Annotated in this window: 50 protein-coding genes and 1 other annotated feature (1 of these 51 running past the window's edge); of the genes, 43 read left to right on the forward strand and 7 right to left on the reverse strand. The window is 38.0% G+C overall.

Translation table 11 applies throughout. From position 1 onward, the window contains the following. The 14 genes from dnaA (at position 1) to IGJ20_RS00070 (ending at position 17,274) form a co-directional block, all read left to right on the forward strand. Entirely contained in the window at positions 1-1,344 is a 1,344-nt protein-coding gene (gene dnaA, locus IGJ20_RS00005; protein WP_002356013.1) for a chromosomal replication initiator protein DnaA, read from the forward strand. Between the two features lie 201 nt (positions 1,345-1,545). Next, the gene (dnaN, locus tag IGJ20_RS00010; RefSeq protein WP_002356014.1) at positions 1,546-2,676 is read left to right on the forward strand and encodes a DNA polymerase III subunit beta; all 1,131 of its coding nucleotides are present in this window, start codon (positions 1,546-1,548) and stop codon (positions 2,674-2,676) included. 579 nt (positions 2,677-3,255) lie between these two features. Continuing rightward, positions 3,256-3,501 (forward strand): S4 domain-containing protein YaaA, encoded by a 246-nt coding sequence (gene yaaA / locus IGJ20_RS00015; RefSeq protein ID WP_002356015.1) that lies wholly within the window; start codon positions 3,256-3,258, stop codon positions 3,499-3,501. Further along, a complete protein-coding gene (gene recF / locus IGJ20_RS00020) occupies positions 3,488-4,615 on the forward strand; it encodes a DNA replication/repair protein RecF (protein WP_002356016.1) in 1,128 nt (375 codons plus the stop codon). Before yaaA ends, recF begins: the two co-directional genes overlap by 14 nt. Further along, a complete protein-coding gene (gene gyrB, locus IGJ20_RS00025) occupies positions 4,612-6,561 on the forward strand; it encodes a DNA topoisomerase (ATP-hydrolyzing) subunit B (protein WP_002359210.1) in 1,950 nt (649 codons plus the stop codon). Before recF ends, gyrB begins: the two co-directional genes overlap by 4 nt. Before the next feature lie 55 nt (positions 6,562-6,616). Further along, positions 6,617-9,118, forward strand: a complete 2,502-nt coding sequence (gene gyrA / locus IGJ20_RS00030) for a DNA gyrase subunit A (protein ID WP_002383521.1) — start codon at positions 6,617-6,619, stop codon at positions 9,116-9,118. A 174-nt stretch (positions 9,119-9,292) separates the two neighbouring features. Next, positions 9,293-9,595, forward strand: coding sequence for a 30S ribosomal protein S6 (rpsF, locus tag IGJ20_RS00035; RefSeq protein WP_002356019.1), 303 nt, complete (start codon positions 9,293-9,295; stop codon positions 9,593-9,595). A gap of 44 nt (positions 9,596-9,639) precedes the next feature. After that, positions 9,640-10,206 carry a single-stranded DNA-binding protein gene (gene ssb / locus IGJ20_RS00040; RefSeq protein ID WP_002364599.1) on the forward strand — a complete coding sequence of 189 codons (567 nt, stop codon included), beginning with the start codon at positions 9,640-9,642 and terminating at the stop codon, positions 10,204-10,206. A gap of 25 nt (positions 10,207-10,231) precedes the next feature. Beyond that, positions 10,232-10,471: a 30S ribosomal protein S18 gene (rpsR, locus tag IGJ20_RS00045; protein ID WP_002356021.1), complete on the forward strand. Its 240-nt coding sequence runs from the start codon at positions 10,232-10,234 to the stop codon at positions 10,469-10,471. Between the two features lie 156 nt (positions 10,472-10,627). Then, positions 10,628-12,652: a DHH family phosphoesterase gene (locus IGJ20_RS00050; RefSeq protein ID WP_002363542.1), complete on the forward strand. Its 2,025-nt coding sequence runs from the start codon at positions 10,628-10,630 to the stop codon at positions 12,650-12,652. A gap of 5 nt (positions 12,653-12,657) precedes the next feature. Beyond that, positions 12,658-13,110 (forward strand): 50S ribosomal protein L9, encoded by a 453-nt coding sequence (gene rplI, locus IGJ20_RS00055; RefSeq protein ID WP_002356023.1) that lies wholly within the window; start codon positions 12,658-12,660, stop codon positions 13,108-13,110. A 273-nt stretch (positions 13,111-13,383) separates the two neighbouring features. Further along, positions 13,384-14,751, forward strand: a complete 1,368-nt coding sequence (gene dnaB / locus IGJ20_RS00060) for a replicative DNA helicase (protein ID WP_002381331.1) — start codon at positions 13,384-13,386, stop codon at positions 14,749-14,751. A gap of 236 nt (positions 14,752-14,987) precedes the next feature. Next, entirely contained in the window at positions 14,988-16,280 is a 1,293-nt protein-coding gene (locus tag IGJ20_RS00065) for an adenylosuccinate synthase (protein ID WP_002376293.1), read from the forward strand. Positions 16,281-16,404: 124 nt separating this feature from the next. After that, complete coding sequence (locus tag IGJ20_RS00070; RefSeq protein ID WP_002359214.1) at positions 16,405-17,274, forward strand: DegV family protein; 870 nt, start codon at positions 16,405-16,407, stop codon at positions 17,272-17,274. Between the two features lie 395 nt (positions 17,275-17,669). Here IGJ20_RS00070 and IGJ20_RS00075 read toward each other — a convergent pair whose 3' ends face one another. Beyond that, the gene (locus tag IGJ20_RS00075; RefSeq protein WP_002359215.1) at positions 17,670-19,301 is read right to left on the reverse strand and encodes an ABC-F family ATP-binding cassette domain-containing protein; all 1,632 of its coding nucleotides are present in this window, start codon (positions 19,299-19,301) and stop codon (positions 17,670-17,672) included. A gap of 252 nt (positions 19,302-19,553) precedes the next feature. Here IGJ20_RS00075 and IGJ20_RS00080 point away from each other — a divergent pair, with 252 nt between their 5' ends. The 7 genes from IGJ20_RS00080 to IGJ20_RS00110 all read left to right on the forward strand — a co-directional run bounded on the left by IGJ20_RS00080 (position 19,554) and on the right by IGJ20_RS00110 (position 27,467). Beyond that, positions 19,554-22,439 carry a sigma 54-interacting transcriptional regulator gene (locus IGJ20_RS00080; RefSeq protein WP_126254725.1) on the forward strand — a complete coding sequence of 962 codons (2,886 nt, stop codon included), beginning with the start codon at positions 19,554-19,556 and terminating at the stop codon, positions 22,437-22,439. A gap of 202 nt (positions 22,440-22,641) precedes the next feature. Then, entirely contained in the window at positions 22,642-23,154 is a 513-nt protein-coding gene (locus tag IGJ20_RS00085) for a mannose/fructose/sorbose PTS transporter subunit IIB (RefSeq protein WP_002385473.1), read from the forward strand. A gap of 234 nt (positions 23,155-23,388) precedes the next feature. After that, on the forward strand, positions 23,389-24,381 hold the full coding sequence (locus IGJ20_RS00090) for a mannose/fructose/sorbose PTS transporter subunit IIA (protein ID WP_002356030.1): 993 nt from the start codon (positions 23,389-23,391) through the stop codon (positions 24,379-24,381). Positions 24,382-24,415: 34 nt separating this feature from the next. Then, entirely contained in the window at positions 24,416-25,219 is an 804-nt protein-coding gene (locus IGJ20_RS00095) for a PTS mannose/fructose/sorbose transporter subunit IIC (RefSeq protein ID WP_002356031.1), read from the forward strand. A gap of 22 nt (positions 25,220-25,241) precedes the next feature. Further along, entirely contained in the window at positions 25,242-26,153 is a 912-nt protein-coding gene (locus IGJ20_RS00100; protein WP_002356032.1) for a PTS system mannose/fructose/sorbose family transporter subunit IID, read from the forward strand. Between the two features lie 161 nt (positions 26,154-26,314). Next, on the forward strand, positions 26,315-26,692 hold the full coding sequence (locus IGJ20_RS00105; protein WP_002356033.1) for a DUF956 family protein: 378 nt from the start codon (positions 26,315-26,317) through the stop codon (positions 26,690-26,692). 247 nt (positions 26,693-26,939) lie between these two features. Next, positions 26,940-27,467 carry an HdeD family acid-resistance protein gene (locus tag IGJ20_RS00110; protein ID WP_002356034.1) on the forward strand — a complete coding sequence of 176 codons (528 nt, stop codon included), beginning with the start codon at positions 26,940-26,942 and terminating at the stop codon, positions 27,465-27,467. Between the two features lie 46 nt (positions 27,468-27,513). Here the strand turns inward: IGJ20_RS00110 and IGJ20_RS00115 are convergent, their stop codons facing one another. Next, positions 27,514-27,717 (reverse strand): hypothetical protein, encoded by a 204-nt coding sequence (locus IGJ20_RS00115; RefSeq protein WP_002381332.1) that lies wholly within the window; start codon positions 27,715-27,717, stop codon positions 27,514-27,516. A 197-nt stretch (positions 27,718-27,914) separates the two neighbouring features. Between IGJ20_RS00115 and IGJ20_RS00120 the strand changes: the two genes are divergently transcribed. From IGJ20_RS00120 to mprF, 10 genes are all read left to right on the forward strand, one after another. Further along, complete coding sequence (locus tag IGJ20_RS00120) at positions 27,915-28,685, forward strand: MurR/RpiR family transcriptional regulator (RefSeq protein ID WP_010816225.1); 771 nt, start codon at positions 27,915-27,917, stop codon at positions 28,683-28,685. A gap of 148 nt (positions 28,686-28,833) precedes the next feature. Further along, on the forward strand, positions 28,834-30,402 hold the full coding sequence (gene malX, locus IGJ20_RS00125) for a maltose/glucose-specific PTS transporter subunit IIBC (RefSeq protein ID WP_002378674.1): 1,569 nt from the start codon (positions 28,834-28,836) through the stop codon (positions 30,400-30,402). Between the two features lie 14 nt (positions 30,403-30,416). Beyond that, a complete protein-coding gene (locus tag IGJ20_RS00130; protein WP_002395262.1) occupies positions 30,417-31,631 on the forward strand; it encodes a MalY/PatB family protein in 1,215 nt (404 codons plus the stop codon). A gap of 99 nt (positions 31,632-31,730) precedes the next feature. Next, positions 31,731-32,111 carry a RidA family protein gene (locus IGJ20_RS00135; protein WP_104845924.1) on the forward strand — a complete coding sequence of 127 codons (381 nt, stop codon included), beginning with the start codon at positions 31,731-31,733 and terminating at the stop codon, positions 32,109-32,111. A gap of 167 nt (positions 32,112-32,278) precedes the next feature. After that, a complete protein-coding gene (locus IGJ20_RS00140) occupies positions 32,279-34,060 on the forward strand; it encodes a helix-turn-helix domain-containing protein (RefSeq protein ID WP_126254726.1) in 1,782 nt (593 codons plus the stop codon). 53 nt (positions 34,061-34,113) lie between these two features. Next, positions 34,114-35,415, forward strand: coding sequence for a PTS sugar transporter subunit IIC (locus IGJ20_RS00145; RefSeq protein ID WP_126254727.1), 1,302 nt, complete (start codon positions 34,114-34,116; stop codon positions 35,413-35,415). After that, positions 35,390-36,406 (forward strand): SIS domain-containing protein, encoded by a 1,017-nt coding sequence (locus IGJ20_RS00150; protein ID WP_126254728.1) that lies wholly within the window; start codon positions 35,390-35,392, stop codon positions 36,404-36,406. The genes IGJ20_RS00145 and IGJ20_RS00150 overlap by 26 nt, the downstream gene beginning before the upstream one ends. A 14-nt stretch (positions 36,407-36,420) precedes the next feature. Next, complete coding sequence (locus tag IGJ20_RS00155) at positions 36,421-37,062, forward strand: hypothetical protein (RefSeq protein ID WP_430605244.1); 642 nt, start codon at positions 36,421-36,423, stop codon at positions 37,060-37,062. A gap of 21 nt (positions 37,063-37,083) precedes the next feature. Beyond that, positions 37,084-37,698: a hypothetical protein gene (locus IGJ20_RS00160; RefSeq protein WP_430605292.1), complete on the forward strand. Its 615-nt coding sequence runs from the start codon at positions 37,084-37,086 to the stop codon at positions 37,696-37,698. A gap of 183 nt (positions 37,699-37,881) precedes the next feature. Next, complete coding sequence (mprF, locus tag IGJ20_RS00165; RefSeq protein ID WP_126254730.1) at positions 37,882-40,473, forward strand: bifunctional lysylphosphatidylglycerol flippase/synthetase MprF; 2,592 nt, start codon at positions 37,882-37,884, stop codon at positions 40,471-40,473. A 36-nt stretch (positions 40,474-40,509) separates the two neighbouring features. On the opposite strand, the gene IGJ20_RS00170 is transcribed toward mprF, so the two are convergent. From IGJ20_RS00170 to IGJ20_RS00180, 3 genes are all read right to left on the reverse strand, one after another. Beyond that, positions 40,510-43,125, reverse strand: a complete 2,616-nt coding sequence (locus IGJ20_RS00170) for a YfhO family protein (RefSeq protein WP_430605245.1) — start codon at positions 43,123-43,125, stop codon at positions 40,510-40,512. A 544-nt stretch (positions 43,126-43,669) separates the two neighbouring features. Next, a complete protein-coding gene (locus IGJ20_RS00175) occupies positions 43,670-44,179 on the reverse strand; it encodes a ClbS/DfsB family four-helix bundle protein (RefSeq protein WP_002368626.1) in 510 nt (169 codons plus the stop codon). 7 nt (positions 44,180-44,186) lie between these two features. Further along, positions 44,187-44,654, reverse strand: a complete 468-nt coding sequence (locus IGJ20_RS00180; RefSeq protein ID WP_033594377.1) for a VOC family protein — start codon at positions 44,652-44,654, stop codon at positions 44,187-44,189. A 64-nt stretch (positions 44,655-44,718) separates the two neighbouring features. Here IGJ20_RS00180 and IGJ20_RS00185 point away from each other — a divergent pair, with 64 nt between their 5' ends. Further along, a complete protein-coding gene (locus tag IGJ20_RS00185) occupies positions 44,719-45,666 on the forward strand; it encodes a helix-turn-helix transcriptional regulator (RefSeq protein WP_002389777.1) in 948 nt (315 codons plus the stop codon). A gap of 91 nt (positions 45,667-45,757) precedes the next feature. On the opposite strand, the gene IGJ20_RS00190 is transcribed toward IGJ20_RS00185, so the two are convergent. Next, positions 45,758-47,011: a glutamate-5-semialdehyde dehydrogenase gene (locus tag IGJ20_RS00190; protein WP_002385467.1), complete on the reverse strand. Its 1,254-nt coding sequence runs from the start codon at positions 47,009-47,011 to the stop codon at positions 45,758-45,760. Further along, on the reverse strand, positions 46,998-47,813 hold the full coding sequence (gene proB / locus IGJ20_RS00195; RefSeq protein WP_002389550.1) for a glutamate 5-kinase: 816 nt from the start codon (positions 47,811-47,813) through the stop codon (positions 46,998-47,000). The genes IGJ20_RS00190 and proB overlap by 14 nt, the downstream gene beginning before the upstream one ends. A 319-nt stretch (positions 47,814-48,132) precedes the next feature. On the opposite strand from proB, the gene IGJ20_RS00200 reads away from it, so the two are divergent. The 11 genes from IGJ20_RS00200 to IGJ20_RS00250 all read left to right on the forward strand — a co-directional run. Then, positions 48,133-48,618, forward strand: a complete 486-nt coding sequence (locus IGJ20_RS00200; protein WP_002367569.1) for a dUTP diphosphatase — start codon at positions 48,133-48,135, stop codon at positions 48,616-48,618. A 78-nt stretch (positions 48,619-48,696) separates the two neighbouring features. Next, positions 48,697-50,067 carry a DNA repair protein RadA gene (radA, locus tag IGJ20_RS00205; protein ID WP_126254731.1) on the forward strand — a complete coding sequence of 457 codons (1,371 nt, stop codon included), beginning with the start codon at positions 48,697-48,699 and terminating at the stop codon, positions 50,065-50,067. Positions 50,068-50,167: 100 nt separating this feature from the next. Then, positions 50,168-51,313, forward strand: a complete 1,146-nt coding sequence (locus IGJ20_RS00210) for a PIN/TRAM domain-containing protein (RefSeq protein WP_002368622.1) — start codon at positions 50,168-50,170, stop codon at positions 51,311-51,313. Between the two features lie 18 nt (positions 51,314-51,331). Then, positions 51,332-51,805, forward strand: coding sequence for a 2-C-methyl-D-erythritol 2,4-cyclodiphosphate synthase (gene ispF, locus IGJ20_RS00215; protein WP_002367570.1), 474 nt, complete (start codon positions 51,332-51,334; stop codon positions 51,803-51,805). A 52-nt stretch (positions 51,806-51,857) separates the two neighbouring features. Further along, positions 51,858-53,315 (forward strand): glutamate--tRNA ligase, encoded by a 1,458-nt coding sequence (gene gltX / locus IGJ20_RS00220; RefSeq protein ID WP_002389540.1) that lies wholly within the window; start codon positions 51,858-51,860, stop codon positions 53,313-53,315. Then, positions 53,314-53,520 (forward strand) — a binding site (T-box leader). It overlaps the preceding gene by 2 nt. 64 nt (positions 53,521-53,584) lie before the next feature. After that, positions 53,585-54,124, forward strand: coding sequence for a serine O-acetyltransferase EpsC (gene epsC, locus IGJ20_RS00225; protein ID WP_002356054.1), 540 nt, complete (start codon positions 53,585-53,587; stop codon positions 54,122-54,124). Then, positions 54,117-55,529 (forward strand): cysteine--tRNA ligase, encoded by a 1,413-nt coding sequence (gene cysS, locus IGJ20_RS00230; protein ID WP_002367571.1) that lies wholly within the window; start codon positions 54,117-54,119, stop codon positions 55,527-55,529. The genes epsC and cysS overlap by 8 nt, the downstream gene beginning before the upstream one ends. Next, the gene (locus IGJ20_RS00235; protein ID WP_002356056.1) at positions 55,526-55,924 is read left to right on the forward strand and encodes a Mini-ribonuclease 3; all 399 of its coding nucleotides are present in this window, start codon (positions 55,526-55,528) and stop codon (positions 55,922-55,924) included. The genes cysS and IGJ20_RS00235 overlap by 4 nt, the downstream gene beginning before the upstream one ends. Further along, on the forward strand, positions 55,914-56,771 hold the full coding sequence (gene rlmB / locus IGJ20_RS00240; protein ID WP_002356057.1) for a 23S rRNA (guanosine(2251)-2'-O)-methyltransferase RlmB: 858 nt from the start codon (positions 55,914-55,916) through the stop codon (positions 56,769-56,771). Before IGJ20_RS00235 ends, rlmB begins: the two co-directional genes overlap by 11 nt. A gap of 14 nt (positions 56,772-56,785) precedes the next feature. Then, positions 56,786-57,316 (forward strand): NYN domain-containing protein, encoded by a 531-nt coding sequence (locus IGJ20_RS00245; protein ID WP_002356058.1) that lies wholly within the window; start codon positions 56,786-56,788, stop codon positions 57,314-57,316. 85 nt (positions 57,317-57,401) lie between these two features. After that, a protein-coding gene (locus IGJ20_RS00250) for a sigma-70 family RNA polymerase sigma factor (protein ID WP_002356059.1) crosses the window boundary here: on the forward strand, positions 57,402-57,671 show its start. It continues 297 nt past the right edge of the window; only the first 270 of its 567 coding nucleotides appear in the window; its start codon is at positions 57,402-57,404; the stop codon falls past the right edge of the window.

Raw genomic sequence — 57,671 nt, forward strand, 5'->3', positions numbered from 1 at the left:
ATGCCCGACGTGGAAAGTTTTTGGCATAGCCTTGAAGAAGCCTATCAAGCGATTTTGTCGGCGCCAAGTTTTGATGCTTGGATTAAAACCACACGCCCTTTGAAATTAGACAACAATCAATTGTGGCTAGAAGTCCCTTCTGCAGTTCATCGTGATTACTGGGAAAAAAATCTTTCGGCAAAAATTGTCGAAACTGGATTTAAATTAACCGGTGCAGAAGTGATGCCCCATTTTGTTGTTGCCGATGAAAAAGACGCAGCACTGGCACAAGAACTCGAAGAACCTGCCGAAGAAGAAGTTGTTTTTAGTGAACAAAGTAAAAAAGCGATGCTTAATCCTAAGTACACTTTCGACACCTTCGTTATTGGTAAAGGAAACCAAATGGCGCACGCTGCAGCGCTTGTTGTTGCCGAGGATCCAGGTTCGATTTACAATCCCCTTTTCTTCTATGGTGGTGTAGGGTTAGGGAAAACCCATTTGATGCATGCTATTGGTCATCAAATGTTAGTGAATCAACCAGATGCCAAAGTCAAATATGTTAGTAGCGAAACGTTTACGAATGAATTTATCAACTCAATTCAAACAAAGACATCCGAACAATTTCGGAAAGAATATCGCAATGTTGACTTATTATTAGTCGATGATATTCAATTTTTGGCGGAAAAAGAAGCAACATTGGAAGAATTTTTCCATACCTTCAACGATCTTTACAATGAAAATAAACAAATTGTTTTAACAAGTGATCGCCCGCCGAATGATATTCCAAAATTACCTGAACGATTAGTTTCTCGCTTTGCTTGGGGTTTGTCTGTTGATATCACCCCGCCTGATTTAGAAACACGGATTGCAATTTTGCGCAAAAAAGCAGATGCCGAGCGTTTAGAAATTCCGGATGATACACTAAGTTATATCGCTGGTCAAATTGATTCCAACATCCGTGAATTAGAGGGTGCTTTGGTCCGTGTTCAAGCCTTTGCAACTATTAATGGAGAAGATATTACCACTAGTTTAGCGGCGGACGCCTTGAAATCTCTAAAATCAGTTGGTAGTAAAAATCAATTGTCCATTTTACAAATTCAAGAAGAAGTATCCAAATATTATCATGTGCCTCTTAAGGATTTAAAAGGGAAAAAACGGGTGAAAACAATTGTGGTTCCTCGTCAAATCTCAATGTATCTTGCTAGAGAAATGACCGACAATTCCTTGCCAAAAATTGGTGCCGAATTTGGCGGCAAAGATCATACAACGGTGATTCATGCGCACGAAAAGATTCAGCAATTATTGGAAAAAGATCCAGCGATTCAAAAAGAAGTCAGTGAAATTAAAAATTTATTGAACTCTTAGGATGTGGAAAACTAAACAAAAAAGAACAAAGTTATCCACAACTTATACACAAGTGGATAACTTAGTAAAATCAATGCTTTTTTGACTTTTCCACAGAATCAACATGCCCTATTACTTTTATTATTTATTTATATATAATATACAAAACAGTGGCGTACAAAATTAGAATGTATTGAAAATACTTAAAAAGGAGTTTACATTATGAAATTAACGGTCAAACGAAGTGTCTTTTTACAAGAATTACAAACTGTTCAACGAGCAATTTCTTCTAAAACAACGATTCCAATCTTAACAGGTGTTAAAATTGTGTTATCAGAAGATGGCTTATCACTTACTGGGAGTAACGCGGATATTTCAATTGAAAGTTTTTTAAGTAAAGATGATGAAAAAGCTCAAATGACCATTGAACGCACAGGTAGCATCGTTTTACAATCTCGTTTCTTTGGCGAAATTATTCGTAAATTACCAGAAGATATGTTCACAATGGAAGTTCTAGATAACAATCAAGTTGCAATCACTTCAGGAAAAGCTGATTTTACGGTTAATGGATTAGATGCGGATAATTATCCGCACTTACCAGTAATTGATACTCAAAACCAAATGAAATTACCTGTTCATTTATTGACAAAAATTATTAGTGAAACAGGATTTGCTGTATCGATGCACGAAAGTCGTCCAATTTTAACTGGGGTTCACTTTATTTTAGAAAATCAAAAATTACTTGCCGTTGCGACAGATTCACATCGTTTAAGTCAACGTGTGATCCCGACAGAACAAGCAGTAGAAGACTTTAACATTGTAATTCCAGGAAAAAGTTTAACTGAACTTTCTCGTTCATTAACCAATGAAGAAGAAATGGTTGAAATCAGCATTATGGAAAACCAAGTGCTATTTAAAACAGAAACAATGTACTTCTATTCTCGTTTGTTAGAAGGAAATTATCCTGATACCAACCGTTTAATTCCAACTAGCCATAACACGCAAATTGAATTTTATGTACCAGAATTGCTTTCAGCAATCGAACGTGCCTCTTTACTTTCTCATGAAGGACGTAACAATATTGTTCGCCTTTCAATTTCACCAGACTCTGTTGTTTTATATGGAAATTCACCTGAAATTGGAAAAGTCGAAGAAGCTTTAAACTATGAAAATGTTTCTGGTGAAGCGTTGGATATTTCTTTCAACCCAGATTATATGAAAGATGCGTTGCGAGCGTTTGGCGATATGAATATTACCGTGAAATTCCTTTCTCCAATTCGTCCGTTTACATTGGAGCCAACCGAAACAGAACTAGATTTCATTCAACTAATTACACCGGTTCGTACAAATTAATCATGTTTAAAAAAGACCTTCGGAAAATCACTATGATCGCCGAAGGTTCTTTTTTGTCGTCTGTTTAAAGCCGATAAACGCTGCTAGATAAGCTTTTTATAACTAGAATAGCTTTTACGCTAATATGATTGTGAATATTTGAACTATCGTTTGACGAATAAATTCTGCCTTTTTTTTCGTGGATAAAGAAAAAAGCCCTTTAATTTTTCGTTTAAGGGCTTTTCATTTTTTTATGAATATTTCCTAGTGAAAGAAGTTTACGTTGCTTAAAACGACGCTCAGACCTCTACAAGCTACTTTTCTTCAATGCATGCCCTCTTCGTTTGTCTTTGAGTTACCCCAAATTGTTTTTTAGTTAAACGCTACTCGTCATTTCTGCCAAATCAGGCCCCTTTTTTCTCAAGAAAATATCAATTTCCGTTTTAAAATGCTTTTTAAGAGTTTTTTTATCCTAATAATATTTTCGGTCATTTAGAATTAAAATTGCTTAGAATGAAAATTAGACAGATAAATTTGTTTTCTCTTATGAAAAAGGGTATAATATATATGAGAACGTATTAGAAAAAAGAGGGATGCACATTGAAAAAAACGTTTGTTTTAGCAACTGAGTATATAACGCTTGGTCAGTTTCTTAAAGAAATCAACGTCATTGGTAGTGGCGGCCAAGCCAAATGGTATTTGGCAGACAATAGCGTGTTTGTTGATGGCGAGTTGGAAAATCGTCGCGGACGGAAACTTTATGCGGGCATGATGATTGAGATACCTGAAGAAGGTACTTTTTTTATGGTGAAAAACGGAAACGAGTCCGACGATGCGGCTGAATGAGCTGACACTTCAGCATTATCGTAATTATGAAACAGTCAGCTTAGATTTTCCAAAAACGTTAAATCTTTTTTTAGGCGAAAACGCCCAAGGAAAAACCAACTTGTTAGAAAGCATTTATGTTCTAGCAATGACACGAAGTCATCGAACCAGCAATGAAAAAGAATTAATTGGCTGGGAACAAGCAGCAGCTAAAATTAGCGGTGTGGTTGAAAAAAAGACAGGCACCGTGCCGTTGGAAATTTTAATTTCCAACAAAGGACGTAAAACCAAGGTTAATCACATTGAGCAAAAAAGGCTCAGTGCGTACATTGGGCAACTGAATGTTATTTTATTTGCCCCAGAAGATTTATCTTTGGTGAAAGGCTCACCTCAAGTCCGCCGGAAATTTATTGACATGGAACTCGGACAAGTGAGTCCTATTTATCTTTATGATCTTGTCCAATATCAGTCTGTTTTAAAGCAACGTAACCAATACCTAAAACAACTAGCTGAAAAGAAACAAACAGATACTGTTTATCTGGATATTTTGACAGAGCAGCTAGCTGAATTTGGCGGGAAAGTTCTATACGCTCGGTTAGGTTTTCTTAAAAAATTAGAACACTGGGCAAACTTACTCCATCAAAAAATTAGTCATGGACGCGAAACGCTCACCATTGACTACGCATCAAGCATCCCAATTGACAACACGGATCTTTCCTTAGAAGCACTTCAAAATCAATTGCTCCAACAATTAATGAACAATCGTAAGCGTGAATTGTTTAAAGCGAATACTTTTTTAGGCCCTCATCGTGACGATTTGCTATTTATTGTCAATGGTCAAAATGTTCAAACGTATGGCTCACAAGGCCAACAACGAACGACAGCTTTAAGTATTAAATTGGCAGAGATTGATTTGATGCATTCAGAAACAGGAGAATATCCTGTGTTATTACTAGATGATGTCATGAGTGAATTAGATAATGAACGTCAAATTCACTTGTTAGAAACGATTGAAGGCAAAGTTCAAACGTTCTTAACGACAACTAGTTTAGATCACATAAAAGACAAGCTAACAGTTGAACCAGATATTTTTTATGTTCAACAAGGCAAGATAGAAAGGAATTCAGCGACATGACAGAAGAAGAAAAAAACATGAGAGAACGTGCGCAAGAATATGACGCTAGTCAGATTCAAGTTTTGGAGGGCTTAGAAGCTGTCCGGAAACGTCCTGGTATGTACATAGGTTCTACTAGTGGCGAAGGGTTACACCACTTAGTATGGGAAATCGTTGACAACTCTATCGACGAAGCCTTAGCAGGATTTGCTAAATCAATTCAAGTAATTATCGAACCAGACGATAGTATTACTGTTATCGATGATGGTCGTGGAATTCCAGTCGGGATTCAAGCCAAAACAGGTCGCCCAGCTGTGGAAACAGTGTTTACAGTGCTACATGCCGGCGGGAAATTTGGCGGTGGCGGCTATAAAGTATCAGGTGGCTTGCACGGTGTTGGTTCCTCTGTTGTTAATGCTTTATCGACCAGTTTAGATGTTCGTGTTTATAAAGATGGCAAAGTGTACTACCAAGAATATCGTCGTGGTGCGGTTGTTGATGACCTAAAAGTTATCGAAGAAACGGATCGTCACGGAACCACTGTTCACTTTATTCCAGATCCTGAAATTTTTACAGAAACAACCGTTTATGATTTTGATAAATTAGCAACACGGGTTCGTGAATTAGCCTTTTTAAATCGAGGCTTACACATTTCAATTGAAGACCGTCGTGAAGGACAAGAAGATAAAAAAGAGTATCACTATGAAGGCGGGATTAAGAGTTATGTTGAGCATTTAAATGCCAATAAAGACGTTATTTTCCCAGAGCCAATCTTCATTGAAGGAGAGCAACAAGATATTACAGTGGAAGTGTCAATGCAGTATACAGATGGCTACCACTCAAATATTTTAAGTTTTGCCAACAATATTCATACTTATGAAGGCGGAACGCATGAATCTGGTTTTAAAACTTCTTTAACACGTGTGATTAATGACTATGCACGTAAACAAAAATTGATGAAAGAAAACGATGAAAAATTAACTGGGGAAGATGTTCGTGAAGGCTTAACCGCAGTGGTTTCCATCAAACATCCCGATCCTCAATTTGAAGGACAAACGAAAACGAAATTAGGGAACTCAGAAGTACGGACCGTTACGGATCGTCTATTCTCAGAATACTTTACAAAATTTTTAATGGAAAATCCAACAGTCGGCAAACAAATTGTCGAAAAAGGCATGTTGGCTTCAAAAGCTCGTTTAGCCGCTAAAAGAGCCCGTGAAGTCACCCGTCGTAAAGGCGCGTTAGAAATTAGCAACTTGCCAGGGAAGCTGGCTGATTGCTCAAGTAAAGATCCGGAAAAATGCGAATTATTTATCGTCGAAGGAGACTCGGCCGGCGGTTCAGCAAAACAAGGACGTAGCCGTGAATTCCAAGCCATTTTACCAATTCGTGGGAAAATCTTGAATGTTGAGAAAGCCAGCATGGATAAAATTTTAGCCAATGAAGAAATTCGGTCATTATTTACAGCTATGGGAACAGGCTTCGGCGAAGATTTCGATGTTTCTAAAGCACGTTATCACAAACTAGTGATTATGACCGATGCCGATGTCGATGGTGCGCATATTCGAACGTTGTTATTAACCTTGTTCTATCGCTTCATGCGGCCAATTGTTGAAGCTGGTTATGTGTATATTGCCCAACCACCACTATATGGTGTGAAACAAGGGAAAAACATCACCTACGTTCAACCGGGCAAACATGCTGAAGAAGAACTAGCAAAAGTGTTAGAAGAATTACCTGCTTCACCAAAACCAAGTGTCCAACGTTACAAAGGGTTGGGTGAAATGGATGATCACCAACTTTGGGAAACAACAATGGACCCAGAAAAACGATTAATGGCGCGAGTGAGTGTCGATGATGCCATTGAAGCTGACCAAATTTTTGAAATGCTAATGGGCGATCGTGTGGAACCACGTCGTGCGTTTATCGAAGAAAATGCCCATTACGTGAAAAACTTGGATATTTAATGTGTCGCAACGTTGTAAGAGACGCTAGAACATATATTTAGAGGGGAAAAAATTCATGAGTGAAGAAATTAAAGAAAACATTCAAGACGTCAATCTGACCAGCGAAATGAAAGAATCTTTCATTGACTACGCAATGAGTGTTATCGTAGCCCGCGCGTTACCTGACGTTCGTGACGGTTTAAAACCTGTTCATCGCCGAATCTTATATGGAATGAACGAATTAGGGGTAACCCCTGATAAACCACACAAAAAATCAGCCCGGATTGTTGGGGATGTTATGGGTAAATATCACCCCCATGGGGACATTGCGATTTACGAATCAATGGTGCGGATGGCACAACCTTTTAGTTATCGGGCTATGTTAGTTGACGGCCACGGAAACTTCGGTTCTGTCGATGGTGACGGCGCTGCCGCTATGCGTTATACCGAAGCACGTATGAGTAAAATTGCTTTAGAAATGCTACGAGATATTAACAAAAATACAGTCGATTTCCAAGGAAACTATGATGATTCAGAACAAGAACCAGTAGTTTTACCTGCTCGTTTTCCAAACTTACTAGTTAACGGAACAACGGGGATTGCGGTGGGGATGGCAACAAATATTCCACCACACAATTTAAGTGAAGTGATTGATGCAACAAGTTTATTGATGGACAATCCTGATGTAACGACGAATGAATTGATGGAAGTGTTACCTGGACCAGATTTTCCAACAGGCGGTTTAGTGATGGGGAAATCAGGGATTCGCCGAGCATATGAAACAGGGAAAGGTTCGATTACTGTTCGTGCAAAAGTTGAATTGACTGAAATGCCGAATGGAAAAGAACGTATTTTAGTAACTGAATTGCCTTATATGGTGAATAAAGCCAAATTAATCGAACGAATTTCTGAATTACACAGAGATAAACGAATTGAAGGAATTACTGATTTGCGGGATGAATCTTCTCGTGAAGGCATGCGGATTGTCATCGATGTTCGTCGAGATGTGAGTGCCTCTGTTGTGTTAAACAACTTGTACAAAATGACTGCCTTACAAACATCTTTTGGTTTTAACATGTTAGCCATCGAAAAAGGCGTACCGAAAATTTTAAGCTTGAAACGTATTTTAGAAAACTACGTCGAGCACCAAAAAGAAGTCATTACTCGCCGGACGATTTTTGACAAAAACAAAGCAGAAGCACGGGCGCATATTTTAGAAGGTCTACGAATTGCCTTAGATCATATCGATGAAATCATTGCCATTATCCGTGGATCACAATCAGATGACGAAGCAAAAGCAACGTTAATTGAACGCTTTGAATTTTCAGATCGTCAAGCGCAAGCGATTTTAGATATGCGTTTACGCCGTTTAACAGGCTTAGAACGCGACAAAATTGAAAATGAATATCAAGAGCTATTGAAATTCATTGCGGACTTAGAGGACATTTTAGCCCGCCCAGAACGCGTCATTGAAATCATTAAAACAGAGTTAAATGACGTTCGCACAAAATTTGGTGATGCACGACGCACAGAACTATTAGTAGGTGAAGTCCTAAGTCTTGAAGATGAAGATTTAATCGAAGAAGAAGAAGTCGTGATTACATTAACCAATAACGGCTACATTAAGCGGATGGCAAACTCCGAATTCCGGGCGCAACGCCGCGGCGGACGTGGTGTCCAAGGCATGGGCGTTCATGATGATGATTTCGTGAAAAACCTAGTTTCTTGTTCAACACACGACACATTATTATTCTTTACGAACACTGGGAAAGTTTACCGAGCAAAAGGTTACGAAATCCCTGAATACGGTAGAACAGCAAAAGGAATTCCAGTGATTAACTTACTGGGAATTGATTCTGCAGAAAAAATTCAAGCGATTATTTCTGTTGAGGGCAAAGCGGAAGCAGGTAAATACTTGTTCTTCACAACCTTAAAAGGAACCGTCAAACGGACAGCCGTAACAGCCTTTTCTAATATCCGTAGTAATGGATTAATCGCCATTAGCTTAAAAGAAGATGATGAGTTAGTTAACGTGGTAACGACTAATGGCAATCAGAAGATGATTATCGGAACACATGCAGGATACTCTGTCACATTTGATGAAAATACTGTACGTGATATGGGCCGGACAGCATCAGGTGTTCGGGGAATCCGTCTCCGCGAAAATGATTATGTGGTCGGCGCAGCGATTCTGGATGAAAATAAAGAAGTCCTAGTCATTACTGAAAATGGTTATGGTAAGCGTACAAAAGCTTCTGAATATCCAGTTAAAGGACGTGGCGGTAAAGGGATTAAGACAGCAAATATCACTGAGAAAAATGGTCCATTAGCTGGTTTAACCACGGTCAATGGGGATGAAGATATCTTATTGATTACGAACAAAGGCGTCATTATCCGCTTTAACGTTGATTCTGTTTCTCAAACAGGACGCGCAACATTAGGGGTTCGTTTAATGAGAATGGAAGATGGTGCCAAAGTGGTAACAATGGCTGTTGTAGAACCAGAAGAAGTGGAAGAAGAAATCGTTGAAGTTGTAGAAACAACAGAAAACGAAACAACATCAGAAACAGAAGAATAACATAAAAAAGTTTCGCCAGTTGGCGAAACTTTTTTATTGGGACTTTCCAAAACTATTTCTTGCTTTTGTCCATCAATTAGCATATAATTAGAGATTGTGAACTACCTTTTTAGGTATGTTCTCCTTGCTCTTAGCCAACTAAGAGCCTTGAAGTCCATAGGGAGGTGAAAATCAATGAGTCAAGATACGAAGTACGAAATCATGTACATTATTCGTCCGAACATTGATGAAGAAGCAAAAACTGCTTTAGTAGAACGTTTCGACACAATCTTAAAAGATAACGGAGCAGAAGTTATCGAATCTAAAGATTGGGAAAAACGCCGCTTAGCATATGAAATGAACGGATTCCGTGAAGGCATCTATCATATCGTTAATGTTACTTCTCCATCAACAGCTGGCGCAATCAACGAGTTTGATCGTTTAGCAAAAATCAATGACGATATTATCCGTCATATGATCGTGAAGGTAGAAGCATAATTTGTTTCACATGAAACATTTATTGACGAAAGGAGATGTTTTGAATGATTAATAACGTTGTATTAGTCGGAAGATTGACAAAAGATCCTGACTTACGTTACACCGCTAGTGGTTCAGCTGTTGCGACCTTTACACTTGCTGTAAACCGTAACTTTACGAATCAAAATGGTGACCGTGAAGCAGACTTTATCAACTGTGTGATTTGGCGTAAACCCGCAGAAACAATGGCTAATTATGCCCGTAAAGGTACATTATTAGGTGTTGTCGGAAGAATTCAAACTCGTAACTACGAGAACCAACAAGGTCAACGTGTCTACGTAACTGAAGTGGTTTGTGAAAACTTCCAATTGTTAGAATCTCGTTCTGCTTCAGAACAAAGAGGAACTGGCGGCGGTAGCTTTAATAACAACGAAAATGGTTATCAATCACAAAATCGTAGCTTTGGTAATAACAATGCCGGTTCTGGATTTAATAACAACAACAATAGTTTCAATCCATCATCTTCTCAGTCGCAAAACAATAACGGTATGCCTGATTTCGATAAAGATTCTGATCCATTTGGTGGCTCAGGTTCATCTATCGACATTTCAGATGATGATTTACCATTCTAAACGAATTTGATAGGAGGGAACAAGAATGGCACAACAAAGAAGAGGCGGACGTAAACGTCGGAAAGTCGACTACATCGCAGCAAACCACATCGAATACATCGATTATAAAGATACTGAATTGTTAAAACGATTCATTTCAGAACGTGGCAAAATTTTACCACGTCGTGTTACAGGTACTGGCGCTAAAAACCAACGTAAATTAACGATTGCTATTAAACGCGCACGTATCATGGGATTATTACCATTCGTTAGTGACGAACAATAATTTTATGACAATTTCCAGAACCAAAGAGCTTGCTCTTTGGTTCTTTTTTATCTTGACTAGTGTTTCACGTGAAACATAACAAGGTTCGCAGAATGAAGTGTTTTGTGATAAAATAAGGGATGAAATAACTAGTGAATCACCAGAGCTATATGCTCGTTGGAACAAGTCGCCTCAAAGGTCTGCAGAAAGATTGGAGGCAAAAAAATGCAAAAGAAGAGAATTCAAAAAAACGGTTTCTTAATTGTTGTGGGTCTTCTCTTAGTAGAATTTCTCCTCTATTTCTTACTAACAAATAAATGGCTGCTATTGGCGGTAATTATCGCATTAGATATCTTTCTCTTAGTGGTTATTCGGCTGTTGATTAGAGATGTAGAAATTACAAACGTAGAAAAGATTCAAGAAGCAAGTTCCATTGCTGAACAATCGTTGGATTATGTTGTGAATGAAGTACCTGTGGGGATTATTACGTATAACGGGGAAACACGCGCGGTAGAATGGCTTAATCCTTATGCTGCTTCTATTTTTAATAAAGACAATCAGCTAACGTTAACCGCTAGCCAAGTTACGTCTTATTTAGAATTAGCAGAACGAAACCAAGATATTTTTACGATTGACGAAAATACCTATCGCTTTAGCGTCAATAAAGAACAACATACAATTACTTTTGAAGATATCACTAAAGAAAGTAATTTGTATCAAGAAAAAGTCGAAATGCAAACGGCTATTGGCATTGTGTCTGTCGATAATTATGATGATGTCACCGATACAATGGATGAGAAAGAAATTTCTTATTTGAATAGTTTCATTACGACGATGGTTTCTGATTGGATGGACCAATACAAAGTTTTTTATAAGCGAATCAACGCAGAACGTTATTTTTTCATTGCCCAATGGGAAGATATTCAAAAAATGATGGACGAAAAATTTTCTATTTTGGATACGATCCGTAAGGAATCAGCTAACCATGAAGTAGCCATTACGTTAAGTATGGGGATTGCTTATGGGGGGCCAACCTTAGATCAAACCGGGACCACGGCTCAAACAAACCTAGATACAGCTTTAGTACGTGGCGGCGATCAAGTGGTTGTAAAAGAAGCCAAAGATGAAGCGAAGCCGTTATTTTTTGGTGGAAAAACGGCAGTAACGACGAAACGTTCCCAAGTACGTTCTCGCGCAATGAGCATGGCAATTAAGGGAATTATTGCGGAATCTGCTGACATCTATATTATGGGCCATCGTTATCCAGATATGGATGCGTTAGGTTCAGCATTTGGTGTTGCTCGTTTAGCCTCGTTTAATAATCGAAAAGCGTGGATTGTTTTAGATGAAAATGAAATCATTCCCGATGTCAAAAGAGTGTTAGAGGCGATTAAAGAGTACCCAGAATTAGAAGAGCGCATTATTAGTCCTAAAGAGGCCATGAAGCGCAAGAAAGAAAGTAGCTTATTAGTTATGGTAGATTACCATAAACCGTCTCTATCGATCTCACAAGAGCTCTATGAGCGTTTTGATAAAGTAGTAATCATTGATCACCATCGACGAGGAGACGAATTTCCAGCAAAACCCTTGCTTTCTTATATTGAATCTTCTGCCTCTTCTGCTTCAGAATTAGTCACAGAATTGATCGAATACCAAAGTAATAGCGCAAATAAACTGCAGGCCTTTGAAGCAACCATGATGTTGGCGGGAATTGTGGTTGATACGAAAAGTTTCAATACACGAACGACGGCGCGAACATTTGATGTGGCTAGTTATTTACGAACTTGTGGAGCAGACTCATCTTTAGTACAATATCTATTAAGTTCTGATCTTACAAGCTATCTGGAAATGAACAACTTAATCTCTAAAAGCGAATATGTCACAAAAGATACCGTCGTTGTTGCAGGGAGTGAAGACAAAGAATATGATAGTGTCACAGCTGCCAAAACAGCGGACACATTACTTTCTATGGCAGGGATTAATGCAGCATTTGTCATTACCAAGCGGACGGATCAACAGATTGGCATTAGTGCTCGGAGTAATGGTTCAATTAATGTCCAAATTATTATGGAAAATTTAGGTGGTGGCGGTCACTTTACTAATGCGGCAGTACAATTATCAAACGTAACAGTAGCAGAAGTAAAAGAGCAACTACTTGATGTAATTCGTCAAAATATTAATGAAATGTATGAACAGGAGTGAAGGAAATGAAAGTCATTTTTTTACAAGACGTTAAAGGAAAAGGAAAAAAAGGGGACGTAAAAGAAGTGCCAACTGGTTACGCCCAAAACTTTTTAATTAAAAATGGTTATGCGAAAGAAGCCAATAAAGGGAGCATGAGTGCGTTAGCGGGTCAAAAGAAAGCCCAAGAAAAACATGAAGCAGAAGTTTTAGCACAAGCAAAAGAAATGCAAGCCTTTTTAGAAGATGAAAAGACTGTTGTAGAGATCAAGGCAAAAGCTGGAGAAGACAGCCGTTTATTTGGCTCAATTCCTTCAAAACAAATTGCAGAAGCCTTAAACAAACAATACAATGTAAAATTGGATAAACGCAAAATCGAATTAGCCAACCCAATTCGTTCTCTAGGTTACACTAACGTACCAGTCAAACTACATCATGAAGTTACAGCGAAAATTAAGGTTCATGTCGTAGCGGAATGATACAATCGATAAAAAAGAAGCCGATTTCTCCGGCTTCTTTTTTATGCCAAATAAATTACCAGGTTTATTTTTATTGTTTTTTTAAAATAAAATGAATAACACTTTAAATTAACGTAAGTATTATATTTTTATTAGTTGTGTATTTTTTAAAATTGGAAAGTGAACTAAAAATAGAGAAATCAGCAGAGAAAAAATGTACTTTTTTTAATGAAATTGTGTTAAAATGGATAGACTAAATGAACCAGAAAGTAAGACATCGTGGGAGAGAACAAAATGAATGAATTATTGCAAGATAGGGTACCGCCACAAAATATTGAAGCGGAACAAGCCGTTTTAGGTTCTATTTTCTTAGATGCAGATGTGCTAATAGAAGCGATGGAATATGTGGAACCTAAAGATTTCTATCGTCGTAGTCATCAGTTGATTTTCCAAACGATGATGACCTTAAGCGACCGAAATGAAGCGATTGATGTGGTAACAATCAAAGATCGCCTAGAACAAGAGAATTTGTTAGAAGATGTTGGTGGACTAAGTTATCTGTCAGATTTAGCTTTAGCTGTGCCGACAGCTGCCAATGTCATTTATTATGCAAAAATTGTTGAACAAAAATCGTTGCTGCGCAACTTAATCCAAACCGCTACAGAGATTGTAACTAAAGGCTTTGAGCAAGGTGAAGATGTTGAATCTATTTTGGATGATGCAGAACGAAGCATTTTAGAAGTCTCCGAAAAGCGGAATCGTAGTGGCTTTTTATCAATTTCAGATGTTCTAAATACAACTATTGCGAATATTGACCAATTATACCAAAATGATGAAGAGATTACTGGTTTACCTACAGGCTATCAAGCATTGGATAAAATGACTGCTGGCTTGCAAGCGGAAGAGCTAATTATTTTAGCGGCCCGTCCAGCGGTAGGGAAAACCGCTTTTGCATTAAATATTGCCCAAAATGTCGGCACCAAAACAGATAAAGCTGTCGCTATTTTTAGTTTAGAAATGGGGGCAGAATCATTAGTGAACCGGATGCTTTGTGCAGAAGGATCCATTGAGGCCAGCCATTTAAGAACAGGGCAATTATCTGAAGAAGAATGGCAAAACTTAATTATTGCGATGGGTAGTTTGTCCCGTGCGAATATCTATATTGATGACACACCAGGGATTAAAATTACCGAAATTCGTGCGAAATGTCGTAAATTAGCACAAGAAAAAGGCAACTTAGGTCTAATTTTGATCGACTACCTACAATTGATTGAAGGAACTGGAAAAGAGAACCGCCAACAGGAGGTTTCTGATATTTCACGTCAATTAAAAAAATTAGCGAAAGAATTAAAAGTCCCGGTTATCGCTTTGTCACAGCTTTCTCGTGGCGTGGAACAACGTCAAGATAAACGTCCTGTGTTAAGTGATATTCGTGAGTCAGGTTCCATTGAGCAAGATGCCGATATCGTTGCCTTTCTTTATCGTGATGATTACTACGATCGTGGTGAAGGAGAAGACGGCGATCATGAGCCACCAGAAGTTGACAATGTTGTAGAAGTCATCATTGAGAAAAACCGTAGTGGTGCGCGTGGAACGGTCGAATTACTTTTCATTAAAGAATATAATAAATTTTCTTCGCTTTCGCCGAGGACAGAATTTTAAAAAACGAACTCATTTTTTGAGTTCGTTTTTTTGCTTATTAAGGGATTAAAATCAGAGAGTAAAACACGAACAATATTCGTATATTTTATTATTTTACAAAAACATAACTAAAAATGTTCGTATTTTTGACAGAAACGCTTTTGATTGTGAAAGAATATTCGATTTTTACCCTTGAAAGGGACTGGTTTTACTGGTACAATGATTCAGGACAAAAAAATTATGAACGAGGTGTTCGAATGTCATCAGTAGTAGTTGTTGGAACGCAATGGGGCGACGAAGGTAAAGGAAAAATTACAGACTTTCTAAGTGAAAACGCAGAAGTGATCGCTCGTTACCAAGGCGGAGATAACGCCGGACATACCATTAAATTCGACGGCGTAACGTATAAATTACATTTAATTCCTTCAGGGATTTTCTATAAAGAAAAAATTAGTGTAATTGGTAACGGCGTAGTTGTGAATCCAAAATCTTTAGTAAAAGAATTAGCTTATTTAAAAGAAAATAATGTTGCCACTGATAATTTACGTATTTCAGATCGTGCTCATGTCATCTTGCCGTATCATATTAAATTGGATCAATTGCAAGAAGATGCGAAAGGTGAAAACAAGATTGGGACAACGATTAAAGGAATTGGCCCAGCCTACATGGATAAAGCAGCACGGGTGGGAATCCGTATCGCTGATTTATTGGATAAAGAAATTTTTGCGGAACGTTTGAAAATTAACTTAGAAGAAAAAAATCGTCAATTCGTTAAAATGTTTGATAGCGAAGCCATTGAATTTGATGATATTTTTGAAGAATACTATGAATACGGACAACAAATTAAACAATATGTTACAGATACTTCGGTTATTTTAAACGATGCATTAGATGCTGGAAAACGGGTTTTATTTGAAGGGGCACAAGGTGTCATGTTGGATATCGATCAAGGAACCTATCCATTTGTTACTTCCTCTAATCCAGTAGCTGGTGGCGTAACTATCGGTAGTGGCGTTGGTCCATCAAAAATTAATAAAGTGGTTGGTGTCTGCAAAGCGTACACTTCACGTGTCGGTGACGGCCCATTCCCAACAGAATTATTTGATGAAACAGGAGAAACCATTCGTCGTGTCGGTAAAGAATACGGAACAACAACAGGACGTCCGCGTCGTGTCGGTTGGTTTGATTCAGTAGTTATGCGTCATTCAAAACGTGTATCAGGAATTACGAATTTGTCATTAAACTCGATTGACGTGTTAAGTGGTTTAGAAACGGTGAAAATTTGTACAGCTTATGAACTTGATGGTGAATTAATTTATCATTATCCAGCAAGCTTGAAAGAATTAAGCCGCTGTAAACCAGTTTATGAAGAATTACCAGGTTGGTCTGAAGATATCACTGGTTGCAAAACTTTAGCTGATTTACCAGCTAATGCTCGTAACTATGTGCATCGGATTTCAGAATTAGTTGGTGTGCGCATTTCAACATTCTCTGTAGGTCCAGACCGTAACCAAACGAACGTTTTAGAAAGTGTTTGGGCACAAATTTAAGCAGATTTTTAAGGGAACGTAAAGGATGGCTTATGCCAGTTCAGCCTTTACGTTCTTTTTTAATTTTATATAAAAATGAAAAACTATGGTAAAATAAAAGAAAACATGAAGGGGGCAATTGTCCGTGAATTATCAATTAGTGACAGATTCTTGTTGTGACTTGCCGTATACATACTTAAAAGAAAACCAAGTACCTTTTATTAGCATGAATATTCAAATTGACGGGAAAGAATATCGCGATGATTTAGGCGAAACGTTTGATTATCAGAACTTCTTAACGGCTATTAAAAATGGAAGTATGCCCACTACCTCTCAAGTTAATGTGGGACGCTACAATGAATTTTTCCGTCCTTTTGTGGAGCAAGGGTTACCGGTGATTTATTTAGCTTTTTCATCTGGGTTAAGTGGCTCTTATCAAAGTGCGTTGCAATCAGTAGAGATGTTAAAAGAAGAGTACGATAATGTAGAAATTCATATTATTGATACAAAAGCAGCTAGCTTAGGTCAAGGGATGTTAGTCCGAGAAGCCATTCGATTACAAACAGATGGTCATTCATTAGGAGAAGTCGTTGCCTATCTTGAAGAGCAAAAAATGAAACTTCACTCGTGGGTAACGGTAGATGATTTAAAACATTTAGAACGTGGCGGACGGATTTCTAAAACAGCGGCAGCACTTGGTGGCTTAATGAACATTAAACCAATTATTCGCGTGGATGCGGCAGGCAAACTAGCATCCGTTGGTAAAACTCGTGGACGAAACAAGTCCTTGCAAAAGATTGCGCAAGAAACGATTCAAGGCATTGTAGAGCCAATGAAACAAACACTGTTGATTGCATATGCGGGAACGAAAGATGACGCGGAAAAAGTCAAAGAATTAATTGAAAAAGAAATAGAAGTTAATGAGATACTGATTTATCCTCTAGGACCCACCATTACTAGTCATACCGGAATAGGTTGTATTGCTGTGTTTTCTTTTGGTGAAAAAAGAAAATAAAAAATGAGCCTGGGACAAAAATCACTTTGGATTTTTGTCCCAGGCTTAAAAATTGATAAACGGCGGGAACAGAAGCAACACTACGCGTTGCTCCGATCTCAACAACTTCTAAGAGCTAAAGCTCTAAGAGTTGAAGGTCCTTCGGAAATAAGCCGAAATTGTTGAGAATCACGAAGAACGTAGTGATTCGATGATGAACAATACCTACTTGGTCTCCAAAAATTAAAGAACACCGGGTAGGTATCATGCAACATCAACTCGTTCCTCGTTGTGTTTTATGACAATTTTCGGAAATTCCTTCTTATTGCTGAGAAACACTATTTGCAAAGTAAATAGATGTTGAACAGTACCTACTTGGTTCTCGGAGTTAAACGCTTCTGTCCCGACCTCATTTTTTAATAATCTGAACTGAATAAAACGTCCATTTGTTTTTGAATTTCTGGGTTTTCCAAGAATTCATCATAGGTTGTTTCTGCTCGATCAATGACCCCTTTATCAGAAACAGCAATAATTCGGTTTGCTAATGTTTGGATAAATTGGTGGTCATGTGAAGCAAAAAGAATTGAACCAGTGAAAGCCATCAACCCATCATTTAACGCAGTGATTGATTCTAAGTCTAAGTGGTTCGTTGGATCATCTAAAACTAAGACATTGGCTTTGGAAAGCATTAATTTTGAAAGCATGACACGCACTTTTTCGCCTCCGGAAAGAACATTGACTGGTTTTAGTACCTCTTCACCAGAGAATAACATCCGACCTAAGAAACTACGTAAGAACGTATTGTCATCTTCTTCTTTACCAGCAAATTGACGTAACCAATCTAAAATGGTTAATGGCTCTTCAAAGTCTTTGCTGTTGTCTTTTGGTAAATAAGCTTGGCTAGTTGTAACGCCCCAACGAACAGAACCTGTATCGGGAGTAATTTCGCCCATAATCACTTTGAATAACGTAGTCGTTGTAATATCTGAGTCAGCGATGAATGCCACTTTATCATCTTTTGTTAAGTTGAACGAGATATTATCTAAGATTTTTTTGCCATCAATCGTTACAGAGACATTTTCAACTTGTAATAAGTCATTGCCGATTTCACGTTCTGGTGTAAAACCAACGAATGGATAACGACGAGAGGAAGGTTGAATGTCATCTAAGGTAATTTTATCTAACATTTTTTTACGAGATGTTGCTTGTTTTGATTTTGAGGCATTGGCGCTAAAACGAGCGATAAAGTCTTGTAATTCTTTGATTTGTTCTTCTTTTTTGGCATTAGATTGTGCTTGCAATTTTGTCGCTAGTTGGCTTGATTCCAACCAGAAATCATAGTTACCAACGTAAAGTTTGATTTTACTAAAGTCTAAATCTGCCATGTGAGTGCAGACTTTGTTTAGGAAATGACGGTCATGGGAAACCACGATAACGGTATTTTCAAAGTTGATTAAAAATTCTTCTAACCAATTGATTGAGCGGGTGTCTAAACCATTTGTCGGCTCGTCTAATAGTAAGACATCTGGTTTACCAAAAAGAGATTGAGCTAATAATACTTTGACTTTTTGACCAGCTGTTAATTCGCTCATTTTTTGATCATGTAATTCTTCTGGAATGTTTAGCCCTTGGAGTAAAACAGCTGCCTCAGGTTCTGCTTCCCAACCGTCAAGTTCAGCAAATTCGCCTTCTAGTTCTGCGGCACGAATCCCATCTTCATCTGAAAAATCTTCTTTCATATAGATAGCATCTTTTTCTTTCATTACTTCGTAAAGACGTTTATGTCCCATAATTACAGTTTCTAAAACAGTGTAGTCTTCGTAGTCAAAGTGATTTTGTTTCAGCGTTGCTAGTCGCTCATTAGGACCCATTGAAACCACGCCAGTTGTCGGTTGAATCTCACCTGATAAAATTTTAAGAAACGTTGATTTTCCTGCACCGTTTGCGCCGATTAAGCCGTAACAGTTGCCAGGAGTAAATTTAATATTCACTTCTTCAAAAAGTTTACGATCTGGAAATTGTAAACTTACATCATTAACAGTAATCAATTGTTTTCCTCGCTTTTAATATATTCTTGAACCTCTCTGCATTATATCGGCTACAGAACCTTTTTTCAAGGAGTTTCAATCTTTTTACAGAAACGAATAAAAAGGTGGGTTTTTTATAGAAAAAAGGCGCTTTTTTAAAATGTTTCATGTGAAACAGAAATTTTTTTCATGAAAGGGTTTTTAGTGTATTTTTTTAATGATACACTGTATCATGTAAATTAATTAGTGTATCGATTAAAGGAGCCATCAAAAATGAAGCGGATTGAAAAAATCTATCAATATGTTAAAGAGCAAACGAAGAATTTAACGCCAATGACCTTAACAAGTGATGCGGGAGTCACGACACAAGAAATTTCAGAAAGTTTAAACATTCAGCGGACCAATGCTAGTAAAGATTTGAATCAACTGGTTCGTGAAGGGCGCTTGAAAAAATTATCTGGTCGACCAGTAAAATATGTCGCGCAGGTGGCGTTTCAGCATCGACCATTAACCAAGCCAGTTAAAAGTTATCGGGAAAAATCAATGGATCACTCCACAAAAACTTTTATCGAACCATTGGTTGAACCAGTAGTCACGACCAGTAAAACCCCAGAAGTTGAAGATATTTTCAAAAAAATTATCGGTTCAGCTGGAAGCATGAAAACGCCGGTGGAACAAGCCAAAGCAGCGATTTTATATCCGCCAAAAGGCTTGAATTGTTTAATTACTGGACCAACAGGTTCTGGGAAAACTTATTTTGCTCATGCCATGTTTCAATTTGCGAAGCTGAACCAAATTGTGGCCAAAGAAAAAGAGTTTGTGGTGTTTAACTGTGCAGACTATGCGCATAATCCAGAACTTTTGATGTCGCATTTATTTGGGTATGTAGAAGGGGCCTTCACAGGCGCTACGAAAGCGAAAGAAGGGATTATTGATGAAGCAGATGGCAGCATTCTGTTTTTAGATGAAGTACATCGGTTACCACCCGAAGGACAAGAAATGATTTTTTATTTTATGGATCACGGCGTGTACGCGCGTTTAGGTGAAACAGTGAAATCACATCATGCAGATGTTCGGATTATTTGTGCTACGACGGAGAATCCTACTTCTTCTTTATTGAACACTTTTGTGCGACGCATTCCGATTATCATTCAATTACCGAACTTTAGTGACCGTCCTGCGAAAGAAAAAATTGACCTCCTAAAAGTGATGGTTTCAATGGAAGCAGCGCGGATTCAACGGCGAATCTCTTTGTCAGAAGATGTGGTCAAAGCGTTAATCGGAAGTGTTTCTTATGGAAATGTCGGTCAGCTAAAATCGAATGTGCAACTTGTGACTGCGCGAGGGTTCCTTAATCAGATGGAACAAGAGGAATTAATGATTACGATGGACGAATTAACGGACAATATTAAAGAAGGCATTATGCAACTTGCCAGTAATCGAGAAATATTGTCGGAGTTATCGAAATATCTGGAACCGCAATTAGTGGTATCACCAAATGAATCTTTAGTAGCTATTCAGTCAGATGCCTATGAATTGCCTTACAATCTATATGAGATTATTGGAGATAAAGCGGCTCTCTTAAAAGCAGACGGCTTGGACCAAGAACTAATTAATAATTTTATTACAACGGATATCAATGTTCATTTAAAATCTTTCTACAAAGATTATGGATTCACCTTTGATACAGAAAATAAATTGGCTGAAATTGTTGACCAACGAATTATTGATGTCACTAAGAAAATTTATAATTTTGCAGCGAAGCGGTTATCGTATTCGTTTCAACCCAATTTTATTTATGCAATGAGTTTACACATTAGTTCTTTCTTGAAACGCATCCAATTAGGCAAAGATCCTAAGCATCCTTTAAATGAAAGTATTCGAAATATGGTTTTAGATTATCCAACAGAGTTTGAAACAGCGAAAGAAATTAAAAATATTATTGAAAGTAGTTATCAGATGGAGATTCCTGAATCTGAAAGTTACTATTTAGCTGTTTTGCTCATTTCTTTAAGAGAAAATCCTGAGGCTGGCCGGATTGGCATTGTCGTGGCTGCGCACGGAAATAGTACCGCTAGCAGTATGGTACAAGTGGTTTCTCAATTGTTAAATGTTGATAATTTGAAGGCTGTGGATATGCCGTTAGATATGCCACCGAAAGAAGCTTTGCGTAAAATCGTTGAAGCAGTTGGTGAAGTGAATGAAGAAAATGGCGTACTATTATTGGTGGACATGGGTTCATTAAGTACGTTTTCAGAAGAAATTGTACGCCAGACAGGCATTGATGTGCGGACAGTAGACATGGTGACCACGCCAATTGTGCTTGAAGCGGCCCGCAAAACCGCATTAATTGATACGCAATTGGAAACACTTCACGAGTCTTTAAAAAACTTTCATGGCTATGCCGATATTCGCCAAAGTGAAACGAAACAAATCATTGAAAATTGGAAAACAAGAGCAATTATTGCTATCTGCGCTTCTGGAGAAGGAACTGCGCGCCGAATGAAAGAGCTTATTGAGGAAGCTGTCTTGCCACAAATAGACTGGCATTTAGAAGTGATTCCTTTGTCCATTGTAAATATGAAAGAAGTCTTGCCTAAAATTCAAGAAGACTATGAAATTATTGCGACAACTGGGATTACCAATCCCAAAATTGGTGTTCCTTATATTTCCATGGAAAATTTCTTTTCCGGTGAGGCAGAAAAAATTATTCAGCAATTACTAGCAGAGCGGAAAGAAGAAGTAATGAATAAGCCGTTGGACGAAGCGGCAGCAAAAGAAATTTGTCTAAAATATATGGAGCAAAGTTTCACTTTCATTAATGGAAAAAAAATCATTGAGCTGTTGTGGTCATTCGCTAAAAATATCCAAACCCAATTAACGATGCCAGAAGAGTACACATTTTATATCAATTTGATTATGCACACATCGGGCATGTTGGAGCGTATTTTACGGAATGATACACTGACGGTTTCAGAAAAGGAACTTGGTCGATTGGTTCAAGAACCAATTTATCCAGTGATTGTGGCCTCAATTGAGACTATGGAAGAAGCTCTTAATATGGATGTTCCAGCAGAAGAAGTTTATTTTATCGCACAGTTAGTCAAAAATGCCCAGTGTATCGAAGATAAAATCACCGAAATTGATACACTAGATTAATACAGAAAAATCGATACACTATTTATTAGTGTGTCGATTTTTTAATTTTCTTAAAAAAACCTATAATTTTCTAGGTTTCAAACCGATACACTAAAGTTGGCACGAAACTTGCTTATAATAAGGTGTCCCTTTTTACCTAAAATTTTTAAGTAAAAAGACAAAGGTCCTAACCTTTAAAAATGAATTTAAAGGAGCATTCCCGATGGTAATGGATATTCGTTTAGCTCGAATTGATGATCGATTAATTCATGGCCAAGTAGCAACTGTTTGGGCAAAATTGACGAACATTAATCGCATTTTAGTGGTTAGTGATTCCGTTGCTCATGACAATTTGAGAAAAGCCTTGTTAGTTCAAGCTGCTCCACCTGGTGTCAAAGTAAATGTCATCACTGTTCAAAAAATGATTGATGTTTACCCTGATCCTCGTTTTGATTCGTTTCGAGCCATGTTGTTATTCACTAATCCTTTGGACGTGAAACGAGTGGTCGAAGGCGGTGTACAACTCACTTCTGTGAATATTGGCGGAATGAGTTTCAGTACAGGCAAGCGAATGATTACGAATGCAGTCGCAGTGGATGCCAACGATTTAAAAGCATTTCTGTTTTTAAATGAACAAGGTATTGAATTGGAAATTCGAAAAGTCGCAGCAGACAGCCAAGTGAATTTGATGGATTTACTGAAAAAAGAGCGTAGCAAAGAAAATAACGCCAGCTGACGTTCATTTTTACAGACGAAAGACATTGAAAGGATGTGGTGGCCTAGGACCAACATCATTGCTTCATGAACTGTATTGATAAAGGCAAGTGCTGATGTTGAAAAAAATCAAGAACTATTGAAATTTTTTCATTTATTTTTGTCAGAATCTGATTTATCTGATTTTTTTCAAAAAGTGAAAGCGTTTAGCAGTACAACCATGAAAAAAAACATCAATTATACAGGAGGTATAAAAATGGTAGGAATTATCCTAGCAAGTCACGGTGAATTTGCTGAAGGGATCTTGCAATCTGGTGCAATGATCTTTGGCGAACAAGAAAATGTAAAAGCAGTTACGTTAATGCCTAGCGAAGGTCCCGATGATGTAAAAGCAAAAATGCAAGAAGCCATTGCATCGTTTGACAATCAAGACGAAGTACTATTTTTAGTTGACCTATGGGGAGGAACACCATTTAACCAAGCGAACTCATTGTTAGAAGATCATAAAGACAAATGGGCAATCGTTGCAGGTATGAATTTACCAATGGTTATTGAAGCATATGCTTCTCGTTTCTCTATGGAATCAGCACAAGAAATTGCGACACACATTCTTGAAACAGCAAAAGATGGTGTCAAAGTTAAACCAGAAGAGTTACAACCAGCAGAAGCACCAAAAGCTGCTGCGACAGAAGATGCACAGCCAAAAGGTTCGTTACCACCAGGTACAGTTGTTGGCGATGGCAAAATTAAATTTGTGCTAGCACGTATTGATTCACGTTTATTACATGGTCAAGTAGCAACAGCTTGGACAAAAGCAACACAACCAAACAGAATTATTGTTGTTTCTGATGCCGTTGCAAAAGATGACTTACGTAAGAAATTAATCGAACAAGCAGCTCCTCCAGGAGTAAAAGCCAATGTTATTCCAATCAGTAAAATGATTGAAGTAGCGAAAGATCCACGTTTTGGCAATACAAAAGCATTATTATTATTTGAAAATCCTGAAGACGTCTTAAAAGTGGTTGAAGGCGGTGTAGAAATCCCAGAAGTAAACGTTGGTTCAATGGCTCACTCTGTTGGAAAAGTCGTTGTAAGCAAAGTATTATCAATGGGTCAAGAAGACGTTGATACGTTTGATGAATTAAAAGCCAAAGGCATCAAATTTGATGTGCGTAAAGTGCCAAATGATTCAAAAGCGAATATGGACGAAATTTTGAAAAAAGCAAAAAATGAGTTAGCAAACGCGTAACTCGCCAAATACAAATCAAAATAGGAGGCTTATCATGTCTGTTATATCAATTATTTTAGTTTTACTCGTTGCCTTTCTAGCTGGTATGGAAGGGATTTTGGATGAGTTCCAATTCCACCAACCGTTAGTAGCATGTACATTAATCGGATTAGTTACTGGTAATTTAGAAGCCGGAATTGTTTTAGGTGGTACTTTACAAATGATCGCGTTAGGTTGGGCGAACATCGGGGCTGCCGTTGCACCGGATGCCGCTTTAGCATCTGTTGCCTCAGCAATTATTTTAGTTTTAGGTGGCCAAGGTGTTAAAGGTGTTCCTTCAGCGATTGCCATCGCAGTTCCTTTAGCGGTTGCAGGTTTGTTCTTAACAATGATCGTTCGGACAGTTGCGGTTCCAATCGTTCACATGATGGATGCGGCTGCTGAAAAAGGCAACATTAAACAAGTTGAAATGTTACACATTTTCGCTGTATGTTTACAAGGTATTCGTATTGCGATTCCAGCAGGTGCTTTGCTATTCATTCCTGCTGACACTGTTCGTAATTTCTTAGAATCAATGCCAGCTTGGTTAACTGATGGTATGGCTATCGGTGGTGGTATGGTCGTTGCCGTAGGTTATGCATTAGTAATCAACATGATGGCAACAAAAGAAGTATGGCCATTCTTCATTATCGGTTTCGTAGTCGCAGCGATTTCTCAATTAACATTAATCGCATTAGGTGCTTTAGGTGTCGCTTTAGCTCTTATTTACTTGAACTTATCTAAAATGGGCGGTTCTTCTAACTCAAATGGCGGAGGCAACTCTGGCGACCCATTAGGCGATATTTTAAACGACTACTAATTCTGAAGGAGGAGCAAAGAAAATGGCAGAAAAAATTCAATTAACTAAAAAAGATCGTTTAGCTGTAGCTTGGCGTTCAACATTTATCCAAGGTTCTTGGAACTATGAACGTATGCAAAACGGCGGCTGGGCATTCTCAATGATTCCAGCAATCAAAAAATTATATAAAACGAAAGAAGAACGTTCAGCGGCGTTAAAACGTCACTTAGAGTTCTTTAATACACACCCATACATTGCCTCACCAATCCTTGGTGTAACATTAGCTTTGGAAGAAGAACGTGCCAATGGCGCACCAGTTGATGACGTAGCGATTCAAGGGGTTAAAGTTGGGATGATGGGTCCTTTAGCCGGTGTTGGTGACCCAGTTTTCTGGTTTACTGTTCGTCCAATGTTAGGCGCTTTAGGTGCTTCCTTAGCAATGGGTGGTAACATCTTAGGCCCAATCTTATTCTTCGTTGCTTGGAACTTAATTCGTTGGTCATTCATGTGGTATACACAAGAGTTTGGTTACAAAGCAGGTTCTAAAATTACTGATGACCTTTCAGGTGGTTTACTACAAGATATTACAAAAGGTGCTTCTATTTTAGGGATGTTCGTACTGGCCGCATTAGTTCAACGTTGGGTATCGATTAAGTTCTTACCAATTGTCTCACAAGTTAAGTTAGACAAAGGTGCTTATATCGAGTGGGATAAACTTCCTGCTGGCGGTGAAGGAATGCATAAAGCCTTTGAACAAGTGAACCAAGGCTTGGCGCTTTCACCAACGAAAGTTACTACTTTACAAGATAACTTAGATCAATTGATTCCAGGTCTAGCACCATTACTACTTACATTCTTATGTATGTGGTTATTGAAGAAAAAAGTTAGCCCAATCGTTATCATTCTTGGTTTATTCGTAGTCGGCGTTGTCGGTCACTTAATCGGCTTATTATAAGAATGACGAGGTAAGTTTATTACTTCTAATCAAAAAAAGCGGAAGAGAAGTCGAGAAACTTTTCTTCCGCTTTTTTAAACAAAGATGTAATTTTGTTTGTTTCGATCAGGAAAGAAACGTATAATAAAGAGGAATTAGTCGAATGAAATGGAGCAGATAACATGGTACAATCATTAAACACAAAAGTTGATTTAGTTATAGATGCGACGGCATTTACAGGATTAACAGATTATGGACAAATTATGATAGGTGACCGCGGGTTTGAATTTTACCATGCCAAAGATCCACGTAAGTTTATCCAAATTCCGTGGGAAGAAGTCGATTACGTGTTGGCTTCAGTAATGTTCAAAGGAAAATGGATTCCTCGTTATGCGATTCAAACCAAGAAAAATGGGACGTATACGTTTGCTTCAAAAGAGCCGAAGCGAGTGTTACGAGCTATTCGTGAATATGTTGACCCAGATCATATGGTCCAATCTTTGAGTTTCTTTGATGTCATAAAAAGAGGGATTCTCTCGATTGGGAAAAAGAAAAAATAATTTATAACTGTTACTTTTTTATAAACTAGATGAAAAAGTAGCGGTTTTTTTGTGGGAAAACGAGGGACTTATTTATACAAAAAAGGCACAATTTTGCACCAAAAAAGAGACAATCAAGTGATACGTTGTTTTTAATGGAGTTATCATTGAAATGGTTTTCAGAAAGCACGATGAAAATATTTGACACCTTGTAAAATAGTAGTAACATAATAAGTGTAATAAATTATTTTATAGAGGAGTGAGTGTCATGGAACAACGACAACATCATGGAATGGACTGGGGTTCATTAGTATTAGGAATTCTATTTGTTCTGACTGCATTAATTTCTTTCCAAAATCCTGCCGGTAATTTAATTGCCATTGTGATGGTTTTTGCGATTTTTGCTATTATTAAAGGGATTTTCGAAATTTTTGTACGTAATCGTATGAAAGAATTGCTAGGCTACAAAGCTTATGCACCAATCATCTTAGGGATTATTGATATCCTAATTGGTGTTTACTTATTGTTTAACTTAAATATTGGTGTCGCTGTGTTACCATTTGTTTTTGCAATTTGGTTTTTATTCGACTCAATTTTCGGCTTATTTACTTTAGATTTTGCTAAACGAGTAAGCACAGGTTACTTCTGGTTCACATTAATTGTTGACGTTTTAGGGATTATCTTAGGTGTAATGTTATTATTTAATCCATTGTCTTCAGCATTAACTCTAAGCTTCTTAGTTGGCTTCTACTTTATGATGTTTGGTATTAGTAATATTGTATATGCTTTTAGATAAAAGAAGTAAAAAAACAGGTTTTCCGAAAAGGAAAACCTGTTTTTTTTTAATAACGACGGCGGCAGTTGCCATTATTTCCCGAAATTGTTCGAACAAGCCACACGATAATCGCTACGGGAACTAAAATTTTTACTGCTAGCCACAATAAGCTTCCCACGATACCGACAACGGCACTAAAGAGTGAACCGACAACTAAAAATAAAAGGACCACTAAAAGAATATTTATAAACATTGGTCGTTGATTATTCATACGTACTACCTCCAAATTTTTCCTGTTTTCTATATACAGAGTATAGCAAGAATGCGCAACAAGCACCTCCATCGGAAGGCTGATTTTTTTCTCTGGCGAATGATGGAGCCGCTGTTGGTTATTTTGGACTTTCTTATTGAAATAATCAGAATATTCTGGTGTATAATTATAAAAAAGGATTTAAAGTGAGGGATTGGATGACGACTGAGGGATTAATCGCTTTGTTAGAAAAGAAACGAAATGATTTAAGTAAAATTGAAAATCAAGTACTGGATTATATTTTGACGCATATGACGGAAATTAGTTCACAAACCATTTATGAGGTGGCGCAGGCGTTGTTTGTTTCAACAGCCACTATTTCTCGGACAGCCAAACACTTAGGTTATCGAGGCTTCCAAGAATTAAAATATGCGATCGTCCAATCGGTGCAGAGCGAGAGCACAGAAAGCGATAGTCGTAGTTTTCAAGCCATTACGCAACAGTTGATCGCCAACGTGCAAGATAGTTTTCAACAGATGGATGAAGCCAAAGTCGCGGAAATGCTAAAAATGATTGAGTGCGCGAATACGATTGAAGTGTTCGGTGTTGGTGGCAGTTTTCCTATTTGTACTGATTTTGCACGAAAGCTAACATTTTTAGGAAAAAAAGCCTATGCACGATCTGATTGGGATGAACAAGCGGCAGCAGTTAAGAATCTGGATGGACGGGATTTAGCCATTTTTGTCAGTTATACAGGAGAAACTAAGGGGATTTTAGCGTATGCACGTGTAGCGCAGGAACAGCAAGTGCCGATGATTAGTTTGATTTCGACTAAAGGAAGCACCTTGGAAAAATTGTCGACGACGACGTTATTTGCCAAAGGGACGACACGTTATCATCAGCGCGTGGATTTAAGTTCAAGAATTGCTGTCATTTGTTTGTTCGATACGGTTTTATTAATGTACGCAGAGGCAAAGCAGCCGCGGTAATTTTATGCAACACCATACTAAATGATGTAAGGGGATACAGAAAAAGTGTAGCCTCTTTTTTCTTTGTTTTGGGCTAGTTATAATGAGGGCAATGAATGTAAACGCAATCATTTTTAGTTTTGTAAAGAATGAATGGAGGAGTTAAGAAATGGCAGTAAAGAAAAAGAAAGCGACTTTCTGGGAGTTTTTCCAAGGATTAGGCAAAACGTTTATGTTGCCAGTGGCTTTATTAGCTTTTATGGGGATTTTGTTGGGATTAGGAAGTTCTTTTTCCAGTGAATCTATGATTGAAACAATCCCGTTTTTAGGAAAGCCCGCAGTAAAAATTATTTTCCAATTTATGTCGACAATTGGTGGTTTTGCGTTTGCCTATTTACCTGTCATGTTTGCAATGGCCATTCCGTTGGGGTTAGTTCGGAAAGAAAAAGGAATTGCTGCGTTTTCAGGTTTCGTAGGCTATACGGTGATGAATTTAGCGATTAATTTCTATTTAGTGCAGACGAATCGCCTCGTGGATCCTGAACAGTTGCGGGAAGCCGGCCAAGGAATGGTTTTTGGGATTCAAACGATTGAAATGGGCGTTCTCGGTGGAATTATCGCGGGGCTTATTGTCTATAAGTTGCATAATCGATTTTATACGGTGCAACTACCAGATAGTTTTGCCTTCTTTTCTGGCGCACGGTTTGTGCCAATTATTACTTCATTAGTGATGGCCTTCGTGGGCTTAGTCATTCCGTTAGTTTGGCCACTTTTCGCGCTAATGATTATGGCGATTGGCCAACTTATCCAACGTTCTGGTATTTTTGGGCCTTTTCTGTTTGGGTCAGGGGAACGTCTACTGTTACCGTTTGGGTTGCATCATATTTTGGTTTCCATGATTCGTTTTACTGAAGCAGGGGGTTCAGCGGTGGTGGCTGGCAAAGAAGTGTTTGGTGCGTTAAATATTTTCTATGCAGAATTGCAAAATAATTTACCGATTTCACCAAGCGCAACAGCTTTCTTGTCACAAGGGAAAATGCCGACCTTTATTTTTGGCTTACCAGCGGCGGCGCTTGCGATGTATCATACTGCAGCTCCGGCGAATCGACATAAGATTAAAGGCTTACTCCTTTCGGGTGTAATTGCTACGGCTATCACTGGCATTACAGAACCAATTGAATTTTTATTCTTATTTATTAGTCCATTATTATGGCTGTTTCATGTCATTATGACTGGTCTAGGTTTCATGGTAATGGCTTTATTGGGTGTTGTAATTGGAAACACTGATGGCGGGCTACTGGACTTTGTTATTTTTGGCTTGTTACAAGGAACTTATACAAAATGGTGGTGGGTTCTCATTGTCGGCGCTATCTGGTTTGTTGTTTATTATTTCGTCTTTAAAACAGTCATTGTAACCTTTGATTTAAAAACACCTGGACGAGACAAGGTCTTAGATGAGACTGAATATACCGATCAAGAAGTTCAATATAAGAAAACGGGTGGCTATGATGCGCCTGGGATTTTAGCGGCTTTGGGTGGGCAAGAGAATATTCAAGCTATTGATAATTGCATTACGCGTTTACGTTTAGTGTTAGCAGATGCTAATAAAGTAGATGATGACAAATTAAAGCAATTAGGGGCTTTAGGTGTCGTGCATTTAGATGCGCAGAATGTGCAAGTGATTATCGGAACCAAAGTGACAACGGTCCGTAATCAATTAGAGATGATTTTAGGTTAGAAAAAAGACAGAAGGTGAAGAGTGTGTCGTTTGATAAAGCAATTGATCGACGAGGAACGTATTGTACACAGTGGGATTTTGTAGAAGACCGATTTGGGGAAGCGGACTTGCTTCCCTTCACTATTTCCGATACGGATTTTGCTGTGCCAGAGGCAGTTCTGGCAACATTACAGGAGCGTTTGAAACATCCAGTATTTGGCTATACGAGGTGGAACCATCCGCAATTAAAAGAAGCAATTCAAACGTGGTACCAGACAAGATTCCAGACGAAGATTGAAGAACACTGGATTATGTATACCCCGACCGTTATCTACGGGATTTCTGCTTTGATTCAATTATTAACTAACGAAGGGGAGGGCATTATTTTACAAACACCTGCCTATGATGCATTTTTTAAAGTTATTCAGGAAAATAAGCGGCAAGTAGTGGCAAATGAACTGCTTTATCAAGAGAAGCGCTACAGCATTGATTTTATTGATTTAGAAAAAAAACTAGCGCAACCAGAAAATCGCTGTTTGCTTTTATGTTCCCCGCATAATCCAACAGGACGTGTTTGGGAGCAATGGGAATTAGAGCGAATGGTTTCATTGTGCCAACAGTATGATGTGTTTTTACTTTCTGATGAAATTCATATGGATATCGTTAATAAAGGCCATGTTCATCGACCAATTACGCAATTTGGTTATAAAAAATCTGCCATTATTACCAGTGGCACGAAAACCTTTAATTTTCCAGGGCTGATTTTTGCTTACACCTTAATTCCAGATAACGAATTGCGTGACGCTTTTCAGCTCAAATTAAAAAACGCCGATGGTCTATCATCAACAAGTATTTTGGGAATGCTAGCAACCATGACGGCCTATCAAAAATGTGGTACTTGGGTTGACGAGTTGAATGATTATTTAGCGGAGAACCAACGTTACGTGAAAGATTTTTTACAGACATATTTGCCAAAAATTAAAGTGACGGAGCTGGAGGCAACTTACTTAATGTGGTTGGATGTATCAGCGGCAGTTCCAGATGTGGCCCGCTTACAAGAGGCTTTAGTTTCTGTGGGGAAAGTCGCCATTATGGACGGCTCGATTTATGGCGGTAATGGACAACGATTTTTACGGTTAAATATTGGCTGTTCGCAAGCAAAACTACACGAAGGACTTGAAAGGATGCGTCAAGGTTTTGAAGCTGTTTTACAAAAGGATGGCACAGCATCAGCGCTTGGGAATAATTGAGAAAAGATAGCATTCCGAAAATGGTTGCAGTACAATGGAAAAATAGAAACAAATAAAATAACAAAAAGTAACAACTTGTCATTTACTGGGGGAAAAGAAATGAAAACAATTAAAACAAAGCAAGCACCACAAGCAATTGGGCCATATTCACAAGCAAAAATTGTGAATGGTTTATTGATTACTTCTGGTCAGATTCCACTGGATCCTGAAACAGGCAAGGTGGTTGGTACAACGATTAAAGAACAAACCAATCAAGTACTGAAAAATATTCAAGGGATTTTAACAGAAGCTGGTAGTGATTTTGCTCATGTAGTCAAAACGACATGCTATTTACAAAATATGACGGATTTCACGGCATTCAATGAAGTCTATGCTGAGTATTTTAGTGCGGAATATCCTGCACGCACAACGATTGAAATCTCTAAATTACCGATGGATGTGTTGGTGGAGATTGAGATTATCGCAGAAGTAGTGGCGTAAAAAGAATAAAACAATGGTTCCATTAAGGCATAGGCACTTAGGGAACCATTGTTTTTTTAGTGGTTGCTTTTTTGCCGAAAGTAAGGAAAGATTTTGGTATATCGAAAACAACGTTTATTCGCTATAGTAAAAATACAAGTAAGCGCTAACTTGTGGAGGAATGACAAATGTTAACATTTAATGAACAAAGACTATTAGAACAATTGTTGAAGGAAGAGGAGTTTCAAACATTTGATGCACTAGCTAGTCACTTAGGCCTATCAGTTCGAACGGTTCGTAATTTATTGAATAAATTAGAACCGACTTTTCAGCAGAATCACCTTCGGCTGTCTAAAAAGTATGGGTTTGGTATTAAAATAATTTCAGAAAAACAGTCGTTTAGAGAAATATCAGAAAATATTCATACATCCATTGTCGTACGTCGTGAAGTTTTGAAGTTAATGTTGTTATTTTATTATCGAAAAAAAGTTTCAATTAATCAATTAAGCCAAGTGTTTTTCCTAACAAAAAGTTCAGTATTAGCTGATTTAAAAATTGTTGAGAAGGAACTGGCTGTTTATAATTTGAAAATTGTAAGGAGTCATCAAGGGACTGAATTATTGGGACATCGAAAAGATATAAAATCAGCAATTATTGATTCGGTGCACTTAGTTGGTACGGCATTTATTTTTGAAAACCGTGCCTATCTGTCGAAAAATCAATTTTATTGCCAAAAAATTTTAGTGAGTGAGTTTAAGAATGTTATATTATCAGGAATTCGTTTAATAGCTATAAAATATTCTTATTCTTTTAATGAGGATTTTATACAAACTTTAGTCATCCAATTAATGGTAGACATTTTATTATTTGGTAAACAGATGAATGAAAAACAACAAAAAGATAGTTCTGGTCCAGCAACAGATTTTCAATTATATCTGGAACAGACATTAGGATTTACTTTTTCTAATCAATATAATCCAAATCGAATTGGCGAATATCTAGCTGCGTGTGAATTTAGAAATCCACAAAAATTATCACCGTTACGTGAAATTGCCGAGCAATTGCTGACTTGTTATCAAAAGTTACAACAGGTTAAGATAGATACTTCAAATTTAATCGATAAAATTGCAAATAACATTGAACAAATTAAACAGCGAAACCACTATAGAATGAGTGTTTTTCATCCATTATTGAATGATTTACAACTGAATTTTGGTAAAGAATTTATTGCTTTGCGATTTTGCTTTTTAGCAATTGAAAAAACAGTCGGTTATGTAAGTGATGATGAGCTATGTTTTCTGCTAGTTACTATTTTAAATACACCACAAAGGTATAAGCCTCAGTTAACTGCTCGTCTAGCTAGTAATGGAAGTTCGGAATATCGCCAGTTTATCAAAAGAGAACTACAACGAAATTTGTCAGATGTTCAGGTATTTTTAAACGAGGAAGTGAGTATAGCAGATTGGCAGTTTATTTTTTCAAAAAATAAGCAATTAAAAAAAATAGCAGACAATAATATAAAGTTTGATGTATTCAATAAAAGCCATTTAGCAGTTGTTAAAAATGAAATCGCTTTATATAAACAATTTAAAGTAGAAAGAGGTTGTAGTATACCATCTATTTTTGAAACGATTTCTATGTCCAATAAATTAAGTAAAGTAAGGGTCGTTGAGAAAATTACACAACGACTGATTGAAGAACAAGTTACTGACTTTGCTACCATTGAAGATGCTTTTAACAAAGACCAGCAACAACCTCTTATATGTCGAAAAATGGAATGTGCGATTTTATTTATGATAGATCCAAAACAATTACGGTCACAAATACGAGAATTCGGCTGGTCTGCATTAATCAATTGGTGTGAGAACAATCAAAATAATCAGGTGCGAAAAGTAGTTATTATTGTTGCTGGAAAAATAGAAGAAATTGATTTTCACGAAATTTTTAGAAGATTTGTGTCAAATGGATAAGGAAAATAGTTGGTTGGCGTTTTGTTTGAAAGAAGGAATAAGGGAGGTACAAAATGGAAAAAATCGTTCAATTTGTAAATGAAAAAATATCACCACCACTCATGAAAGTTGGAGAGAATCGTTATATGATAGCTGTTAAAAACGGTATGATTTTAACAGTTCCTTTTACTATTATTGGTTCAATTTTTATGATTTTAGCCCAGTTTCCGCTGACAAGTTATCAGAATTTTATTGAACCTTATAAGAATGTATTAATGGTGCCAACTTCAGTAACTTTTGGGATTATTGGTTTAATAGCAGTAGTTGGCATTAGTTATAGTTTATCTCAGTTTTACAAAATTGATACTATTCGGAATGTTTTAATGTCGTTAGTTTGTTATTTATTAGTACAATCTTCCATGGGAGAAGATGGATCATATAGCATTAACACTGGAAATTTTGGCACTTTAGGTGTTTTTTCAGCAATTATTATTTCGTTTGTAGTTGTTGAAATTTATCGGTTTTGTATGAACAAACAGTTAGCTATTAAAATGCCGAGTAGTGTTCCTCCAGCAATAGCTAAATCTTTTAACATTTTAATTCCGTTACTAATTTCATTAACACTATTTTGGGTTATTCGTGTGCTGTTAGGCTTTGATATCAATGCAAGTTTGAATATGCTCTTTAGCCCGCTGGTTCAAGGGTTAAGCACCCTTCCTGGAATTCTTGTTTTTATGCTTTTACGGTCGCTACTATGGTGTGTAGAGATTCATGGAGGGGCTGTGTTATCTGTTGCAGATCCAATTTTTTTAACTATGTTAGGTGCAAATACGGATGCCTTAGCTGCTGGCGAGCCATTACCGTATATTACCGCTGCGGGTTTTGTTAACTTTATTTTTATTGGCGGCGGAGGCGCAACGCTTATGCTAGTTATTTTTATGATTTTTTCAAAGGATCAAGGACTACGTACATTGGGAAAGCTTTCTCTACCAGCAAGTATTTTTGAAATCAATGAACCAATTGTTTTTGGTGTACCGATGGTATTAAATCCCATATTGATGATTCCTTACACACTTTGTAATACATTGCTTGCTTTAATTGCATATCTGTTAATGTATTTTGATGTGATTGGACGGCCAGTTGTCGCTGTTCCATGGACTACACCACCAATTCTTATGCAATATTTAACTTCGGGGGGAGATTGGCGTGCAGCAGTGTATGGTGTATTTGCTTTGTTAGTAAGCGGTGTAATTTATTATCCATTTTTCAAAATGTTAGAGAAACAGCGGTTAGATATCACCATACAAGAAGCAGCAAAAAATGAAGAGAATTTGAAAGGAGAAACTGTCCATGAATCAAATGAATCAGTTTATTGATTCTCAGTGGCAACTATTGCCAGAGCTTCTTCAAAATACCATCACAATGCCGCTTGAAGAAGAAGGTACCAAACAAATTGTTTTTGTTGGCTCAGGTAGCTCGTTGAATGCTGCCAAAATGGCACAACGTTATTTTGAAAAGTTTAGTCAACAAACGTTGATTTTTTTCAATGTTCAACAATATAAAAAGCAAGGCGCTTTGTTAGATCCGCATTATTTAGTAGCTATTTCTCAAACAGGTAATAGCTTGGCAACACTTGAGTGTCTTCAATTAGCAAGTGAGAACAAAAACACAACAATCTTTCTCAGTGCAACAAGGGATGAAGAAAAGCGACAGTATGCAGATTATTTTATAGACTTATGCTGTGCAGAAGAGCAAATTGGACCGAAAACAGTTGGTTTTACGGCTACGTTTATTCGATTAGTTCAATTAGCTTTAGCATTTAACAAAGATCAGGAAGACCGCATATCTGAGGAAATCTTTGTAAGTTTTAAAGAATGTATTCAAAAAATGCCTAAAATGAAGGAAATAACTCTTCAATGGCTAAAAGAAAATCCCCATTGGGCAAATGCACCTTATTTGACAATTACAGCAGATGATGCCCTTTTAGGGGTGATAGAAGAAGGTGCTTTAAAGGTGTTGGAAACATTGAGAATCCCAGTCATGGCCTATGAAATTGGGGAGTTTACACATGGCCCACATCGACTAATCAAAGAGGAATCTTACCATATCTTTTTAAGTGGCGGGCCAACGACAAAGTTAACGGAAAAAGTAAATTTATATACCCAAAGTTTTACAAAAAATACTTTACTGATAGCAGAAAAGGCAGGAGAGATAACTGTAGACCTTTCTTGCGAAACTCCAGGTGTGGAGTTACTGTATACTTTGATTTTTCAAGTATTGGCAAATGAGTGGGCATTACAAACAGGATTTAATCCAGACAAAAAAGTTCATGAAGCATTTTTTGCTTTTGTGGGTACAAAAGATTAGGAGTGGGAAAAGATATGTCATTAAAAATTGCTATTATTGGTGCAGGAAGTGTATATACACCAGAAATAATTGAAGGATTAGCGCAAAGTAAAGAGAAATTACCTGTAACAGAATTAACCTTGATGGATATTGATCCGGATCGTTTAGAAATTATGTATAATTTTTTAAATCGTTATAAAAAATTTCATCAATTATCGTTTGCTATTCGTAAAACAGAAAGCTTAGAAGAAGCTGTTAAAGGTCAAGATTTTATTTTAACGCAAATTCGAGTAGGAGGGAATCAAGCAAGGATTCATGATGAAAAAATTCCTCTGAAATATGATGTGATTGGTCAAGAAACTACAGGGCCAGGGGGCTATATGAAGGCGTTGCGTACAATTCCAGCTATAGTAGAAATTGCGAAGGCTGTTGAAAAACATAATCCAGAAGCATGGCTAATTAACTATGCTAATCCTACAGGTATTTTAGCAGAAGCAGTTCGCAATTATACTAAAACAAAATTTATCGCTTTGTGTGCAGGTGGCATGCGTCCAAGAACTTGGGTTGGATGGGCACTTGATGCAAATTATAAAGAAGTGACCTATGATTTTGTCGGGTTAAACCATATGAATTTTGCTTATAATATTCGTGTGGATGGTCGTAAGATTACAAAATAGGAATTTGATAAAGTAGCAGATATTCATGAAACCGTGGCCCCAGAATTAATCAAAAAATTGAATGCTTTACCAAGTCTGTACTGTCAATATTACTTCCATCGCCGCCAAAAGTTAGCGGAACTCAAAGAGGTCCCTTTAACCAGAGGTGAAACAGTTTTAAACTTGGAAAAGGAAATCTATACGGCATTAAAAAACCCCAGTCAGCATGACAAGCCAGAGATTTTAAAAAATCGTGGTGGTGGTGGTTATAGTGAATTAGCGTTAGAAGCACTTTCTGCGATTTACAATGATGAAGATATGTGGATTGTTGCAAATGTTAAAAATGAACGTGCAATTGAATTTTTACCTTATGATGCCTCTGTGGAAACACCTTGTATTTTAAATAAGAATGGGATCACCCCACTTGTTCAAAATAACATACCTGAAGATGTATATGGCTTAGTTTCTGCGGTAAAAAACTACGAAAGCTTAGTGGTTCAAGCAGCTATAGAAGGAAATTATGATAAAGCTTTAGAAGCAATGGTAGCTCATCCATTAGTAGGAGATTTTGACATTGCTAAACCGATGTTAGATGAAATGTTAAAAGTTAATGCACCTTACATTCATCCAGATTTAGTCGCTGCAGTCACTGATTAAAAAGAAGCGAACAACAGTTGTTCTGTAATAACTGTTGTTCGCTTCTTTTTAATGTTAAAACAATACGATTCAGCCAAAATGTCTAGCTGTGCTGGAAAATTTTCAGCAAATAGGCTACCATGGAAGAAAATCGATAAAACGAAAGTTAAATGAATAGAAAAGAGATATGAAAGAGGCTATAAGATGAAAAAAAATATTAGCCAACTAACGCAGTGGTTGAAAGAACACAGTTTATTATTGAAACTAATTTTTCTTGGTTCTGTATTAGTTTTCGTGGCTAACCAAGTGACACATATCGCTCAAGGCATGACCTGGGCGGATATTTTTTCCACGATGGAACAACAAAGTACGGGGCGTTTAATTGGTATGGTCTTGGCAGGACTATTAGGGGTTATTCCGATGCTCCTTTATGACTATGTAGTCGTTAAATTATTGGAAAAAGAAGGTAAGCCACCAATGAAACGAATGGATTGGTTAACTTCGGCTTGGGTCACTAATACCATTAATAACTTAGCGGGTTTTGGCGGCGTGGTTGGTGCAACGCTACGGATTAATTTTTACGGAAAAGATGTACCGCGGGGCAAGGTTGTAGCAACGGTCTCAAAAGTTGCTCTGTTCTTGATTTCAGGGTTATCTATTTTATCTTTTGTGGCGTTTGTTGATTTATTTTTTATTCGAACCCAAAATGTTTTTCGTGAATATTGGGTTTGGTTATTATTGGGCAGCCTGATTGCGCCAGCGCTCTGGTTTTTCACGTATTTAAAACGGCGAACATTGTTTAAAACATTTTTTCCAAAAGCAGTGCTCCTATTATTCGGCGCTTCATTAGGTCAATGGCTAGGTGGGATGTTTGCTTTCTTGATGATAGGTCGCTTGATGCAGGTGCCAGTTTCGATGGTTTCTGTTTACCCAATGTTTGTTATCGCTACGTTAATCGGGATGTTAACCATGGTTCCTGGTGGTATGGGAACGTTTGATGTCTTAATGATTTTGGGCTTATCACAATTAGGGATTGATCGATCACAAGCGGTCGTCTGGTTGTTGTATTATCGTCTGTTTTATTATGTGACGCCTTTTATGACAGGAGTTATTTTGTTCTTGCAACAAGCAGGCATGAAAGTTAATCAATTTTTTGATAATTTACCTCGGTTATTTTCACAAAAAGTGGCGCATTTTATTTTGGTGGCGGCGTTATATTTTGCAGGAATTATGATGGTTCTATTGTCGACTGTGACGAATTTGTCGAATGTCAGTCGTTTATTCCAAGTGTTACTTCCCTTTTCTTTTAATTTTTTAGATCAAACATTGAATTTATTTGTAGGATTCTTGTTATTAGGTTTAGCTCGAGGCATTTCTATGAAAGTGAAAAAAGCTTATTGGCCTACAATTATTTTACTAGGATTTTGTATTGTAAATACGGTGGCACGAACGACTTCGTGGCAGTTGATTGCTGTTTATGCTGTTATTTTATTGGCGGTTATTTTGGCTCGTAAAGAATTTTATCGTGAAAAGTTTGTTTATTCATGGGGCGCTTTAACGGTAGATAGTATTTTGTTTGGCTGCTTGTTTATCGGTTATGCGGTTGCTGGCTATTACGCCGCACGACCAGCTGGTGGCAATCAAGTTATCAATCACTTTTTGTTGTTTCCGTCAGATGATGTTTGGTTTAACGGATTGATTGGATTAAGTATTTCCTTGATTGGTTTATTCTTTTTGTATCAATATTTAGCCGAAACAACTGTTACTTTAGGTGAGGGATTTGAGAAAGCGCGGTTGACACGCTTTTTGGAAAAATTTGGTGGCAACGAAGGCAGTCAATTTTTGTATTTAAAGGATTATGGTCATTTTTATTACCAAGAAGAAGGCGAAGATCAAGTACTTTTTGGGTTTCAAATGAAGTTTAATAAATGCTTTGTCTTGGCGGATCCGATTGGGCAACGAGAGAAATGGACAGCGGCGACACTGGCGTTTATGGATCAAGCTGATTTGTTAGGTTATCAATTAGTTTTTTATCGTATTTCGGAAGAATATGTTATGAATCTTCACGATTGCGGCTTTGAATTTATGAAAGTTGGGGAAGAAGGCTTGATTCAATTTGATGAGCCGTCAACAGTGAATCAAACAGCCTGGACGGAAACAGTGACTGAAAAAATAGCAGCGGAAGCAGCGGATTTTCAGTTTGAATTTTATCCCGAAACGATTAGTGATGCCTTATATCAAGAGTTAGAACGAGTTTCTGCGGACTGGTCACGGAATCAAAAAGAGCGCTACTTTATTGGTGGACGGTTGGATCCCGAGTACTTGAAATGCAGTAGCGTGGGCTTGGTGAGACAGAAACAAACGGTCATCGGTTTCATTACGGGAAAAGAAATGGAAAAAGGCAAAAGTATTTCTTATGATTTGTTACGTATTCGTTCAGACGCACCTGCTTTTACTAGAGAATATTTGTTCACTCATTTTATTGAAACCTATCAACAGCAGGGCTATCAATTAATTGATATTGGGATGGCGCCGTTGGCTAACGTAGGGGAGAGCAAGTACTCTTTCTTAAAAGAACGCTTTGTTAATATTTTTTACAAGTATAGTTATCAAATTTATGCGTTTCAAGATACACGCAAGCGCAAAGAACAATATGTCACTAGTTGGCAACCACGTTATTTTGCTTATCCTAAGCGGACCAGCGTACTCTTTGCTTTTGTGCAACTTTCCTTGTTGATTACGAAAGGAAGACATCAAAGTGTTTCGCTTGTGGAAGAAGCAATGACTGAAATTTAAAAAAATCACGCGATGACTTAGCCATCGCGTGATTTTTTATTTGTCTTCTTTTTTACGGTTTCGTCTAGCAGGAATCAAGGTTACGTAGGCAACGAAACCACCAGTACATAGAACGAATAACACGATGCCAGGAATCAATCCTTCTGGTAAATAAGAGAACTGAATAGTATGGGTTCCAGCGCTGACAGGAACGCTTAGAAAGGCATCTTTAAAGGCTTTTGGGGTAACTTTTTTGCCATCAATTTTGACACGCCAACCTTTGTCATAAGGAATTGTAGTGACGAGTACTTGATCTTTGTCGGCGGTAAAGGTACCTGAAGCAGAGCGTTTGCCAGTTGTTAAATCAACGCCTTTTTCTTGCACGGCGGAAATGGCTTTTTCAAATGCATTGGTATTTAAGCCAACCACTTGCGGCTGAACAAAACTTACTGCTTTGGTTCCATAAAAACTTACTTTGAAGTTAACGGTTGTATCTTTGGGATAGTAACCTAAGTTATAATATTGGCCAGTAATGCCAATTTGTGATTGCTGACTTGAGCCGTTCACGGTGACCGTCGCAGTGGAACTTTCCAATTGAGCAAAATCCGTTGGGAATAAACTCAAATAAGCTTGCGTATTGGCGGGCACATTGACTGTATAAGAAATCTCTTTGGCTACGTTATGTTGTTTCTCCGTAAAAGTTACGCCAGCTGTATTTTGCGTAATTGTCACGTTATTTTGAAGCGTCATCGTTGGTTGATAAAAGGTAAAATACCGTTCATTGGTATTGGCTAAAGCATTTAGTAAATTTGTTTGACTACCTAAATTATCATTGAGAGGTTGCCGAACATTGTAAATCTCTTTGTCTGCTAAAAATCCTAACGGCAAAGCATTTTCGTTACGATAAAGCTGATATTTACCAGCAGCTGCTTGTCGTTCAAAGCCGAATTTCATTGGATTATTTTCAGCAATATTGTATTTAATGCCCATCAAAGCATCCATTAACAAGGTATTATTTTGGTAACGAATATTTAAATTCGTGCCTCGTGAGCGGAAACCTAAGGCGTTTAGGTATGTTGAAGAATGTCGGTTCCGTACGGAAGAAAACATGCTAATGCCACTGTAGCCATAGTTAATGCCGTCATTGGCCGAAACACCATTTAAATTTTCCAAGCGGTAAAAGGTATCATTTTCTTTTTTTGTTTGATCGACTAGATTTTTTAAGTCAGGATAAGGCTCAGAATACAAGCTGCGTGATGCGTAGTTCCAATCATCTAAAATACCAGTGACCATCGCCCGTGTATTAATGATTGCTTCACCAGAAACGAGCAGCAATAGTAAAATCACTAAGTATTGCATAGGCGCTTTTTTCAATTGATAAAAAGCAATTCCGAAAAAGTATAATAGTAAAAAAGTTGCCGTTAATACGAAAGAGGTTAAAGTCACATACGTATAACTAGTAGCACCTTTTGTACCCATTGCAAGAGCAAAAATTGCTAAAAGAATCAAAATCAAGCCGCTTAAGACACCGAGATCATCCTTTTCAAATTTTTCCCAACCATAACCAGCAAGCAAAATAACTAGGAATGAAAAGAGGAAACTATAGCGGAAAAGAAACATGTTCGGCGCATGCATACCATGCCAGAATAAATTTAAGGGCGTGATGTAAAAGCTAGCAATCAATAGGACAAACAAACTGCCAAAAAGTAGTTTGTTTTTCAATGGAATTTCTTTCGTAACGAAATAGAAGAGACAAAAAATCAAAGGCAACAACCCAATGTAAATAAAAGGAATGGACCCATATTTGGTTGTATCGTAAACGCCAATCATATTTTTCATAATAATATCTAAAAAGGCAGTCGCTTCTGTTTTAAAGGTTGTAATTTCAGAAAGAGTTTCACCATTGGTTCGTAAATCTAAGACAGCAGGTAAGACCATAATCATGGATGCTCCACCAGCTAAAAGAGAAGTAGTAAAATACGCAACGATTCGAGATTTATATCGTTGCCAGTCTGTAAACGTTCGTGCAAAATAGTACAGGAAGGAAAACAACCCAATCATAAAGCCAAAATAATAATTTGTAATGAAAAGCAAGAAATAACTGACAAACAATAATGTCGGTTTTCGTTGGTCCATTAAACGATGAATTCCTAAAATTACGAGTGGCAGATAAATAAAGGCATCCAGCCACATAATTAATTCTGAATGGGCCACAATAAAGGACATTAGCGCATAAGACACAGTTAAAGTCACATGGGACCATTTAGGAATCTTAAAGGTTTGTTTTGCCAAGAACCAAAAACTCAAGCCAGCACTCCCAATTTTCAACAACGTTAGGAAATAGAGCGCATCAGGCATGTTTTGATTGTTAAAGAAAAAGACAAGCGGCGTAAATAAGCCACCAAGATAATAGGAAATTAAGGACAAGTAGTTTAGTCCCAAAGAAGCATTCCACGTATAGAAAAGACTTTGTTTTCCATGAAGAACATTGTTAAAGCTTGCGTGAAAATTTGAAAATTGAGAAAAGGCATCGCTGGCTAAAACACTGCGACTACTTCCTGGATAAATTCCAGTACTCAAATAGATAATTGCCATAATTAAAAATGGAATGAAGAAACTGGCTAACATATAAGGCCAGTTGTTTTTTAAAAACTGCCTACTTTTATTTTTCATAAATAACCTCACCTGATTTTTCGAAAGTACCTATAGTTTATCATACTCTTTATTTGATGTACCAATAGAAGAAAAACTTTAAAATTTTATTAGGATCCTAAGGGTGGAGTGAAGAAGAATTAGGAGTAAGGGATTGACATTCAAATGCTAAATCACCAGATTAAAACAACGAATATTCTCCGAAAAATTGCTGAAAACACCCTGTGGATAACTTTGTGCATAACTCTGTTGAAAACCACAAAAAAGCTTTTTATCTCGGTTTATCCACAAGGATAAGTTTTCGAGTTGCTAAAAAAAATAGACGTAAGTTCAGAAGGGCTGCTTGCTAAAAGTGAAGGAGCCCCTAAAGTTGAAAGAAGATGAAAACGTTATTAAAACAACGTTTTCATCTTCTTTTTTCTAGAATTTACAAGGATTTAATGTCGAACAAATAAGCACTGTGGAAAAGTTTTTTGGAAAAAACAAGAAATTTCATCCACAAAGTTTTCTGTGGAGAATTTAAAAATGCTTGTCAAGCTTTTTTTGAAAAAATGTGGATAACTTTTTAAAGACACGCTTTTTTCCATTTGCGAATTTGCGTTCGGAAACTAGTAAAAGGGGCAACGCTATTAATGTGAATCCATTTCCAAAGAGGCCATTGTGCTTTGGTAGTCGCCCAAGCCCGTTGTTGAGGTAAAAATAATTCGTCTTCGGAAAGCGAGTCAATCCAATGAAGTAATTTTTCTAAGGTGTCTTGCAACACAATCAGCTGACTTTCTAAACTCATTTGTCCATAGGTTTGATAAAATGATTGATAGAGAGAGCCCAGTTGATTCCATTTATAGCCTTCAGCTGGCGTTTGAACGGTCAGACCACGTTGTTCTTGTTCTTCCCAAGAAAGCAGCAAGTTGAGCCAACCTAATTGATAGGCTAAGTTCTCTGAAGGTGTTTTAGCTACTGTTTCAATTCGGTGATCTTTAAGTGTTTCAGGAATTTCTGCAAATTCAGCTAAATATTTTTGTGAAGCTATTTGAATGGCCTCAATCAAGGCTTCTTTTGATTCATAGGTTCGCATTCTTCGGCTAACTTCCTTTCTTGGTAGGATCTGCTTGTTTTTCATGAGTAATTTGAGTGACTAAACCAAAAGGATCTTTCACAATCGCATAAAACGTTGCAAATTCATTTTCAATTGGTTCTTGGATAATACAGGATTCGGGATGGCGCGTGAGTTTTTCAAAAATTGTTTTGGCAGAGTGACGGCTCTCGACGATTAAGCTGAGGGTCAATTGTTCTGTGGGCGTGGTATTCATTCCTGCAAACAAAGGATTATCAGCTAGTTGTAATTGAAAAGTGTCCATTTGTAAAATCGAGTGAGAAAGCCAGTGTTCTTCGCCAGCGGGAATGGTCAAAGAAGGATTTAAACGCTCTTTAAATTCTTGATTAGTAATTTTAAAAAGAATATCACCAGCAAAGGCTTCTTGGTAAAACGTCAAGGCTTCCGTTGCTCGTCCGTTTAAGACCATAAAAAGGGCAAATTGTGTGTTTTTCATTGTTTGAACCTCCTAAGATTGATAAGATAAGCATAACAATAAAAGGTGTCAAAAAGTGACACCGATGGAGGGAAAAATGAAAAAATCAGAACGTTTAAATCAGGAACTTTTTTTCTTGAGAACCCATCCTCAGTTTAATTTAAATCAGTTAATGAAAACTTTTGGGATTTCTAAAAGCACAGCTTTGCGGGATATTGAAGCTTTGGAAAATTTAGGCGTGCCGCTATATGTGGAGAATGGTCGTTATGGTGGCTATCGAGTTTTAAACAAACCGTTGTTGCCGCCGATTTATTTTAATGAAAACGAAGTGTTAGCGATTTTTTTTTCGTTACAATTACTGAAATTAGTTGCAGAGTCACCGTTTGGTCATTCCTATCAGCAAATTAAGCAAAAATTATTGCATTCTTTAGATGAACCAACCCAATTTAAAATCAGTCAAATGAGTAAGGTCGTCTATTACGAAGGAATTGAACAAGTAGAAGCACCAGGCAATTTAGAGCAGCTGTTTCATTGTATTTTGGCGCAACAAGTAATTCAGTTTAACTATACCAGATATGAAGCAACAACGAAAAAAATCTTACCAACCCGGTTAACTATTTTAGAAGGGTATTGGTATTGTTCAGGCTATGATGTGACTAAAAAGGCTTGGCGTACTTACCGCTGTGATTTTATGGAGGCTATTCAGCAATTAAACCAAACACTGGATTTTACGACTGAAGAACTGAAAGAATCGTATCGCCATCAACAAACGACGGCACGTACGATTCCATTTAAAGCAATCATTACAGAAAAAGGCAAAGAATTTTTTTATAAACATCGCTTTGACAATATTCAGTTGGAAGAAACGCCCACGCAGTGTTTTTTAGTTGGACAGATTCATCCAACAGAAACACAATTTTTAGCCAACTATTTTATGGGCTTTGGTGAAGAAGTGACAATTTTAGAGCCAGTCCAAGTGAAACAAGCATATGTAGAAAGTATAATGAGGATTCAAAAAAAATATCAAGAATAGATTGTGGGACTGTGAACAATTCCATGTGTAAAGATGCACATTGGAGAGGAGAAAGAAAAACCCTTGATTTTTAAATCAAGGGTTTTTCTTTCTAAGAACGTGCTTGCCCATTTCCATAAATAACATATTTTGTCGAAGTAAGCTCTGCTAAGCCCATAGGTCCACGGGCATGTAATTTTTGCGTACTAATGCCGATTTCGGCGCCAAATCCAAATTCAAAACCGTCCGTGAAACGAGTTGAAGCATTCGCATAAACAGCGGCTGCATCCACTTGTTGTAAAAATTGTTGTGTGGCAAAGTAATTATCACTAATAATACTTTCAGAATGTTTTGTATTGTAGCGATTAATATGCTGGATGGCTTCGTCCAAAGAATCAACGACTTTCACTGCTAAGATAAAGTCGAGAAATTCCGTTTCCCAATCTTGTTCAGTCGCTGGAATGGCTTCTTCAAAAATTGCTAACGCACGTTCATCTGCCCGAAGTTCCACGTGAAACTCCTTCAAGGCTTTTTCAATTGTTGGTAAAAAGGCTTCAGCCACCTCTTGATGAATTAATAACGTTTCGGCGGCGTTACAGACAGAAGGACGTTGACATTTAGCATTGACAATAATTTCAGTTGCCATTGTTAACTGGGCGTCTTTGTCCACGTAAATATGACAATTGCCTGTGCCTGTTTCAATAACAGGAACAGTGGCTGTTGTCAAAACAGTTTTGATTAAGTTGGCGCCGCCACGTGGAATGAGGACATCCAAGTAGTCATTTAAGCGCATAAGTTGTTGGGCTGTTTCTCTAGAAGTATCATCAACAAATTGAATGAGATGGGGAGAAACGGCTTCTTGGATTAGCGCTTCTTGTAAAATTGTCACCAATATCTGATTGGAGTGAAACGCTTCTTTTCCGCCTCGAAGAATAACAGCATTTCCTGATTTGAAACAAAGGCTAGCGGCATCTGTTGTCACGTTTGGCCGCGATTCATAAATGATTCCAATAACACCTAAAGGCACGCGTTGTTGCCCAATTAACAGCCCCGCTTCATTGCGCCACATTTTATCTACTTCCCCAATTGGATCGGGTAAAGTAGCGACTTGGCGTATGCCCTCGGCCATCGCTGTGATCCGTTCTTCTGTTAAACGTAAGCGGTCTTGCATTGTTTCAGAAATTCCGTGGGTAGCGGCTTGCTCTAAATCTAATGCGTTTGCTTGTAAAATGCGGGGTGCATTGGCTTCAATGGCTGCGGCCATTTTGTTTAACAAAGTATTTTTTTGACGAGTATCCATCAAGCCTAGCGTATAAGAGGCTTCTTTAGCTTGTTGCCCTAGTTGCTTTAAATCAGTCACTTTCATGCCCTCCTTTAATAAATAACGTACCGATATCTTTTCCTTCTAAAATTTCAAAGATGATTTTTGGCTGCTTTCCGTTTGCTAAAATCATCGCCTGTTGATTAGCTAACACACGTTCAGCAGCTTTTAATTTACTAGACATCCCACCAGTGCCAAAGCGGCTCCCCTTACCACCGGCTAATTGGAACAAGTCTTCATTAATTTCATTGATTTCAGAAAATAACGTGGCTTCTTTGTTGACAGTAGGGTTGTCTGAAAAGAAACCATCAATATCTGATAACATAACTAACAAGTCAGCTTGAACAATTTGGCAGACAATGGCAGACAATTGATCGTTATCCCCGAACTTGGTTAAGTGATCCAATTCTTCAATTGCGACAGTATCATTTTCATTGACGATAGGAATAATATTCATTTTTAACAGTTGTTCAAAAGTATTGGTAACATTATTGCGACTTTCAGGATATTCAATAACATCACGAGTTAATAAAACTTGTGCCATTTGTTGGCTATAGGTTGAAAACCGCTGATTATAAATGTTCATTAATTCTGCTTGGCCGACTGCAGCGACTGCCTGTTGTTCGGGAATTGTCGTTGGGCGTACAGATAGATTTAATTTATTCAGTCCGACACCAATTGCGCCAGAAGAAACTAAAATAATTTCTTTGCCTTGGTTGCTTAAATCACTCAAAGTAAAGGCTAATTGATCAATTGCTTTTAAGTTAATATTGCCATTGGGATAAATCAGAGAACTGGTTCCGACTTTGATCACAATTCGTTTGGCCTGTTGGAGTTTGTTTCTCATAAGTGCCTCGTTTCTTTTTACAGTAAAATTTGACACTCATTATAACAAAATCAGCGGCTACTAGAAAGTGCTAAATAATGAATAGTAAAGAAAGTTTAATGAAAGTGTGAACTTTTTGAGGGAATCTTGGGACTTTTTGGGATTTGGTCTGTTTATTTTAAGAGAAGATGATAGACTAAAAGAAGGAAAATAAACAAAAATTCTCCTCTTTTTTGCGTAGTCTAGATTAACTGGGCTTTTAGAAATGAGAAACTTACTAAAAACAACCAGAGTATCAGAGATTATGGTAAAATAGGAGTAGTTTAGACAGTAGGGGAGAATGAATATGAAACAACGTGGTTTTGAGATTATTTCTAAGTATCAAGAAGAGGGCTTGAGTGTCCCACAACGAGCAACAAAAGGTGCCGCGGGGTATGATTTTCAAGCAGCCGAAACGGTCGTTGTACCAAGTCTTTGGAAGTTACAACAAGCTGGAGAAAATCCCAAACCAATTTTAGTTAAAACAGGAATTAAGGCGTATATGCCTGATTCTGAATATTTAGAATTGGTGAGTCGTTCTTCGAACCCGCTAAAACGGTTCCTACTTTTAGCGAATGGTGTCGGAGTCATTGACAGTGATTATTATAATAACGAGAATAACGAAGGACATATCATGTTCCAATTTTTAAACTTTGGATATGAAGATGTTGTCATTGAAAAAGGTGAACGAATTGGCCAAGGGATTTTTAAGCCGTTTTTATTAGCGGATGATGACCAAGTCGATGCAGAAAGAACGGGCGGTTTTGGTTCGTCTGGACAAAAATAAAGCCCATTTTTTCAGTAGGCAACGTTATTCAAACCATTTAATAAATGTTAAAATAAACAACAGATAAGGAGATTCTACATGGCAAAAAAAGCAAAAGTTCAATTTGAATGTCAAAGCTGTGGGTATGTGTCTCCAAAATATCTCGGCCGCTGTCCTAATTGCGGACAATGGAATTCGATGGTGGAAGAGGTTATTCAAGATACTTCTGATCGTCGTGCTAGAGTAAGTTTGACTGGTAAAAAGACACAACCACAACGGCTATCTGAAGTCGTACCTAAAAAAGAGCCTCGTGTAAAAACTGAATTAGTGGAGCTGAATCGGGTTTTAGGTGGTGGCGTTGTTCCAGGTTCGTTAGTTTTAATCGGTGGCGATCCCGGAATAGGTAAGTCAACATTGCTCTTACAAGTATCGCAACAATTAGCAGCCACAGGTGGCACGGTTTTATATGTTTCTGGTGAAGAAAGTGCTGAGCAAATTAAATTGCGAGCGGAGCGTTTAGGCACGGTCAACGAGACATTTTACTTATACGCAGAAACAGATATGCACGAAATTTCACGAGCCATTGAAAAATTAGAACCAGACTATGTCATTATTGACTCGATTCAAACAATGACGCAGCCAGATGTTACCAGCGTTGCTGGTAGTGTCAGTCAAGTCCGAGAAACAACTGCCGAATTATTGAAACTGGCAAAAACGAATGGGGTTGCCATTTTTATTGTCGGACACGTAACGAAGGAAGGGTCTATCGCAGGGCCACGGATGTTGGAACATATGGTAGACACGGTTCTTTATTTTGAAGGAGATAAGCATCACACCTTTAGAATCTTACGGGCTGTCAAAAATCGGTTTGGCTCAACGAATGAGATTGGTATTTTTGAAATGCAGACACATGGATTGGTTGAAGTTATGAATCCTTCTCAGGTCTTTTTAGAAGAACGTTTAGAAGGAGCCACCGGATCTTCAATTGTGGTAGCAATGGAAGGTTCACGCCCCATTTTGGTGGAAATCCAAGCGTTAGTTACCCCAACGATGTTTGGTAATGCCAAGCGAACGACCACCGGGTTGGACTTTAATCGCGTTTCTTTAATCATGGCGGTTTTAGAAAAACGGGCAGGCCTTTTATTACAAAACCAGGATGCGTATCTAAAAGCGGCTGGTGGAGTCAAAATTAATGAACCAGCTATTGATTTAGCGTTAGCAATCAGTATTGCTTCTAGCTATAAAGAAAAAGGAACCTCATCTTCGGAATGTTTCATTGGTGAGATTGGTTTAACTGGTGAAATTCGCCGCGTGAATAGTATTGAACAACGAGTGCGTGAAGCGCAAAAACTAGGCTTTACAAAAGTCTATGTCCCTAAAAATAACCTTGGTGGCTGGGAAGCGCCTGAAGGTATTGAAATTATTGGCGTTTCAACAATTGGTGAAACGTTAAGAAAAGTTTTTAAATGATGAAAGTAGAAATAATCCGTTTAGGTTGTTGGTGGCGTATGATTTTTGTACGCCCCACAACACTAGACGTCTTTATTAAATAAACGAGGAGGATGGCTATATGCAAAAACGAATCATCACGTTGCTGATGATCATTGCTGGTGCAAGTTTAGGAATTTCTCTTTTCCCAATGGCTTGGGAAATGGCTAAGCAAGGCAATAACAGTTGGTTAAACAATAACTTTACGAACGGATTAATCGGTGCAATTATTTTCTTTATTTTATCTTTAGGGTTAGCAAAGTATATTGTTTCCGCTGTCAAAAAAATCGAAGCAGCTTTAAATGAAATGAGTTTAACCTATTTATTATTTGGAAGTATTGGTGCCATCATTGGTTTAACAATTGGTGTTATTATCTCCATTCCAATGTACAACTTACAAATTCCTGTCGTGAATAGTTTACTGCCAATTCTAGTTATGATTATTCTGGGTTACTTAGGTTTCCGAATGGGAACAACACGGATTGAGGAGTGGAAAAAAGTTTTTACACCTCGCCAAAAGAAAGCAAATACGGAAGACACCGAAGGACAAATGTTGGAACGTAAAGTGGAAGACAACTTCCATAAATACAAAATTTTAGACACCAGTGTCATCATTGATGGCAGAATCTACGATATCGCGAAAACGGGCTTTTTAGAAGGTGTTTTGCTCATCCCTAACTTTGTTTTATATGAATTACAATACATTGCTGATTCTGGAGACAGTTTAAAACGGGTGAGAGGTCGTCGTGGCTTAGATATTTTAAATGCTTTACAAAAAGAAGAAGGTATCTCCGTTGAGATGTACGACGGAGATTTCGAGGATATCTCTGAAGTAGACAGTAAATTAATCAAATTAGCAAAATTATTAGATGGCGTGGTTGTGACCAATGACTACAACTTAAATAAAGTCTCTGAATTTCAAAATGTGCCTGTTTTAAACATTAATGCTTTAGCTAATGCTGTGAAACCAGTGGTGATTCCAGGTGAAACGATGAATGTGATGGTTGTAAAAGCCGGAACAGAGCGTCAACAAGGGGTCGCTTACTTAGATGATGGCACAATGGTTGTGGTTGAAGATGGCCAGCATTACATGAATGAGCAAATCGAAGTGGTCGTCACAAGTGCTTTACAAACCGCAGCTGGGCGTATGATTTTTGCCAAACCGGCGCACGCGGGTCGCGGGATTAATGATCGCAAGGATAACCATCCTAAAAACGATAAAAATTAAGCAAAGTGAGGACTTAGTATGATTCGAATCGGTCAAGGTTTTGATGTTCATCAATTAGTTCCGCAACGACCTTTAATTATTGGTGGGGTTACTCTTCCTTATGAAAAAGGTCTGTTAGGTCACTCAGATGCCGATGTTTTAACACATGCAATTATTGATGCAATCCTTGGTGCCGCTGGTCTGGGTGATATTGGACAACTGTTTCCCGAAACCGATCCGCAGTTCAAAAATGCGAATTCTGTAAACTTATTAAAAAAAGTAAATGAAAAAGTTGGGCGGTCGGGCTTTACTATTGGCAATATTGATTGTACAATTTTAGCGGAAGAGCCAAAGATGAGCCCATACTTGGCAGAGATGAAAAAGAATCTAGCCGCGAGTTGCCACTTAGCGGTCACACAAGTGAACATTAAGGCAACGACCATGGAAACGATGGGCTTTGTTGGTAAAAAAGAAGGAATCGGCGCAATTGCCGTTGCTTTATTGGAAAAATAACTGAAAACGACGTTAAACCGTCTGTTTTTAAAAAATGGAAAGAGGAATGAACATGACGAAAGTTCGTGTGCGTTACGCACCAAGTCCAACTGGACACTTGCACATTGGGAATGCAAGAACAGCATTATTTAACTACTTATTTGCCCGCCACAATGACGGAGAATTTATCATTCGTATCGAGGATACCGACCAAAAACGGAACATCGAAGACGGCGAGAAAAGTCAGTTGGAAAACTTAGCATGGTTAGGGATGGAATGGGATGAATCACCTGCTCATCCGGGAGAATATGGTCCATATCGTCAATCAGAACGTAAAGAAATTTACCAACCATTGATTGATCAATTATTAAGTAGCAATCGTGCGTATAAGTGTTATTGTACGCCAGAAGAATTAGAAGCAGAACGTGAAGCACAACAAGCTCGTGGGGAAATGCCTCACTACGCAGGCACTTGTGCGAATTTAACACCTTCTGAACAAGCAGCCAAAGAAGCGGCTGGTCTAGAACCAGTGATTCGTTTCCGTGTGCCACGTAATACAGAATACAAATTTGATGACATCGTGAAAGGTGAAATTACTTTTGAGTCAGATAACATTGGTGGCGATTTTGTCATCCAAAAACGCGATGGGATGCCAACGTATAACTTTGCCGTTGCAGTAGATGATCACTTAATGAAAATTTCTCATGTTTTACGTGGCGATGATCACATTGCGAACACACCAAAACAATTAATGATTTACGAAGCGTTTGAATGGACACCACCTGTCTTTGGCCATATGACCTTAATCATTAATTCAGAAACTGGCAAAAAATTGAGCAAACGTGATGAAACAATTTTACAATTTATTGAACAATACCGTGAATTAGGTTACTTACCAGAAGCCATGTTCAACTTTATTGCTTTACTAGGATGGTCTCCTGTTGGCGAAGAAGAAATCTTCTCACAAGAAGACTTGATTAAATTGTTTGATGAACAACGCTTAAGCAAGTCACCAGCGGCCTTTGATGCGAAAAAATTAGAATGGATTAACAATCAATACATGAAACAAATGGACTTAAGTGAACTAACAGATATGTGTCTTCCTTATTTAGTCGCTGACGGTCGTGTTGAAGAAAATCCATCTCCTGAAAAAATCGAATGGTTAAAACAATTAGTTAGCTTGTATCAACCACAAATGAGTTATGCAGCTGAAATTGTGGAACTATCAAACTTGTTCTTTAATGAACATCCAGTTTTAGATGATGCTGCGAAAGAATTCTTGCAAGGAGAAACAGTGCCAACTGTGTTACATGCGTTTAAAGAACAATTAGAAGCCTTGGACGTTTTCGATGTCCCAAGTATTAAAGCAGCGATTAAAGCCGTCCAAAAAGAAACCGGCGTTAAAGGCAAAAACTTGTTTATGCCAATTCGAATTGCTGTTTCTGGACAAATGCATGGTCCTGAATTAGGCGAAACCATCGAATTATTAGGCAAAGAAAAAGCATTAGATCATTTAAATAAAGTGTTATAAAAACACAAAGAATAGAAGAAGTAGACAATCAGATGGATTTCAGAGACGCTGTGGGTGGTGAGAACAGCGAGCATCTTTTGTCGAAATGCATCTATGAGTGGCTTTGGTGAAAAAAGTAACCGAAGACGTCGGCAGGCGTTAACTGTATCGAGGCAAGAGCTAGTTCTTGTGAAGAAAAGTGGAACCACGCATGGGCGTCTTTTAAGCAACGTTTTTTTGTTGCTTAAAAGACGTTTTTTATTTTTGTATAATAGAAAGGAGTTCACCATATGAGTTGGTTGAAACGTAGCGTCGCAGCTGTTAAAAGAAACGATCCTGCAGCGCGGACCACACTAGAAGTTCTTTTAACGTATCCTGGCTTGCACGCCCTGTTTTGGCATCGCTTGTCTCATTTCTTATATAGGCATCAGTTGTTTTTGTTGGCGAAGATTCATGCACAATTTTGGCGTTTCATAACGGGCGTAGAAATTCATCCCGGAGCCACAATTGGAGCGGGAGTTTTTATCGATCACGGCATGGGCATTGTGATTGGGGAAACCGCGGAAATAGAAGAAGATGTTGTTTTGTTTCACGGAGTGACGTTAGGTGGGACCGGTCGTGATACGGGTAAACGCCATCCAACAGTGAAAAAAGGAGCGATGATTTCGGCACGAGCTCAAATTTTAGGGCCAGTGGTGATTGGTGAACGTTCAAAAATTGGGGCGGGTGCTGTTGTTATTTCAGACATCCCAGCAGATGCCACAGCTGTGGGTGTTCCTGCGAAAGTCGTTCGTCTAAATGGAAGAAAGGTGGAAAAAGGGCATGATTAAAATTTATAATACATTGACCAGAGAAAAAGAAGTATTTACGCCAATTGAGGCGCATAAAGTTCGGATGTATGTCTGCGGACCAACCGTGTATAACTATATCCATATCGGTAATGCGCGCAGTGCGATCGCCTTTGATACGATTCGTCGTTATTTTGAATATCGTGGGTATGAAGTGAATTATGTCTCGAACTTTACAGATGTCGATGATAAAATTATCAAGGCAGCTAAAGAATTGAAAATTACTGCGCCGGAAGTGGCGGAGCGTTTTATCAAAGCCTTTGAAGAAGACACGCAAGCATTGAATGTCCAGCCAGCAACGTTACATCCTCGGGTGATGGACCACATGCCTGATATCTTAGCTTTTATCGACGTTTTAATTGAAAAAGGTTTTGCTTATGAGGTCGCAGGTGATGTGTATTATCGCACCCGTAAATTCCCTAATTATGGTAAATTAAGCCATCAATCGATTGATGAATTAGAAGTGGGGGCAAGTCAACGAACTGGCGTTGAACAACAATTAAAAGAAGACCCATTGGATTTTGCTCTTTGGAAAAGTGCCAAAGAAGATGAAATTTCTTGGGATTCTCCTTGGGGTAAAGGACGTCCCGGCTGGCATATTGAATGCTCTGTCATGGCGACAAAACACTTGGGAGAGACGATTGATATTCATGGCGGTGGACAAGATTTAGAATTTCCACATCATGAGAATGAAATTGCACAGAGCGAAGCCAAAACAGGCCATACCTTTGCCAATTACTGGATGCATAACGGCTATGTCACAATTGGTGAAGACGATGAAAAAATGAGCAAATCCCTAGGTAACTTCATTACTGTTCATGAAATGATTCAAAAAGTGGATCCGCAAATTTTACGTTTCTTTATGTCCACCACCCAGTACCGTCGCCCGATTCGTTATAGCGAAAGCACTCTAAAAGAGGCAGCAGCCAATTATCAAAAATTGAAAAATGCGTTTGAAAATTTACGTTTTAGACAAGCAGATGCGGTCGCAAGTTTGCCAGAGGATGAACACTATTTGGCTCAATTAAACGAATTAGAACAACGTTTTATTACGGAAATGGACGATGATTTCAATGCAGCTAACGGGATTACGGTCGTTTATGAATTAGCGAAGATGATGAATCAGTACAGTGAACAAGCGACAGTTTCGGAACCAATTCTAGTGGCGATGGATAAGCTTTTCAGTGGCTGGTTAGCTATTTTTGGTTTATTCTTTAAAAACGAAGAATTAGTGGATGCACAAGTCGATGCGTTAATTGAAGAACGGAACCAAGCACGGAAAGACCGTGATTTTGCCCGAAGTGATGAAATCCGCGATTTATTAAAAGAACAAGGCATTGTTTTAGAAGATACTCCGCAAGGAACGAGATGGAGAAGAAGTGAATGAGAGATTACAAACAATTAAACGGTTTAGCTTTGGCCTATGTTGGCGATGCGATTTATGAAATTTACATTCGTGATTATTTAGTTTCCTTAGGACAAACGAAACCGAATGTTTTGCATCGCATGGCGACACATTACGTGTCAGCAAAAGCCCAAGCAAGCTTAATGCAAGCGATGTTAGCGGGAGAAATGCTAACGGAGGAAGAAGAAGTGATGTACAAACGCGGTCGGAATGCGAAAAGTCACACCTTTGCCAAAAATGCTGATGTGACGACTTATCGGGTAGCGACCGGTTTCGAATCCTTGATGGGTTATTTACATTTAACACAACAAAAAGAACGTTTAGAAGAATTAATTAACTGGTGTATCAAGAAAGTAGGTGAAACCAATGAAAAATGAAAAATCTCGTCCTTTTAAAAAAGGTAAGAAACGTCCAGAACGTTCAGATAAGCGTTCAAAAGAACGGAACCCACGACCAGCGACAGCAGGTGCTGATGGAACCTCAGAAGAGCTAGCAGATAACTTTGTCTTTGGTTTCCATGCCACTGTTGAGGCGTTGCAGCAAGGACGCGGGAATAAATTGTTTTTACAAGAAGATGCTCGTGGCGAGAAAATTGAGCAATTAAAACAAGCAGCGAAAGAACAGGCTGTTCCAGTCAAATGGGTGCCTAAAGCAAAATTAGATACGATGAGTGATCACGGCGTGCATCAAGGCATGGTTTTAGCAATCACGGCGTATCAATATTTAACTTTAGAAGAATTATTGGAACAAACAAAAGAAAAGACAGAAACACCATTTTTCCTAATTTTAGACAGTCTAGAGGACCCACATAACTTTGGCTCAATTTTGCGAACTGCTGATGCGACAGGCGTGGACGGTATTATCATTCCGAAACATCGTGCAGTGGGAATTACACCAACCGTAACCAAAGCATCAACAGGGGCCGTGGAACATATTCCAGTGGCTCGTGTAACGAATCTAGCGCAAAGTATTGCAACGCTAAAAGAGAATCAATTTTGGATTTTTGGTACAGATATGTCTGGGACGGATTATCGTCGCTGGAATACACAAGGCGCAATTGCCTTAATCATCGGAAATGAAGGTCGTGGCATGAGTCAAGGTCTTCATAAAGAAGTGGATGAATTATTAACGATTCCAATGACTGGACACGTTCAAAGCTTAAACGCTGGTGTGGCTGCAGGCTTGCTAATGTATGAAGTCTATCGTGGCCGCAACCCATTATAGAAGCAGGCGATTGTATGAAAAAACAATTGTTAATCGTTGATGGCTATAATATGATTGGTGCTTGGCCAGAATTGGTCCAGTTGAAAAAGCAAGAGCGTTTAGAGGATGCGCGTGAACTGCTTCTTAGTCGTCTGTCCAATTATGCCAAATATGAAGGGTTGGAAATCATTGTGGTCTTTGATGCCCAATTAGTCCCAGGTATTCAGCAAACGTACAAAAAGTACCTTTTGACCGTGGTTTTCACCAAAGAAGATGAAACAGCAGATAGTTATATTGAACGTCTAGCTGGTGAAAAAAATGATCGTTTAACGCAAGTAACAGTCGCAACGAGTGATTTGGCTGAACAATGGGTGGTCTTTTCACAAGGTGCATTGCGGACTTCGGCCAATGAACTTTACAAAGCTGTCCAGAAAACAGAAAAGACGATTGCCATTCATGCAACGGATATCCATTTCCAGCAATTTCGTCGAAATTCTCCATGGAACGTGGAGCAGTTATCAAAACTTTCTGAGAAGCTAGAAGAATTGTCTCAAAAAAAAGATTAAACAAATGTTCGCTTAAGTCATAAATTTCTAACATGCTATGCTCTCCTAAATCATTCGATACGTTTATCGAAAAGGAGGGCTTTTTATGTTAGAACAGATTCAACAAGCATTAGCAGGAGACCAAGAACAATTTCAAGCCTTATATGGGCAATATCAGCCAGTGATTTATAAGTGCATGAAAAAATACTATTTAAAAGATTATGATACTGAAGACTGGCTTCAAGAAGGACGAATTGTCTTCTTTCGGACGTTAGAACGATTTGATTCAGAAAAACAAGCATCATTAGGAAAGTTTTTTAAACGAAATTTTGAAAATCACGTACATAGCTTAATTCGCCATCAATGCGCCTATAAG

This window comes from Enterococcus sp. DIV0294 (genome assembly GCF_050558155.1).
GTDB classification, from domain to species: Bacteria; Bacillota; Bacilli; order Lactobacillales; family Enterococcaceae; genus Enterococcus; species Enterococcus faecalis.

Bases quoted from the DNA above. Each gene is read 5' to 3' on its own strand.
- IGJ20_RS00100 (WP_002356032.1), top strand. From the start codon at position 25,242: ATGGCAGAAAAAATTCAATTAACTAAAAAAGATCGTTTAGCTGTAGCT.
- IGJ20_RS00235 (WP_002356056.1), top strand. From the start codon at position 55,526: ATGAGAGATTACAAACAATTAAACGGTTTAGCTTTGGCCTATGTTGGC.
- IGJ20_RS00190 (WP_002385467.1), bottom strand. From the start codon at position 47,011: ATGAAAGTGACTGATTTAAAGCAACTAGGGCAACAAGCTAAAGAAGCC.
- IGJ20_RS00105 (WP_002356033.1), top strand. From the start codon at position 26,315: ATGGTACAATCATTAAACACAAAAGTTGATTTAGTTATAGATGCGACG.
- IGJ20_RS00085 (WP_002385473.1), top strand. From the start codon at position 22,642: ATGGTAATGGATATTCGTTTAGCTCGAATTGATGATCGATTAATTCAT.
- mprF (WP_126254730.1), top strand. From the start codon at position 37,882: ATGAAAAAAAATATTAGCCAACTAACGCAGTGGTTGAAAGAACACAGT.
- IGJ20_RS00145 (WP_126254727.1), top strand. From the start codon at position 34,114: ATGGAAAAAATCGTTCAATTTGTAAATGAAAAAATATCACCACCACTC.
- ispF (WP_002367570.1), top strand. From the start codon at position 51,332: ATGATTCGAATCGGTCAAGGTTTTGATGTTCATCAATTAGTTCCGCAA.
- rpsR (WP_002356021.1), top strand. From the start codon at position 10,232: ATGGCACAACAAAGAAGAGGCGGACGTAAACGTCGGAAAGTCGACTAC.
- IGJ20_RS00185 (WP_002389777.1), top strand. From the start codon at position 44,719: ATGGAGGGAAAAATGAAAAAATCAGAACGTTTAAATCAGGAACTTTTT.
- IGJ20_RS00150 (WP_126254728.1), top strand. From the start codon at position 35,390: ATGAATCAAATGAATCAGTTTATTGATTCTCAGTGGCAACTATTGCCA.
- IGJ20_RS00210 (WP_002368622.1), top strand. From the start codon at position 50,168: ATGCAAAAACGAATCATCACGTTGCTGATGATCATTGCTGGTGCAAGT.
- rpsF (WP_002356019.1), top strand. From the start codon at position 9,293: ATGAGTCAAGATACGAAGTACGAAATCATGTACATTATTCGTCCGAAC.
- ssb (WP_002364599.1), top strand. From the start codon at position 9,640: ATGATTAATAACGTTGTATTAGTCGGAAGATTGACAAAAGATCCTGAC.
- IGJ20_RS00065 (WP_002376293.1), top strand. From the start codon at position 14,988: ATGTCATCAGTAGTAGTTGTTGGAACGCAATGGGGCGACGAAGGTAAA.
- IGJ20_RS00080 (WP_126254725.1), top strand. From the start codon at position 19,554: ATGAAGCGGATTGAAAAAATCTATCAATATGTTAAAGAGCAAACGAAG.
- IGJ20_RS00245 (WP_002356058.1), top strand. From the start codon at position 56,786: ATGAAAAAACAATTGTTAATCGTTGATGGCTATAATATGATTGGTGCT.
- rlmB (WP_002356057.1), top strand. From the start codon at position 55,914: ATGAAAAATGAAAAATCTCGTCCTTTTAAAAAAGGTAAGAAACGTCCA.
- IGJ20_RS00115 (WP_002381332.1), bottom strand. From the start codon at position 27,717: ATGAATAATCAACGACCAATGTTTATAAATATTCTTTTAGTGGTCCTT.
- IGJ20_RS00090 (WP_002356030.1), top strand. From the start codon at position 23,389: ATGGTAGGAATTATCCTAGCAAGTCACGGTGAATTTGCTGAAGGGATC.
- IGJ20_RS00155 (WP_430605244.1), top strand. From the start codon at position 36,421: ATGTCATTAAAAATTGCTATTATTGGTGCAGGAAGTGTATATACACCA.
- IGJ20_RS00180 (WP_033594377.1), bottom strand. From the start codon at position 44,654: ATGAAAAACACACAATTTGCCCTTTTTATGGTCTTAAACGGACGAGCA.
- IGJ20_RS00175 (WP_002368626.1), bottom strand. From the start codon at position 44,179: ATGCGAACCTATGAATCAAAAGAAGCCTTGATTGAGGCCATTCAAATA.
- gltX (WP_002389540.1), top strand. From the start codon at position 51,858: ATGACGAAAGTTCGTGTGCGTTACGCACCAAGTCCAACTGGACACTTG.
- IGJ20_RS00120 (WP_010816225.1), top strand. From the start codon at position 27,915: ATGACGACTGAGGGATTAATCGCTTTGTTAGAAAAGAAACGAAATGAT.
- IGJ20_RS00135 (WP_104845924.1), top strand. From the start codon at position 31,731: ATGAAAACAATTAAAACAAAGCAAGCACCACAAGCAATTGGGCCATAT.
- recF (WP_002356016.1), top strand. From the start codon at position 3,488: ATGCGGCTGAATGAGCTGACACTTCAGCATTATCGTAATTATGAAACA.
- IGJ20_RS00110 (WP_002356034.1), top strand. From the start codon at position 26,940: ATGGAACAACGACAACATCATGGAATGGACTGGGGTTCATTAGTATTA.
- epsC (WP_002356054.1), top strand. From the start codon at position 53,585: ATGAGTTGGTTGAAACGTAGCGTCGCAGCTGTTAAAAGAAACGATCCT.
- radA (WP_126254731.1), top strand. From the start codon at position 48,697: ATGGCAAAAAAAGCAAAAGTTCAATTTGAATGTCAAAGCTGTGGGTAT.
- dnaA (WP_002356013.1), top strand. From the start codon at position 1: ATGCCCGACGTGGAAAGTTTTTGGCATAGCCTTGAAGAAGCCTATCAA.
- IGJ20_RS00140 (WP_126254726.1), top strand. From the start codon at position 32,279: ATGTTAACATTTAATGAACAAAGACTATTAGAACAATTGTTGAAGGAA.
- proB (WP_002389550.1), bottom strand. From the start codon at position 47,813: ATGAGAAACAAACTCCAACAGGCCAAACGAATTGTGATCAAAGTCGGA.
- malX (WP_002378674.1), top strand. From the start codon at position 28,834: ATGGCAGTAAAGAAAAAGAAAGCGACTTTCTGGGAGTTTTTCCAAGGA.
- rplI (WP_002356023.1), top strand. From the start codon at position 12,658: ATGAAAGTCATTTTTTTACAAGACGTTAAAGGAAAAGGAAAAAAAGGG.
- dnaN (WP_002356014.1), top strand. From the start codon at position 1,546: ATGAAATTAACGGTCAAACGAAGTGTCTTTTTACAAGAATTACAAACT.
- cysS (WP_002367571.1), top strand. From the start codon at position 54,117: ATGATTAAAATTTATAATACATTGACCAGAGAAAAAGAAGTATTTACG.
- gyrB (WP_002359210.1), top strand. From the start codon at position 4,612: ATGACAGAAGAAGAAAAAAACATGAGAGAACGTGCGCAAGAATATGAC.
- IGJ20_RS00095 (WP_002356031.1), top strand. From the start codon at position 24,416: ATGTCTGTTATATCAATTATTTTAGTTTTACTCGTTGCCTTTCTAGCT.
- gyrA (WP_002383521.1), top strand. From the start codon at position 6,617: ATGAGTGAAGAAATTAAAGAAAACATTCAAGACGTCAATCTGACCAGC.
- IGJ20_RS00200 (WP_002367569.1), top strand. From the start codon at position 48,133: ATGAATATGAAACAACGTGGTTTTGAGATTATTTCTAAGTATCAAGAA.
- dnaB (WP_002381331.1), top strand. From the start codon at position 13,384: ATGAATGAATTATTGCAAGATAGGGTACCGCCACAAAATATTGAAGCG.
- IGJ20_RS00170 (WP_430605245.1), bottom strand. From the start codon at position 43,125: ATGAAAAATAAAAGTAGGCAGTTTTTAAAAAACAACTGGCCTTATATG.